Source organism: Lysinibacillus sp. KCTC 33748, from assembly GCF_002237755.1.
Lineage (GTDB): Bacteria > Bacillota > Bacilli > Bacillales_A > Planococcaceae > Lysinibacillus.
The window spans coordinates 115,343-173,013 of the sequence record NZ_MWSJ01000007.1 but is presented as its reverse complement, the minus strand read 5'-3'; the positions used below and the strand labels follow the sequence as shown (position 1 = coordinate 173,013).

Below are 57,671 nucleotides of genomic sequence, written 5' to 3'. Positions count from 1 at the left end.
AGAAAACGCTTCAGCGGGAACGTCCCTAAATTTAACGAAGACGTTGGTGAAAGCAACCAACTGATAAAAGAACTATGCATCGTTTCGCGGTGTCCAAAACCCAATAATTGAAACAAGCTTTGTTTTTCAAAAGATTCTTGTAAACGCAAGAAATCAGAATCACTAATTAACTGATTCAGCTTGGTTTTCAACTCTTTCTCATTTCTTATCATATTCTAACCTCTCAAACTCAGTAGATTTAAAGTATCGAAAACTATTATAGCAATAATCTTTTCGAAAACAGCCTTGTAGTATTTTTTTGTAGTGCTATAAGCTAAGATAAATATAGAAACAAAAGTAGGGGGATGAAGATGGAAAAATTATTATGGACAGACAACCAACAATATTTGATGCAGAAGAACGTAGAACAAGTAGTACCTTTTCTACATCATTTTTCACCAGAACAAGTAAACCGTGTTGGTAGATTTCAACGTACATATGAGAAATTTGAAAGCACACCATTACGAAGCTTAAATGCTTTTGCATCACTAGTTGGCGTACAAAGTGTTTTTGTAAAAGATGAATCATATCGATTTGACTTAAATGCATTCAAAGTATTGGGTGGTGTTTATGCAATTGGGCAGTACGTTGCCAAAAAGTTAGATAGGAATATTGATGAGCTATCGTTTGAGCAGCTTAAATCACCAGAAATAAAGGAGCAGCTAGGGGACTTAACATTTATTTCAACGACCGATGGCAATCATGGTCGTGGAGTAGCTTGGGCTGCTAGAGAGCTTGGTTTGAAAGCACGCATTTATATGCCAGCAGGTAGTGCTGAGGAGCGCCTCCAAAATATTAAAAATGAAGGTGCATATGCTGAAATAACGACAATGAATTATGATGATACAGTTCGTTATACATCACAACTAGCAACAGACAATGGCTGGGTCGTTATTCAGGATACGATGTGGGAAGGCTATGAGGAAATCCCGTTATGGATTATGCAAGGCTATACAACACTAATAAAAGAAGTCGCCCTGCAGTTGGAAAAAGCACCTACCCATGTATTTTTACAAGCTGGGGTTGGATCTTTTGCAGGTGCGGTTGTAGCTTTCTTACAACAATACTATGAGCAAGAGATTACATTTGTCTTAGTTGAGCCTTTTGTAGCGAATTGCTATTATGAAAGCTTTAAAGCAGGAGCTGAGCAGTTTGTAACGGTTGGTGGAGAGATGCAAACCATTATGGCAGGTCTTGCATGTGGTGAGCCGAATCCACAAGCTTGGGATTTATTAAAGACTTATACGAAGGTGAGTATATGCTGTGATGAGGAAATTGCCGCTACAGGTATGCGCATTCTTGGAAATCCACTAGCAACAGATGCACGAATTATTGCTGGAGAATCGGGAGCTGCCCCGGTTGGATGTTTTTATGAGTTGATGATGAATGAGAAATATATAGAACTGAAAGATACATTACAAATAGATGAAAATTCTCGTATATTGTTTATTAACACTGAAGGTGACACAGATGTAGAGAACTATAGAAATATTATGTGGCATGGGAAATATGCAAACATTTAATTGAAGGAAGGAGCAAACTAGTGATAGTTTGCTTTTTTCATTCACATGTATTGAAGGTTGAAATTTGAATGACTTATACAATTAATTCAACGTTATGGTAACGAGCAAATTTTTTTATTTTTTTTCTTGACCTTAACGTTGCGTAAAGATTTACAGTAGTAGTAGTAGAGGGGGTGAACAGTGTGGATTTTACGATTCAAGAGCTTGCTCAATTATCCGGAGTTAGCACAAGAACACTACGCTATTACGATGAAATTGGATTACTGAAGCCAGCAAGAACCAATGAGGTGGGCTATCGGTTTTACGGACAGTTTGAAGTTGATATGCTCCAGCAAATTTTATTTTATAGAGCATTAGATATGAAGTTAGCAACCATTAAGGAAATTATTCAATCGCCAGGTTTTGAACATACAGAGGCACTCAAAATCCATCGTACGGCTTTACTGAAACGCAAGGAACAGTTGGATAAGATATTACAAACAGTGGAAAAAACCATTCAATCTATAGAGGAGGAACAACCAATGACAAATGAAGAGAAATTTAATGGATTTAAAGAGAAGCTAATCGAGGAAAATGAAAAGCAATATGGGCAAGAAGTTCGTGCAAAATATGGTGACAAAACGGTTGATGCATCGAATGCGAAACTAATGAATATGACCGAGGAACAGTATGAGGCTATGCAGCAGTTAGAACAGCAATTATTTGCTCGTTTAAAAGAAGCGATGGCAATCGGCGATACAAACAATGATGTGGCAATGGAAGTAGCAGAGCTTCATAAACGTTGGCTTAGCTTTTCGTGGTCACAATATTCTAAGGAAGCACATGCAGGTATAGCACAGATGTATGTAGCGGATGAACGCTTTTCAGCTTATTACGATGAACGTGTTGCTAAAGGAGCAGCGCAATTTTTACATGATGCCATCCACAATTTCACTTTAACGTAATTATAGCAGCAGTTTCGCTTTCGCTACAAAAAACATTTACTAAATGAAAATAATTATACAAAAAATAAGTGATTCCTTCTTATGCTTTCATGTTTTAGAAATTTTAATTTAGGAAAAAATGAAGGCATGAGGAGGAGATTTTTTTGAACCCACAAGTAATGGAAAAATTGAAAAAGCAATTAGAGCAGGAGCTACAGGAAATAGAACAGCAACTGGAGGAATCAGAGCGTCCACAAGCGACAGAGCTATCTAATTATGATAATCATCCAGCTGACAATGCAAGTGATTTAACGGATCAGTTAACGGAAATGGCGATTGATGAGCACCGTGGTGACGATGCTGAAGAAATAAAGGCTGCACTACAAGCGATGGAGGACGGTACATATGGTAAATGTGCTGTATGTGGTGAAGAGATTCCGATTGGTCGCCTAGAAGCTATGCCGAAAGCATTGACATGTGTTGAACATGCGGAGCACAAAGAAGATAATTTAAGGCCAGTAGAGGAAGATGTATTGTCTTCTACCCCAAAATCGGATGATTTCATAGAACTTGAGGACTTTGGCTCTTCCGATACACCACAAGATAAAAGTTAGTAAGCATTTTCACTCTCAGGCAGTATAATAGCAGTATGGGGTGAGAATATGGATATAATTGATTTACACTGTGATGCTCTATTGAAATTAACAACTTTAGAAGCGGCAAAATTTGAAGATGATGTACGTTTGCATGCCAATAGAGAGAGATTACATTTAGGGCGGGTTAAGGCACAAGTATTTGCTATTTTTATAAACCCTAACATTCCGCAAAGCATGCAATTCTTAGAGGCGGTGCGGCAAATTGAAGCCTTCCATACACATGTAATACAAACTGAGGGCATGGTGCATATTACGGATTGGTCCCAATTAGATAATTTAGCTCCGCATGAAGTTGGAGCCATTTTAAGCTTAGAGGGCTGTGGTCCAATCGGTGAAGATTTAGCAAAGCTTTCTGCCATATTAGATGCAGGTGTAAAGCTTGTTGGTCTAACGTGGAATGAAGAAAATGCTGTAGCTCACGGTGCTGAACAGGGTGCAAGCCTTGGTTTAAAATCATTTGGTAAAGAAGTTATAAACTTGCTAAATGAGAGAGACATTATTATCGATGTCTCACATTTAAATGAACAGAGCTTTTGGGATGTCTTGCCACTAGCGAAGCACCTAATTGCTAGTCATAGTAATGCACGTGCAATTTGTGATCATCCTAGAAATTTATCGGATGCTCAGGCGAAAGCACTTGTCGAGCATGGTGGTCATATACATGTCGTGTACTACCCGAATTTTATCCGAGACAATGCTATGATAGATGATTTAGTAGCACATGTGAAGCATCTAGCGAATATAGTAGGGGTAGAGCACCTTGGACTAGGTTCAGACTTCGATGGTATAGATGTTACTGTCAAAGGATTAGCGCACGCAGGAGAGGCGCAAAATTTGTTAGAGGCATTACGTGAACATTTTTCAATCGAAGAAGTTTGCGGTATTGCAAGTAATAATTTTCGACGCTATGTAAAAGATGCAGCAACCTTTTAAGGCTGCTGCATCTTTAATGATGGATCATCTTAATAAAAGAAATATTGAATTAATAAACCGATTCCTAAGAGGAAGCCGAAGAATGTATTTGTTTGCGCTGTAAATTTCATCGCAGGCATCACTTCTTTAGCTTCTTTTTTATCGCGGAAAATTTGAATCGCACGAAGTGGTTTTGGAACACTTAAGAAAATGATTAGAGCCCAAAAGGTAATACCGTCAATTGCTACAAGAGCGATTACCCATAAGTACGAAATGATAAAAAAGCCAGATAGGACAGAAATGGCATTGTCTCGGCCTACTAAAATAGCAAGCGTTTTTCGACCACCTTCTGTATCGCCAACGATATCACGAATATTGTTGGACAGCATGATCGCCCCAACTAAAATCATACTAGGTACTGAAAGTAAAACAGCATCAAAAGTTACTGTAAGTGTTTGAATATAAAAGGCGATTAAGACAATACCCATTCCCATAACAGCGCCAGATACAAGTTCTCCGAATGGTGAATAGGCTATAGGGTAAGGTCCTCCAGTATATAAAAAACCGATCAGCATACAAACAAGCCCTACGGCAGCAAGCCACCAAGAGGTAGAGGCACATATGTAAATGCCAAGCAGCATAGCGATTGCATAAAAGCTTAAGGCAATCATCATAATAGTTTTTGGTTGAACACCGTGACGTACAATCGTTCCACCGATACCGACAGAATTTTCATTGTCTAGTCCTAATTTGTAATCGTAATATTCATTGAACATATTTGTTGCTGCTTGTATAAGCATACTTGCAATGAGCATAGCAAAAAATAGTCCATAATCGATTGTTTGTTTTTCAATTGCTAAGGCAATCGATGTTCCTAAAAATACTGGAACGAATGAAGCGGTTAAAGTATGTGGACGTGTTAAATGCCACCAAACTTTAAAACCCCTATCAGCTTCAATGACTTTGGTCATAAGGTCTTTCTCTCCTTCAAATGTTGTAGACTATTCTTATTTTATACGAAGAATGAGAAATTGGATAGGTTCACAGCTTATTACATACAGTTCAGATAAAAAAAATGATACAATAGAACATGCATTTATGAACTGAAAACAATAATTAAGATAATAGCAACAGTACAAGGAATAGGCTAGCAAAATAAAATGACAGCTATTTTAACAAAAGAAATATGATGTGGTAAAAGTACAAACGCTCACTTTATTATGCAAAGGTTTGTTCAATTTGTGTTATAGAAAAGCCAAAGCAGTTAAAATTTATATTGAAAGTTAGAACGAGTACAAAACATACCGTGCGTCATTCATTATGTACATTGCAACAACGGAGGTAATTTTCATGCAACAGAAGTGGTACCAAGCCACAGAAGTAGAAGTGGACTCTTTGGGCCAAAGCCTTCATTTTTATATGGAAACAATTGAAGTAAGTCGCTTATCGGCGCTCGCATTTTATGCGGCGGGTGAGGAGCATTATAAAGGTGAACGATTTTATTGGCAAAATAGAGAAAAAACAATGACTTTAGTAGGGCTAGGACATGCCTATACGATTCAAAATAACGCCAAAAATGATCGCTACGATGCAATAGAAGCTGAATGGAAAAGCTTAACGAAAAACTGTGTTAAGGGACAAAGTGAACTACAGCCAATTTTATTTGGCGGATTTACATTCGATCCACAAAACAATGTTGCTGGGGAGTGGACAGACTTTCCAGAGGCTTTTTTTGCGCTCGCAACTTATCAGCTTGTCATACGTGATGACAAAGCGTTTGTAAGTATTCATCTTATATCAAAAGATGGGCAAGCAGAGTCTCAGTTTGACGCGTTACGTAAAGAGCGAGATCATTTAATTCATGCTGCGCAGGTAAAAGAAGTAAAAACGTATTCAAAGCCTGAAATCACAAGCTATTTTGAGCCATATAAGGAACCATATTTAGCGTCGATTGACCAAGTAACAGCATTGATTAAGCAAAAGAAGGCAGATAAAGTTGTTATTGCACGCTCGCTAGCATTGCAATTTAAAGAAGAAGTTTCTTCACCACAGGTTCTATCACAAATTATTCATGAGCAGCCAGAGAGCTATTTATTTGGTTTAGAGCGTCAAGAATTATTGTTCTTTGGTGCGTCCCCTGAACGTCTTGTAAAAGTAGAAAAGGGCCGCGCCTTTTCATCTTGTGTGGCAGGTTCTATTAAACGTGGTAAGACAGCAGAGGAAGATGAAGCTTATGGACAAAGCTTATTAAATGATTCGAAAAACGGTGGCGAGCATCAATATGTTGTCGATATGATTGCGGAAACTTTCCGTAAAAATTGTGTCGAGATGAAAGTACCAGATAGCCCTCGCTTACTAAAGATTAGAGATATACAACATTTATATACACCTGTTGAAGGTCAGTTGAATAATGAGGCAACTATATTACAACTGACAAAGTCTTTGCATCCAACGCCAGCTTTAGGCGGTGTGCCAAGAAAAGAGGCAATGGCAGCTATACGTAAGTATGAGCCGATGAATCGTGGACTTTACGCCGCACCAATTGGCTGGGTAGATGCTGAAGGCAATGGGGAATTTGCAGTGGCCATTCGTTCGGCTGCTTTACTTAAGGATAAGGCTTATTTATATGCTGGTGGCGGTATAGTAGCAGATTCAGAGCCACAATCTGAATATGAGGAAACATTAGTGAAATTCCGTCCAATGCTTCGCGCGCTAGGAGGACAATTACATGAGTGAACGAGAAATGTTAACGGATTATGTTTATAAAATGGTAGCGTCACTAGTGCAAGCTGGCGTTGAAAACGTTGTAGTCAGCCCTGGCTCACGTTCTACACCTTTAGCTTATGCATTTGCTTCAACGAAACAGCTCCATATGTATCGTCAGGTTGATGAGCGATCTGCTGCCTTTTTTGCGTTAGGAATTGCAAAGGCTACAGCAAAACCTGTTGTTCTTTTATGCACATCGGGAACAGCTGCGGCAAACTATTTTCCTGCCATTGTTGAAGCAAGCTATGCCCGTGTACCATTAATTGTAATCACAGCTGATCGTCCACATGAATTGCGAGAGGTAGGTGCACCACAGGCTATCAATCAGCCGAATTTATATGGTTCCCATGTTAAGTGGAGCGTGGATTTCCCGTTGGCAGATGATGCAGCACCAACATTGCCGTTTATCGAGCGCCATATCGCACGTGCGGTAGCGATTGCAATGAGCGCCCCATTTGGACCAGTGCATATTAATGTACCGTTTAGAGAACCTTTGTTGATTGATTTTCGAGAGGAACTTCCAGAAGCGACATTTAAGCACAGTAGTATGGGTCAGTTAATACCTTCCATGGCGACTCAACAAGAGTTATCGGAGATTATACGTGCAACTAAAAGAGGCTTTGTTATTATTGGTGAGCTAGCACTTGGTACAGATTTAACAAAGATGTGGGAGTTTGTTCGTCAATTAAAATGGCCGGTCATTGTCGAGAGTTTATCTAATATGCGCTCGTCTGTCCCAGAGGATTGTCTACCATATATGATCACAACGTACGATGCAATTATGAAAAGCGAAGATTTTAAAGCATTAGTTAAACCAGATACGGTACTACGTTTAGGAGCACAGCCTGTTTCTAAATTTATTATGCAATTTATTACTAAATCGCAGCCAAATGCTTATATTGTGGTCGATGAAGATCCGATGTTCCGTGATGCTACAGGTGCGTCTACTCATTTTGTTCATGCAAGTATTGGTGAGTGGCTCACGCAATTAGAAGTCTCTGAAACAGTACTAGAAGCAGCGTATTTAGCTGAGTGGCAAGATGCTAATGATATAGCACTAGAGTATATTGAACACTATTCTGATGGTGCAATTGATGAGGGAGCAATGGTAAGTCGATTACTCAAAATGATTCCTAATGGTAGTGATATTTTTGTAAGTAGCAGTATGCCAGTGCGTGATATTGATACGTTTTTAATGGCGACACCAAAAGATCTCCGTATTGTTGCGAATCGTGGAACGAACGGTATTGATGGCGTCGTATCGACAGCAATGGGCTTTAGTCAAGGAAATAACCGAGAAACATACTTACTTATTGGCGATTTAGCCTTTTTACATGATGTCAACGGGTTAATTGCTTCAAGATACCAGGAATGCAACCTGACAATTATCGTTATGAATAATGATGGCGGCGGTATTTTCTCTTATTTACCACAATCTACAGTCGAGGCACATTATGAAGATTTGTTCGGTACACCGACTGCCCTAGAATTCTTTGATATTGCCAACATGTACGGAATGGACTATATACGTGTAGACGATATTTCAGAGCTATCAGTAAAGTTCACTACTATGAAGAAACGACCAATGCGCTTAATCGAAATTTTCACGAACCGAGAGGAAAATGTATATGCGCATCGGGCGCTGTGGAATCGCATTAATGCGGGGCTAAAAGCATGGCAAAGCTAATGATTCGTGGACTCGAAACGAGCGTGGACATCTGGAATGAAGAAGCGGGGCAAACACTCGTTGCATTGCATGGTTTTACAGGTAGTACGGCTACATGGCGAAATTTAGCGAAAGCTCTACCTAGTGTACGAGTTATTGCCATTGATTTAATTGGTCATGGTCAAACGGCAATACCCAAGCAAATTAGTCGTTTCTCTATGCAAGAGCAAATCCAAGATTTAGAGGAAGTCTTTTGCCAGTTAGAGCTTAAGAAATTTACGCTGTTAGGCTATTCAATGGGAGGAAGAGTTGCATTATCGTATGCAATCACCTACCCCGAACGCATTGAAAAGCTAATTTTAGAAAGTGCTTCGCCAGGTTTACGAACTTCAAAGGAACGATCTGAACGTTGTGAGAGGGATAACGCTCTCGCTGAAAAAATAATTAGTAATGGTTTGATATCATTTGTTAATGCATGGGAGACTATTCCTTTGTTTGAATCTCAAAAGCGTTTACCACACGATGTGCAAGAAGCGATTAGGTTCGAACGACTTTCTCAGGAGGAGGAAGGCTTGGCAGGTAGCTTACGGGGCATTGGCACAGGAGGTCAACCACCAAATTGGATGGTATTGGAGAAGCTTGAATTTCCTGTGCTTTTAATTACGGGATCACTCGATGAGAAATTTTGTAAAATAGCACTAGAAATGAAAGCGTTATTAAAAAATGCCAAGCATACGACAGTAAATGACGCTGGACATGCAATTCATGTGGAAAATCCCGCTGAGTTTGCTACAATAGTAGAGGAACATTTAACTTCTTTCAACACCAATGAGAGAATTTAAAGCCGCGGAATCGGAAAGGAATTCTTTTGTGCTTGCACAAAGCCGATTCCAGACGCAATTATGCCGAGGCATAATTGAACGTAATAAAATTTTTACGTTTTCGCCTCGATTTGAACGAGACGAATTTAATTATTAGGAGGCAATTCAATGACACGTCAATGGACAAGTTTACATACTTATGAAGACATTAAGTATGAGTTCTATAACGGTATCGCAAAAATTACGATTAACCGCCCAGAAGTACGCAACGCGTTCCGACCAAAAACGGTAATGGAAATGATCGATGCTTTTTCACGTGCACGTGATGACAAAAATGTTGGAGTTATCATTTTAACTGGTGAAGGTGAACATGCCTTCTGTTCAGGTGGAGACCAAAAAGTACGCGGTCATGGCGGCTATGTTGGTGAAGATGAAATCCCACGTCTAAACGTCCTTGATTTACAACGTTTAATCCGTGTTATTCCAAAACCTGTAGTAGCGATGGTGGCAGGTTATGCAATTGGTGGAGGACACGTATTACACGTTGTCTGTGACTTAACAATTGCTGCTGACAACGCTCGTTTTGGACAAACTGGACCAAAAGTTGGTTCATTCGATGCTGGATACGGCTCAGGCTATCTTGCACGTATTATTGGTCATAAAAAGGCGCGTGAAATTTGGTACCTTTGCCGTCAATATGATGCACAGCAAGCACTTGATATGGGATTAGTTAACACAGTTGTTCCTTATGAGCAATTAGAAGATGAAACTGTACAATGGTGTGAAGAAATGCTAGAAATGTCTCCAACTGCTCTACGCTTCTTAAAAGCAGCAATGAACGCAGATACAGACGGTTTAGCAGGTCTTCAACAAATGGCTGGCGACGCTACTCTTCTTTATTACACAACAGATGAAGCTAAAGAAGGTCGTGACGCATTTAAAGAAAAACGTCAACCAGATTTCGGTCAATTCCCAAGATTCCCTTGATGATCTGAAGCGATGAACGGCTCGTATCTTACTGAGATACGAGCTTTTTGTATATCTAAATAGGTAAGACGGATAGACTTGGCAGAGTAATGGAACTCCATATCCAACTGAAGGATATTACGATGAAATGGCAAGATAAGGCAAATTGGAGGAATAACGAGATGTATCTGAATTGGGTTTTACAGCGAGCGTATTTAACACCTTTACGAAACGGTTTAACATATAATGGGCAGACTTGGACATTTCAAGAGTTAAATGATTTATCTTTAAAACGTGCTCGTCAACTTACAACACTGGATATTAAGCAAGGCGACCGTATTGCAATAATGGGGCCGAGTAAGCCTTCACTTGTTATTATGATGTACGCATGTATGCATTTACAATGTGAAATGGTCATGCTAAATCGTAGGCTAACACAAGATGAAATAGCTTACCAGCTTGAGGATTCAGAAGCTATGGCAGTATTAGTTGCCGATGAGGATATAGAAAAATTACCATCACATACGACTAATTATTTATTTTCTACTATAGAAAAAAGTACAGAAACGGCTATTGATATTACGAAAGAATGGTCTTTAAACCAAACAACATCGATTATGTACACATCTGGGACGACTGGTTTTCCCAAGGGCGTTTGTCAAACAGTAGGAAATCACCAGGCAAGTGCAACGGCCTCAGTGTTAAATATAGGTTTGCATGCGGATGATACTTGGTTATGTGCTGTACCACTTTTTCATATTAGCGGCTTTTCTATTTTAGTGCGTTCACTGTTGTACGGAAATAAAGTGCATTTATATGATCAATTTGATGCAGAAGCAATTTCACAAAATATAATGGATGGCGAGGTTACACATATGTCGGTAGTCGCTGTCATATTGGAAAGGATTCTACATACTCTTGAACAGAAAAATGCACAAGCCTCACCGAAATTTAAAATGATGCTAGCCGGTGGTGGTCCTGTACCAGTGGATTATTTAAAGAGAGCGCAAGCATTACATTTAGCTGTAGCACAAACGTATGGTATGACTGAAACTTCGTCACAAACTGCAACATTAGCAAATGAAGATGCGATGAAAAAAATTGGCTCAGCGGGAAAGCCATTATTTTTTAATCAAATGCGCATTGCTGAGCCGAATGACAATGGTGAAGGAGAGATTTGCATACGTGGTCCTCATGTTACACCAGGGTACATTGGTCGTTTTGCTCAAAAAGATGCAACGATTGATGGCTGGCTCCATACTGGGGATATTGGTTATATAGATGAAGATGGTTATTTATTTGTTATCGATCGTCGGGCTGATTTAATTATTTCAGGTGGCGAAAACATTTATCCTGCTGAAATCGAAAATGTGCTACTTACACATCCTGCTGTAAAAGAAGCGGGAGTATGCGGCATTGATGATGATAAGTGGGGACAGGTACCAATCGCCTTTGTTGTATTAAAAGAACATGTTCAGGTAGAACAATTACAAGCATTTTGTCAAAAGAAGCTTGCGAAATATAAACTTCCTAAAGAGATTATTGTTGCAGACAAGCTCCCACGAAACGGCGCCAATAAACTACTTCGGAGAAAATTAATGGATTAATAAAGAAGCCTTCGTTATAGGTTTGACATGTTTAATTTATTTCAAATAGTTTTTCGAAATGGGGGTAAAGTATTGAATTTTCAAGATTTGATGAAATTTAAAGGGTATATATATTTAAACAAATTGTTTGAACCAGAAGAAAACTCACTGCGGGTACTTATTGATAGGTGTAATGTGAACAATACTAAAGAGTTAGTGAAAATTACAGATAAGGTTGAAATAGAAGCATCCCCAATTGATGTTGATGACAATCTACCAATTCTGCAATTGGATTTTGAAACATATGTTGCTTACTCCATTATTGATGAATCGTTTACTGTAATGGATGATTACGAAATTTCCGAGGGCAATCTTTTTAGAATTTACTCTAAATCAAGATATTTGGATTTTATTAAAGCAGGAACAATTGCTGAAGATATAAATCCCGAGAAGCAGTTCGTTCACTATCAAATTCCTTGTTTGAACCATATTATAGATATTATTTCATATGATGAGCCTATAATTACTGAAACAAAAAGAAATTAATAATTTTCACACTAAAAGAGCATCGGAATCGATGCTCTTTTATGTGATTAAAAAAATAATCAAGGGAATCTTTATAAATGCTGTAGCGCTTCACTTTTGCCAGACAAAAACCACTTACTGAAATATTGTATTTTACTATATAAGAGTATGTGGATTGGTTGATTGGAGTGGAGGCTAGGCGACTCCTCGAGGATCCGCAATAGCGGAACGAAGGCTAAAACCATCACGTCCTGTGATAACGCCTTCGTGATCAACATCGGTGCTGTTGTTGCTGCCGCTTCGCCTTCGCGCAAAAAACATATGTTGGCCCAAGCGGATCATCGGACGCCCTCAAGAAGCTTTGCTCTGTGCGAAAGCGTAGTGCTATCGTAGCGGCAGCAAATGTTTAATCTGTGCGAAAGCGTAGCGACAGCACCAACAAAGCACCCAGGCGGAACGGAATCAACTTCTCGCTTTGCAAAAAAGTCATACATAATTTAATTTAATTGAGATAATAGTTTTTTCAACACTATAAAGGGAAGCCTTCATTATAAGAAGGCTTCTTTTATTCGTTTAAGAATCAATTCAGTAAACTTTTAGGATTAAATTAATCATTCATTAACATAATAAGAAATGACAGGCATAAACTATTTAGTAAAGGAGAATGACTCATATGAGAAAATATATATATAATGTTTTCATTATATTATTTGTTCTACAAATGAGTCATGTGCAAGTATTCGCAAACTATGAACAAAAGAACACGACAACAGCCAATTCAATAGAATCCCTACAATATCAAATTCAAAAACAAGTCATGCAATTAACTACTGAATTTGACATTCGATATACTGGTAAAACGACTGAAATAAAAGATGAACTATCAGAGCTTATTAAACATGCTATTCAAGATCCATATATTTACGCCAATATTTCTAGTTTTAAATGGAAATATGAAGGCTATACCAATAATATTGTCATTAGATTTGAGTTTACCTATCATATTTCACAGCAAGAGGAAGTGTTTGTAGAACAGACTTTGGCGAATATTATTGCACCTATGCATGGATTAAGTGAATTGCAAAAAATACAAGCTGCACATGATTTTATCGTTCTATCTGCTGAATATTCAAAGGAAACGGAAGGAAGTCCATATTCTCCCTACACATTGCTTACAGAAAAAAAGGGAGTTTGTCAGGCATATGCTTTAGTACTTTATCGAATGCTAGAGATGCAAGGCTTTGAGGTACAATATGTACCAGGAAAAGTAGGAGAGCAACTACACGCCTGGGTCTTAGTAAAGCTTGATAATGCATGGTATCATATCGACGTTACTTGGGATGATCCTTTGCCTGATCATAAGGGAGAGGTACGTTATAATTATTTTTTAGTTTCTGATCGCCAATTAGCAAAAGATCACTCTTGGGACTATTTAAGTTTCCCAGCTGCTACAAGCGAAGCCTATAGCGATTTACAAAAAACAAGTAAGATTGAAGTTCTTACAAAATCAATTATGGATAGTCAGTTTACCTTTGATAGAGGGCTGTCCGTTTTAAGTAAAAATAAACAATTAGTAAAGCCATTAATAGAACAGCCTACACTGCTTTTGAAAGGTAATAAAAGCGATAAGAGTGTTCAGGTACATCTAAATGAATGGGAACCAATCATTTTAGAAAGTAATATAGCCCAATTAAAGGCTAATCAAAAGATAATACAAAATACTATGTATAAGAAAAAAGGGCTAATAAGTATTGATAGAACGGAAAAACGAATGCCACAAGAAAAGTACGTCATAATAAAGGAGGTGTCCCCATACGATTTTCGGGGCACCTCCTTACTCATTTATTTGTGTTCGTTTAAGGCAGTATTTAAGGTTTGAATATTTTTCTTCATAAGGGTGAAGTAAGTTTCATTTTTCTTCACATCATCTGTTGTTAAAACGCTTAAATTATGCAAGACAAGAGACTTCGCTCCAACTTCTTTTTGGATAACCTCGGCTAATTTAGAAGAGACATTTTGCTCGAATAAAATGTAGTGAATATGCAAATCATTTGCTTTATCAACAATCGTTGTAAGTTCTTTTTGAGAAGGTTCATTTTGCGAGTTTAAACCGGCTATTGGCACTTGCTTTAAGCCGTATTGTCCTGCGATATAGCCAAATGCTGCATGTGATACGAAGAATGTTTTCTCTTGCGCTTTATCCGCCGTTGCTTTAAATTCGTTATCTAAATCTTGTAGTTCTTTTACCAATGTCTCGTAGTTAGCTGTAAATGTAGCTTTTTGTTCTGGCATTTTTTCAACTAAAGTGTTTTTAATGGAAAGTGCTAAGTCTTGACTGATCGTTGGTGATAGCCAAACATGTGGATCTACATTACCATGATCATGCTCTTCATGACCGTCTTCATGACCGTGATGTGCTTCCTCTTCATCATCATGTGAGTGACCTGAACTCATAGCTAATTTTTCATCTGAAATCTGATCTGCTGTTGCCACCATTGTTACATCTTCATTAGCTAGAGTCTTTTTGGCATTTTCAACAAAGCCCTCTAGCCCTAAGCCAATATAGAAAAATATATCAGCATCTGCTAATTTCATCATATCTTTTTGTGTTGGCTCAAATGTGTGTTCATTGGCACCGGTAGGGTAAATTGAAGAAACCTCTACAAAATCGCCACCAATTCGTTGTGCAAAATAACTTAATGGATAGACAGTCGTGTAAATTGTTAATTTATCTTTTGTCTCTGACTGTTTGGACGTTGATTTATCCCCACAGGCAGCAGTGAATAGGGCAAGTACTGCAACTGAAAATAACAAAAATAATTTTTTCATCTTATAGCATACCTCTTTTTAATAGTAATCATTACGATTTGTTTTTTGAACAATTTCTATAATAACGTACATCTTAAAAAAGCACAAGAAAAAATGACCTTCGAAGATTAATTCTTTTTCGAAGGCCATTTTTCAGGTACTGGATCAAAGCCACCTGGATGGAATGGTTGGCATTTTGATATGCGTTTAATCGTTAAATAGAATCCTTTAATGGCACCGTGTTTTTGAAAAGCTTCTAGTCCATAGGAGGAGCATGTAGGATGGAAGCGACAGGATGGCGGTGTCATGGGTGATATAAATTTTCTGTAAAACTTAATGAGCCATATAAAGGGATACTTCATATTTTTTTGTCCTCTTGTTGAGCGTTGGATTGCTTAGGCTTAGCATCGATAGTTTGTGTAAAGAAATTGCCTTTTTTCTTCAACAGGACAATGACAGATACGCCAAACATAAGCATCATCATTGCGATCATAATGATTATTGGTAATGGTACTCCCATTGCGTTCACTCCAAATTCTACTTGATAATAATATTATAAAAGAATTGCTAAAAAAAATGTACAAATTGAACTAGTCATCATCTCGATGAAAGCTTTGCTGAGGTTTTTCGTCAACTGTATGTTTAAAAGCATACGCACGATTGACACTAATAATAGTCGCGACCGTTACTAAAATAACGATGATTGCTGCTACAATTAAGAGTGTGATTAAACTCATGGCATTCACTCCGTTCCTTATTCCTTACTTCTTATTATAAATTAGATCATCTAACTTAGTTGTGAAGGAAGTTTGACATTCCAGCGAATAAAACAACACGTTTACCTCCATACTATGGAAAAAGGAGTGTTTTGAGATGGAGCGTCAGCGTGTATATTTTTCACTTGCCAATAGAACGTATTATACAAATCCATATGCAGGACCGTGGAACTTTGAGCTCAATGTAGACCGACAAGCATTAGATGTATTTGAAAAAATATTTCAGCAAATGCAGATGTTAGAGATTGCGAATGCGTGGCGTGCGCAATTGCCATATATCCAATATCATCTTGATAGAGAAAATGATGAAATTGATTTACGATTAAAAAAAATTTATGCACTAGTTCATGAATATGGGGATGCGGATACGAAGACATTTGTGGAGCAACTTCCTTATTTCAACAAACGTGCTTAAAAGGTAGGGTCACTGAAAAACTTCAGTGACCCTACTTTGATAGCTTTTCCTTAGAGGCGCTATTTTCGTTAAGAGAAGATACCGTTAATGAAAGCTAATATTGAAAACTACTATTATTGCAATTTCAATGATTAAAATTAATAGTGTCCCGATACCTACGAGCGTCAATTTCTTCTGAACGTTATTTTCCAATGCACTGATTTGACAAACTGAGCAGCTAAGTGCGACTCTAGATGGATTGACCATTGTCATTAGGGATGAGCTCACATTTTGAGCACTAGCCGCTAGCAGTGGGGAAATTCCGATTTGTTGCGCTGTTGTTGTTTGCAATCGAATAAACATCGTATTGGATGCTGTATTACTTCCCGTTAAAAAACCCCCTATCGCACCGATTAATGGCGTAATCAGCACAAAGTATTGACCAAAAGATTGTGCAGCAACTGATGATAAAACTTTTATCATTTGTGACTGTGACATTATTTCAGAAACGACAATGTATAAAAAAGTCGTGATGATAATGGGGTAGCATTTGTTAATTGTTAATTTAATACTCTCTAAGATGCCGATTCGATTTAATTTAAAAACAACAATGGTAAAAATACAAACGACCATAAGAAAAAAACCTGGAGCATAGAGTGGGGAGAATTGAAAATTAAATTTTTCGATCGTTATTGTCCAAGTTAACAAAATTTTTTTTAGTGGAAGTAGCATTCTTGATGTGAATAACAATGTAATAAGTAGTAAGTAAGGTGAAAGATTTTTAAATAAATCTTTTTGACTTTTAGAAAAAGATTCTTCATTCTTCCGTTTAATGGTAAAGAAGGTTGCAGCAATGACTGTTAATGATCCAAATAAACCAGCAAGTTCTACACTAATAAACCAATTACAGAACCAGACAGAGGCACCTAATAGCAATCCAGTGAAGAGAACACTTGAAGATTTTTCTTTTACAGCTTCCTTGCCCGCACCTATGAAAGTAACTAAAAAAGCGAAATAAATATAAATAGGGATACACATAGATGCGCTCACGATTCCTAAAGAAGTTAAAGGAATATCTGCTAATGTTGAACCGATAATTGTTCCCATTGCTAAAGTGCCCCATGGAATGATACAAAGACTTATTAGTGCGATAAGAGCTGATTGAATAGGGTGAAAACCTAATGCTATTAAAATTGGAGCTATTACAATAACAGCTAAACCAAAACCGCTAATAGACTCTATTAAAGGAGATAGCCCTAAAGCAAGAATCAAAACTTGATAGATGCGATCATTAGTTGAAGTAGAAATAGAAGAGGCTATTTTCTCTATAGCGCCTGCTTGCTCCATAAAATGAAATAAAAGGATACCAAAAAACAAAATATAGGCTACAAGTGATGTGGTAAGAAAGCTTTTAGCAAACGGAGTAGGTAATATTTTTATACTAGTGTGAAAAAGAGGAGAAATTGCAATGGCTGTTGTAATAAGTACTGCTACACTACCTGTGAAAATAGAGGATTTCTTCAGAACGAAAAGCATAAATAAAATACTAACTAGCGGTAAAAGAGCAAACATGATCTTTAACATGAAAATCACTCCTAATGACACTTATTTACACTATAGTATATATAATTTATTCTATAGTGTAAATAAAGAAGTTGAATTTAAGGGATTTTATTTGTTGATTGTAGCTACGTAATTACACTATAGTAAAAATAAAGGCTCGTTATCATTACGTTGAATTGATTTCTGGGGTATCCAGTTGGAACGGAGATCAACTTATATACATTGTAAATAGTCATTTCAAACTTTTGGTGATGAATTAAAATAAAAATTTATCCAATAGGATAGTGAAAAGGAGCGTGAGCAAGTGGGATTTGGAAAGCAAGTAAATATCATTAGAAAGAAAAGGAATATGACATTGCAGGACCTTTCCTCAGTTAGTAAGGTAAGTGCATCTATGTTATCTCAAATAGAACGAGAAGAAAAAAACCCAACCATACAAGTTGCCTGTCAAATTGCTGAGGCTTTAAATACTACTCTATCCGCGTTATTAGAACAGCAAGAGAAAAGGGATATTATTGTCATAAGAAAAGATGAACGACCAGTTTATATAGACGAAAAAACGGGATTCCAGCGTCATTTATTATCCCCATCGTTCCCCTCTAGAGGGATTGAATTTATTTTGAATATAATTCCTGCAAATAAAGAATCTGGGGTATTTCCTGCCCATAAATCAGGGGTGAAGGAATTCGTTTTTATTAAACAGGGAGCTTTACGAGTCGAATTAGGCAACGGTACTTTTATTGAAGAATTACACGAGGGGGATTCATTCTTTTTTGAGGCCGATACAGAGCATAGATTTATTAATTTATCTGCCAAAGAATGTCATTATTTTTTAGTAATAGATTCAACTCAGTTTATGAAATAAGGCTTTAGGGATATAAAAAAGGAGCAGAAGAGCATGTTCTCATTTACAGATTTAAATGGTTTACGAGTGGATTTAAGTTTTATAAGAGGCGAATTGGACATTGAGCCTAAGCATGTACTGGTTTTATTAAAGCATGAACATAAGTGGTTGTGTACGATTCATAAACGCCGTGGTGTAGAGGTTCCAGGTGGAAAGCAAGAACCTGGGGAAACATTGGAGCAGGCAGCGGTTAGAGAAGTATTCGAGGAAACTGGTGTTCATGTGAAAAACCTTAGATGGTTTGCTGAATATGCCGTTCATGATGACAATTTATTTTGTAAAACGGTCTTTACTGCACAGTTTGTGGGGCAGGAGGACATTGATTTTGATTTAGAAACTTCCGGAATGACTTGGCTAACAGATGAAGAATTTACTAATCATCCAAATTTAAGTTTTCATATGAAGGATGAAGGAATGGAGAAAATGCTGGAGGAGTTGAAACATTATGACCAATGGTAAGATTGTTGAAAAACGTCCTTATCCTTCACCTAATCCAGCAATTCGTTTAACGGAAATCACGTATATGTCACAGGGTCTACGTGTGAAGGGATTATTAGCGGAACCTAAGGCAGAAGGTACATATGATGGCTTTTTATATTTACGTGGAGGTATGCAAAGTATTGGTATGGTTAGACCTTCTCGTGTCGCTCAGTTTGCAGCACGAGGCTTTATCGTTTTTGCCCCATATTACCGTGGCAATCGAGGTGGAGAAGGTCGAGATGAGTTTGCAGGAGCTGATCGTTATGACGCTGTATACGCAGTAGACGTACTAAAGCAGTTCTGTAATGATAATATTCATGTCTTTGGTTTTTCACGTGGCGGTATTATGGCACTTTGGACTGCAATCTTACGTAGAGATATTACATCTGTTGTAACATGGGCAGGAGTATCTGATGCAACAGCTACATATTGGGAGCGAACAGATATGCGCCGGATGATGAAGCGTGTTATTGGAGGGACGCCTAATCGTGTACCAGAGGCTTATGATGCCCGAACACCACTTTTTGAGGTAGAGCATATGACAGCTCCCGTCCTTATTATTCATGGCTATCGTGATGAAAATGTAGATATTGAACATGCTAGACAGTTAGAATTTTATTTAAAAGATGCCAATAAAACATATGAGACATGGTATGATCATCGCTACGCGCATCAATATCCACCTGCCAAAAATCGCGAGACAGTACATGCTCTTTGTGAATGGATGAAACGACAATAAGATATTCAAGTTGTCTTCCTTCAGTTTAATATTTCAAGTTTGTCTTGAGAGGAGGCTATTTTTTGAATTACATAAAAAGTAAAAGACGCAAGATTATTATTGTAGGATTAGTATTGATGATAATCGCTTCAGCTTTTATTTATTATAAGTTTTTAATACCTTCAGCAGACATTCAGCAATACAAGGAATATTATGCTTCGAATACATCGCAAAGATCATTAAACGAAGGGGAGGTAAAGGTCACATTTTTAGGAACATCATCTTTGTTATTTGATGATGGCGACACACAATTAATGATTGATGGTTTTATTTCTAGTCCGCCCTTATTGAAAATATTGCCTTTTAACAATGTGAAAACAGATACAAATATTGTAAATGAAGTCTTTCGTAAAATAGGGGTAGATCATAATAAACTTCAGGGATTGTTTGTAGCTCATACACATTATGATCATGCATTAGATTTAGCTTATATCGCTAAACAAACTGGAACGCATGTATATGGCTCGGAATCAGCAATTAATATAGGACTTGGTAATGGTATAAACACGACACAAATGTCTGTATATGAAGTAAATAAGGCTATGCAGTTTGGTGATTTTATTGTCACAGTCCTACAATCAAAACATTCGCCAACCTTTGACGAAGGAGAAAAAATAAAAGAGCCACTTAAACAACTAGCGAAAGCTCTAGATTATCATGAAGATTCTTCATACGATTTCTTGATTACGCATCATCATAAAACATTTTTTGTAAAACCAAGTGCTAACTATATAGAAGGGGCATTGGATGGCATTCAAGCTGATGTATTATTTTTAGGAATCGGAGTATTAGGAGCTCAGGATCAAGATTTTCAAAATATGTATTATGAGCAAACTGTCCGGGAAATACAGCCGAAACTTATTATTCCAATACATTGGGACAACTTTAATAAACCATTAACAGATGCTCTAGAAGCAATGCCTAAATTTGCAGATAACACAAAAAAAGGATTAGATTTTATAATTCAAAGGACAAAAGCGGATAAAATAGATTTCCAAATACTTCAAGGTTTTGAAAGCATTTATTTTTGATATTTAGAATAATAAAGGAAAATTGCATACTGGATTTAGAGAATTAACTCCATTTTGATTACCTTTTGTAATATGGAGTTTTTTTAGTGAAAATTGCTTAGGTAGATCGAAGAAGTGCCCGAGCCGACTTAAAAAACCGTTCAGGTGCTTTTTAACAGGCACCTGAACGGTTGATAAAAGGATATTTACTCTGCGTATTTTTCTAAAAAGTTATTAATAGTTTCCCAGTACGAATCACCAGCGACGCTTTCTGCACCGCCATGTCCAGCACCCTCAACTATCATTTTTTCCTTCGGTACATTGGCAGCTTCATATACTTCATTTAGCATATCAGATGGCACAAATGTATCATTACTTCCATGAATAAATAGCATCGGTGTTTTCGATTTGGCAACTTGCTCAACAGTATTAGCTTCACCAAGCGTATAGTTAGCTCTTACTTTCGTAACAATTGAAGAGAAGTGCATTATAGGAAAGGCCGGTAAATGAAAGATTTCTTGCAATTGGTAAGAGAATTCATCCCAAACTGAGGAATAACCGCAATCCTCAATTATAGCCTTAACATTGTTAGGTAGATCTTCTCCTGAGGCCATCATCACTGTAGCACCTCCCATGGAAATACCATACAAAATAATTTCAGCGTTTTTATCCGAATTGGTAACATTATTAATCCAAGAGACTACATCAAGTCGATCGTGCCAGCCCATCCCAATATAGTCACCCTCGCTTTTTCCATGAGCTCTTGCATCGGGTATGAGAACATTGTAGCCTGAATCATAAAAATGCTTAGCATACTTTGACATTTGTGAGCCATCAGATGAATATCCATGGAAAACAATTGCCCATTTATTTGTTTCGTTTGTATTTTTAAGCGTATAGGCATGTAATTTCAAATGATCAAAAGACTTTACATAAGAATCCTGGTAATTCTCTTTAAACCACTTTTCGCTCTCTTCTTTTTCTTTAGCTTCCTTAGGATTAACAGCGATTGAATTGTGCGGAGCATCAAGCACAGCTGATTTATCTGTATTAGGATTTAAAGCGAGATTATAAAAATAATTCCCTGCAAAAAATCCAGCACCAACAAACAATACTAATAGAAGACTGACAATGATAATAATTACTTTATACTTTCTTTTCATATATTTCCCCCTAAAACTACTATTATGAATTATACACAAAGTTGACAATATGAAAAGTGGGCTTTTCTAAAATAGGGGAAAATAAAAAAGGAAATGACTTGAATCGTTCCCTTTGTATGTTGTCGAACTACTATTAATTTAAAACGCTACTGTTTTGAATGCGAAATCGAAGCGGCAGCAAAAAACAAAGTAGAGGAAGTGGCTAGATACATAGGATAGCGAGTAGCTTAGTATGGAAATCTCCCTAATTTTCACAAAAATTTCCTCTTTCAACAATAAAAAAAGGGAACGACTGAAATCGTTCCCTTTGCTTAGTAAATTATTTTAATGGACCACCAAGGTTTGTGATAGCTTCAGAAACATTTGAGAATTTCTTGAAGTTGTCGTTGAATAAACCAGCAAGTTCAGCAGCTTTTTTATCATAAGCAGCTTTGTCTGCCCATGCATCACGAGGATTAAGCACTTCAGTTGGTACACCCTCAATAGTAGTTGGGATGTTTAAACCGAATACTGAATCTTGAATTGTTTCAACATCAGTTAATTTACCATCAATTGCAGCGCGCACCATTGTACGAGTATAAGAAAGCTTCATGCGGCTACCAGTACCATATTCGCCACCAGTCCAACCAGTGTTCACTAAGAATACTTGTGCACCGTGCTCGTCAATTTTTTGACCTAACATTTCAGCATAAACTGTTGCTGGAAGTGGAAGGAATGGAGAACCGAAGCAAGTAGAGAATACTGGTTCTGGCTCTGTTACACCACGTTCTGTACCAGCAAGTTTAGATGTGAAACCGCTTAGGAAGTGGTACATTGCTTGCTCTTTTGTTAATTTACTGATTGGAGGTAATACGCCAAATGCATCAGCTGTTAAGAAGATGATTGTTTTTGGGTGACCAGCAACAGATGGATCAACAATATTTTCAATGTATTGAATTGGATAAGCTACACGTGTATTTTCTGTTAATGAACCGTCATCATAGTCACAAACACGAGTTTCTGGATCAACAGCTACGTTTTCTAAAACAGATCCGAAGCGGATTGCGTTGTAGATTTCTGGTTCTTTTTCAGCAGAAAGGTTAATTGTTTTTGCGTAGCAACCGCCCTCAATGTTGAATACACCGTTATCAGACCATCCGTGTTCATCGTCACCGATAAGCTTACGGTCAGGATCTGCTGATAAAGTAGTTTTACCAGTACCAGATAAACCGAAGAATAATGCAACATCACCAGCTTCACCAACGTTTGCTGAGCAGTGCATTGAAAGGATGCCTTGTTGTGGTAATAAGTAGTTCATAATACCGAAAATAGACTTTTTGATTTCACCAGCGTATTCAGTACCACCGATTAGGATGATTTTCTTTTCAAGTGATACAATGATGAATGTTTCAGAAGCAGTGCCATCAACGGCAGGGTCTGCTTTGAAATTAGGAGCTGAGATAACTGTGAAGTCAGCAACATGAGAAGCTAATTCCTCTTTAGTTGGACGGATAAATAATTGATGAGCGAACAGATTGTGCCAAGCATATTCATTGATTACTTGGATGCTTAATTGAGAATCTTTGTCAGCACCAGCAAAGCCTTTGAATACGAATAATTCGTCACGTTCTTTTAAATATTTTACTACTTTTACATATAAGTTATCAAACACTTCAGAAGAAATTGGTCGGTTAACTTTTCCCCAGTCAATTTTATCTTTTGTGCTCTCTTCTTCTACCGTATATTTATCTTTAGGTGAACGACCAGTGTATTTGCCAGTTTCTGCACGAACTGCGCCATCTACTGTTAACATAGCTTCACCACGAGAAGTAGCTTTTTCAGCTAATTGTGGTACTGAAAGTTGAACATTAATGTTACCGCCGCTTAATAATTCCTTCAGTTCGTTTGCAATTTCTACTGAATTCATCGATTAAATACCATCCTTTTTTATAGTATTCCCTTGAGTCTGAGGGAGATTTTCTTAATTTCAAAAATAGTATAACACAATTGCTTAAATAATCTATACTAATTCAGAAATTATTTTTCAGATTTTATTACTTTTCAAGAAAACGACAAAAAGTAAATTGATTCGTTTTGATAATGCATTTTACCCTATTTATTATAAGTGATCAGTCAATCACTTTCGACACAGCAAAATTGTGTTCTAGAAGCTTTTGGCTTATATGAGGTTCGCACAGGATGTGAAGTTTTAGCTTGTTTTTATTAGTTGGAGCTTGTCTTCGATTGAAAAGGGGCTACAATCATTTTCATCCACCACATGTTCCGTAGCTGACGCTTTGCTTTCACTACAAAATGTGCTGTAAAGGGTTACACATATGTTAACACATGATGTGAGGTGGAGAGTAGGGATTATTTTGTTTGAATTTACAGGATAATACAAATGGGTTTCATAATAATGGTATAACTTTAGCTGACGCTTTGCTTTCGCTACAGATAAACAAAGCGAACGAGATCGGTTTTGTACTTAGGCCTGGAGATGTTCTTTGTGCGAAAGCGACAACACGAGAGCCGACATGATGTCGCTTTCGGTAATGCTGCAGGACGTGGTGTTCTTACACTGAGTTTCTCTATTTTAGCGGGTGTTTGGGCACTTGCTGAAAGAAGTTAAAAATATTTGACAACGTTCGACCTTTTACGTATTATGAGATATTGAACGGATACTCTTATCCCGAGCTGGTGGAGGGTCAGGCCCTGTGAAACCCGGCAACCTGCATGAACTATTTCACGACATGCGCTGGTGCCAACCTGATGCAAGGGAAACCCCTTGAACGATAAGAGTGAAAGGTTACGAAGTCATTATTCCTTTCCTCATGTTAAGTAAGCGTGAGAAAAGGATTTTTTTATTGTTAAAAACGAATATAAAGGTAAGTATATAGTCCTTTCCTTATTATAATGACGGATCTTTCGAAAACCTCGTGTTAAAAGTAGTAGTTGTTTTTTGTGCGAAAGTGAAACGACAGCAACAGTTGTTTTTTTGTACGAAAGCGCAGTGCAAACGTAGCGACAGCAACAACTGCTTTAGAGTTCAATCTATAGGAGCGGGCTTGACATGGGTAATGAGTACCGTATTAATTCGCAAATATTATTTGTAAAAGTAATAGGAGGAAAACCAAATGACAAAACGTCGACTGTTTACATCAGAGAGTGTAACAGAAGGACATCCAGACAAAATATGTGATCAAATCTCGGATGCCATTTTAGATGCTATTTTAGCAGAAGATCCAAACGCACGTGTAGCGTGTGAAACAACAGTAACAACTGGTTTAGTACTAGTAGCAGGAGAAATTACTACCTCTACTTATGTAGACATTAAAGGTATCGTTCGTGATACTGTAGCAGAAATCGGTTATACACGTGGGAAATATGGTTTTGATGCTGAAAATCTAGCGGTACTTGTTGCTATTGGTGAACAATCACCTGATATTGCTCAAGGTGTTGACCAAGCATTAGAGGCACGTGAAGGCTCTATGACAGACGCTGACATTGAAGCAATTGGCGCAGGTGACCAAGGTTTAATGTTCGGTTATGCATGTAACGAAACACCAGAGCTTATGCCATTACCAATTAGTTTAGCGCATAAATTGGCTCGTCGCTTAACGGAAGTACGTAAATCTGGTGAACTAGGTTATTTACGTCCAGACGGAAAAACACAAGTGACAATTGAATATGATGAAAACAATGTACCAGTGCGCGTTGATACGATTGTCATTTCTACACAGCATGATGAAGAAGCTACACTTGAGCAAATTCAAGCAGACTTAAAAGAATTTGTTATTGCTCCAGTTGTTCCAAGTGAATTATTAGATGCCGAGACTAAATATTTCATCAACCCAACTGGTCGATTCGTAATTGGTGGTCCAAAAGGAGATGCTGGTCTAACTGGACGTAAAATCATCGTTGATACATACGGTGGCTATGCCCGTCATGGTGGTGGTGCTTTCTCTGGTAAGGATGCAACTAAGGTAGACCGTTCAGCGGCATATGCAGCCCGCTATGTGGCAAAAAATATCGTAGCAGCTGGTTTAGCAGATCGAGCTGAAGTACAACTAGCTTATGCGATTGGTGTTGCTCAACCTGTATCTATTGCTGTTGATACATTCGGGACAGGAAAAGTTACGGAAAGTGAAATTGTAAAATGGGTACGTGAGCTATTTGACCTACGCCCAGCAGGGATTATTAAAATGCTTAACCTTCGTCGCCCAATTTATAAGCAAACTGCAGCATATGGTCACTTTGGTCGTACAGATTTAAATGTACCTTGGGAACAAACAGACAAAGCAGACGCATTACAAGAAAAAGCAGGTTTATAAACTATTCAGCTAAAGTAATAAAGTAGCTGGACCAATATTTTAAGATACTATTACAGAAAGGGGCTCTACATGCTATTGCCCCTTTCACTGTTTTTATACTAAAAAAAACTCCATATATAATCGTGTATGGCTAGGTTGTCCAAGCAAACGTGGAGCTGCTTTGATTAAGTTGAAATAACTATTTATTTTTTGGTTGAAGAGATTTATAGTATTGGCCTTTTTCTACATATTCATGTATGATGCGTTCCATATCTTCTTTATCTTCATCGTTTAATTCTCTTACAACTTTTGCGGGACGCCCTAATGCTAAGCTATTTGGAGGAATGACTTTGCCTGGAGGAACAAGGCTACCTGCCCCAATAAATGCACCCTCTCCAATCTCCGCTCCGTCTAATATGATAGAGCCCATACCTATTAAGGCTTTTTTACGAATCGTACAGCTATGTAAAGTTACTTGATGTCCGACTGTTACCTCATCTTCGATAATTAGTGGATATTTAGGGCTTTGATGTAAGCAACAGAGGTCTTGAATACTAACTCTTTTTCCGATAATTGTCGGTGATACGTCCCCTCGAATAACTGTGTTAAACCAAATAGTTGTTTCAGCACCTATTGTTACGTCACCAGTAACGGTTGCATAATCGGCAATAAATACTGATGGATCAATATTGGGTGTTTTCCCTTTAAATGGATAGATCATGAGAATCGCCTCTTTTCTTTCTATGATGTAATATTATCGTATCAAATACGCAACTTGATGGAAATATTAAATTAAAATGAGCTAGATATTCCGTTATAATCATTGTGTAATTATTTTTTTAGGAGGACTATGTGAAATGTGGAAATGGGAAGCTGATGGACAAGCAAAGGCTGTGGTTGCAATTCTTCATGGGGCATATGAAAATCACCGCTGGTATGCATGGCTTATAGAAAAATTAAGATTGGAAGGCTTCCACATAGTCATGGGGGATTTACCTAATCATGGAGTGAATAAAGGGTTTTCAAATGTTCACGATGAAGATTTTAAAGAATACAACAAATATACTAGGCATTTAATCGAGAATGCTTTTTCGTATAATCTACCTGTCTTTTTAATAGGGCATGGGCTTGGTGCGACACTATTACTACATACCATGCAAAAAAGAAAATATGAATGCGCAGGAATTATTTTAACCTCACCATGGCTTCATTTAAAGCTACTGCCAGGTAAACTATCAAATGCTTTAACTAGTTTAAGTGCCCTGACTGCAAATGTGAAGCTGACTCATGAAATTACTATAGAATCATTAACGCGCAGTGTAGAAGGTAGAGATGAGATGAAGGATGAAGTGCCTTTTTCGTCAGTTGTTTCAGTGAAATGGTATCGAGAACTACAGCAAATGATGCGTAATATAGTGTTATTGCCTAAGGCAGAATTCCCTAATAGACCTATGTTAGTGATGACAGCTGAAAAAGATAATATTACTGAAACTAAACAAACTCGTAATTGGCTTCATCTGCAGGACTTTACAGAGTTTCAATTTAAAGAATGGGCAAACAGTTATCATAATCTATTTCATGAAGTAGAGCGTGACGAGATTTTTGTTTATATACGTGATTTTATTAATAATGCTCTTCGAAACATTGGCTATATAATTAAGTAGTGAATGACCTCTCCAATTAACTAGAAAAATACTAACTTTTTGTTACTTAAATATAATGTTGTAATTTTCTGAAAAGTGTAATACTATAATGACTCAAAGTAATATTTTTCAAATTGGAGGGGTAAAATGGAAGCAATTGTTGGGAAAATGAATGAGATTTTATGGGGACCGTGGTTTATTTATGGCATTTTGTTAATTGGGCTCTTCTTTTCAATCATTACGAGGTTCCTACAAGTAAGACACATTAAAGATATGTTTGTTTTAATGTTTAAAGGCGAAAAATCGGAAAAGGGGATTTCATCTTTCCAAGCAATGTCTATTGCATTATCTGGTCGCGTAGGTACAGGTAATATTGCCGGTACAGCTACAGCAATCGGGATGGGGGGACCTGGTGCTGTTTTTTGGATGTGGGCAATCGCCTTTATCGGTGCGGCAACTGCTTATGTTGAGTCGACATTAGCTCAAATTTATAAAGAAGAGAAAGATACAGAATATCGTGGTGGTCCAGCGTTTTACATAGAAAAGGGAATGGGGCAAAAATGGTTTGCAGTTATTTTCGCTGTTGCCGCATTAGCTGCCATGTTAGTGTTGATGCCGGGTGTTCAATCGAATGCAATTGCGACAGCAGTTGAAAACGCTTTCTCTGTTGACACTTGGATTACAGGACTTATTATTGTTGTATTATTAGGTACTATTATTATCGGTGGGGTAAAATGGATTGCCAATGCTGCACAGATCATTGTACCGTTTATGGCATTAGCATATATTCTTATGGCCATTGTCATTATCTCAATGAATATTAAAGAAGTACCAGCTGTATTTTCATTAATTTTTTCTAGTGCATTTGGTGCGCAAGAAATCTTCGGTGGTATTGTTGGCTCCGCTATTGCATGGGGGGTTAAACGTGGTATTTATTCAAATGAGGCAGGGCAAGGGACAGGTGCGCATCCGGCTGCAGCAGCAGAAGTATCACACCCTGCTAAACAAGGTATCGTGCAAGCAGCTTCTGTATACATTGATACATTATTAATTTGTTCAGCTACTGCGTTTATGATTTTATTTACTGGCATGTACAATGTACAGGATGAAAAAGCTGCAGAAGGCACTGATTCATATGTTTATGTTGGTGATTTCAATAAAGGTGGATTAACTGGAGATGAGCAAATAACATTTGCGAAAAGTATTAAAGAAGGTGCAGCATATACACAATATGCAGTTGACTCTTCATTACCAGGCTTTGGTGGACCATTCGTAGCGATCGCATTATTCTTCTTTGCTTTCACGACGATTATGGCATACTACTACATTGCCGAAACAAATGTGGCTTATTTATTCTCAGGAACTACAGAGAAGGTCGTCATTTGGCTAGCTAAATTTGCAATTTTAATTGCTGCGTTTTACGGTACTATCCGTACTTCCGACCTTGCTTGGGCTATGGGGGATGTTGGATTAGGACTAATGGTTTGGATTAACGTTATAGCGATTTTAATTATTATGAAGCCTGCTATAGTCGCATTAAAGGACTATGAGAAGCAGAAAAAAGAAGGAAAAGATCCTGTTTTTGATCCTCGTAAACTAGGAATTAAAGGTGCAGATTTCTGGATTGATTATAATGAAAAACGTAAAAATAAATAATAGATAATAAGATAGGAAGCTATCTAATAGATTGAAAGATTCTATTAGATAGCTTTTTTTGTTTTCTTTAAAAAAGGCTCAGCACCATAACGTGTGGTTGATTTCTGTTCCGGCTGGGCGCTTTGTAGCTGCCGCTTTGCTTTCGCTACAGGAAACATTTGTTGTTGCTGTCGCTACGCTTTCGCACAGAGCAAAGCTTCCTGGGTGCGTCGTGTTTTTTGCGCGAAAGCGTAGTGCCAACGAAGCGGCAGTAGCAGGATGTTGGTCACGAAGGCGTTATCACAGGACATGATGCTTTTAGCCTTCGTTTCCCTCCAGCTTCACTCTCATTCCTCTATTGCTAGTCCCCGAGGAGTCGCTCAGCCGTAACGAAGATCAACTTACTATACAAAGTATATGTTTTAATAAATGTCATGCACAATTTTTGGTGATGAGCCATAAAAAAAGAATAATACTAAAATCTGCTCTTGTATCCTGTGCAGTCGTTTACATATTTCGGTGAAGAGCTATAAAAGAAAATAAAATTTCTGTTGACGGCAATAGAAAAAGAAGGTATATTTTGTCATAAGGAAATTATTTTTCCTTTAAGAAACTTTTTTGGGGGAGGTGAAAAATTGACTGTGTTCCATTTACCGAAACTTTCATATGATTATGATCAGTTGGAGCCATTTATTGATGCTAGAACGTTAGAAATTCATCATTCTAAGCATCATGCTACGTATGTAAATAATTTAAATGTGGCATTAGAAGGTCATAAGGATTTAGAAGATCAGTCATTGGAAGATTTATTAAGAAATCTTGATGAGCTTCCAACGGACATTCAAACAGCCGTGCAAAATAATGGTGGGGGACACTATTGCCACAGTTTATTTTGGGAATTGATGAGTCCTAATGGTGGTGGTGAGGCAACTGCTGATATTGGAAAGGCGATCGATTATTATTTTAAAACATTGATAATTTTCAAGATCAGCTTTCTAAAGCGGCAATTTCACGCTTTGGAAGTGGATATGGATGGCTAGTGCTAGATGGCGAGCAATTGACCATTATGAGTACAGCTAACCAAGACACGCCTTTAAAAGAGGGGAAAATCCCTCTACTCGTTATTGATGTTTGGGAGCATGCATATTATTTGAAATATCAAAATCGCCGACCTGAGTTTGTTACGAATTGGTGGAATACAGTTGATTGGGACAAAGTCAATCAACGATATGTGAATGCAAGGGAAACAATAAACACTTTTAAAATCTAACTAAGCTAAGTTAATTAAGGTAATTTGACATGAAAGTAAAGTTAAGTACTCCTCCATATCCCCCGCGCCATCGGGGGATATTTTCTTATATTCTTTGAAAACCCCCTACACAGCAGGGGGTTTCAAAATTAAAAGGCATGATTCCAATACGGTATCGGAATCATGCCTTAAATAAATGAATATTAAAACGATCTATTTAGCTTAACGAGTAATCTTTCATTTTTTCTAAAGCAATTACAAAAGGTGGATCATTTTGTTGATTTAGAAACTCGTATTTTAATACATGTACATACTTTTGGGGAAGTTGACTGACATAGTCTATCACAGCATCTCGTTCTTCCTTCCCACCTGGATGACCATGATAAATGACAAGGACAATAAGACCACCGATTTTTAGCATCTTAAGCAAATTATCAATTGCTTGTATCGTCGTATTTGGCTGTGTAATGATGTCGTGATCGCTACCAGGCAAATAACCAAGATTAAAAATTGCAGCTGCGACTGGTTTGTGGACATAGTTGACTACTTCTTCATGCCCTCTATGTAAAACAAGCGCACGATGCTCTAAACCATTGTCTAAAAGGCGATGGAGAGTGGCATCAACAGCGCTCTTTTGAACATCAAAGGCGTATACTTGTCCTTCATCACCGACAAGCTGTGCTAGAAACAATGTGTCGTGGCCATTTCCAGCTGTGGCATCCACTACAGTGTCGCCCTCTACAACAGTATCTTTTATTAGCTGTTGGGCATATTGTAAAACGCGTTGTAGCTTCATTTGTCATCCTCAGCTTTATAAAATTTTCCTTGCCAGCTTCCACGGCGTTCAAGCTCAGCATCAATTCCGTTTAATACTTCCCATTTATTAACACTCCACATCGGGCCAATCATTAAATCGATTGGTCCATCGCCTGTAATTCGGTGAATAACCATATCTGGTGGTAGAATTTCAAGTTGATCGGCTACAAGCTTTGTATAAACATCTTGATCTAAAAATTCTAACATTCCTTTTTCGTATTGCTTAACCATTGGAGTACCTTTTAAAAGATGCAGTAAATGGATTTTAATACCTTGTACATCAAGCTTCGCGACTTCACGAGCAGTTTCCATCATCATGTCAGAGTCTTCGAGAGGAAGACCGTTAATAATGTGCGAGCATACACGAATACCGTGTTTTCGTAACTTTTCAACACCTTCCACATATGTTGCATAATCGTGGGCACGGTTGATAAGATTGGCTGTTTTTTCATGTACAGTTTGAAGTCCTAATTCAATCCATAAATAGGTACGCTCATTTAATTCAGCTAAATATTCAACTACATCGTCTGGCAGACAATCAGGGCGTGTTGCGATAGATAATCCAACAACCCCTTCTTGGGCTAATGCAGCTTCAAATTTTTCTTTTAATACTGGTAGCGGTGCATGTGTATTTGTATACGCTTGGAAGTAAGCCATGTATTTGCCATCCTTCCATTTTTGATGCATTTTGTCGCGTATTTCAGCAAATTGCACCTCGATAGGATCAACTTTGTTGCCAGCAAAATCACCTGAACCTGCAGCACTACAGAACGTACAACCGCCAAAGGCAACTGTACCATCACGATTTGGGCAGTCAAAGCCTGCGTCTAGTGCTACTTTAAATACTTTATGGCCAAATTGCTCACGTAAATAGCGATTCCATGTATAATACCTCTTCCCGTCTGATGGAAAAGGAAAGTTTGTTTCTGTCATTTATTTCACTCCTCTAACACTATATTTTATCACGTGCTGGTGTTTCCGTCATGAGGGAGAATTTAATAATATGTGGATGTACTATGAGAGAAGGCATGCGGAAAGTACATCGACCGTCGTAAACCACCGGGAGGCCCCGAAAAACTACACAAAAAATATTCTAAAGCATATGTAAAAAGAGTAAATTTATTTTTCTTGTGCTTTTGTATGTTTAAACATAAACTAACTATTTAGAGTAGCGAAATAATGGAGGACATTCTATGCCAAAAAGTGTTTGGTTTTTAATTATCGGAATGCTTGTGAATACGACGGGCAACTCTTTTTTATGGCCTTTAAACGCCATTTATATGCACGATTATTTAGGGAAGTCACTTGCGATGGCTGGCTTTGTGTTGATGTTGAATTCTGCTGCTGGTGTATTAGGGAATCTCTTAGGTGGTTACTTATTTGATAGAATAGGTGGCTATAAATCAACAATGTTTGGCATTCTTTTGACGATTGCCTCATTAATAGCTTTAACGATTTGGCACGGCTGGCCACATTATGTGTGGATTTTAACGATACTCGGCTTTAGTGGGGGTATTGTATTCCCAGGGATGTTTGCTTTAGCTGGAACTGCGTGGCCGGAGGGTGGACGAAAAGCTTTTAACGCAATTTATTTAGCTCAAAATTTAGGAGTAGCAATTGGTCCTGCACTTGCCGGTGTTGTTGCTGCTTACCAATTTGACTACGTCTTTAAGGTCAACTTAGCCATGTATATTTTGTTCTTTTTTATAGCATTTTTTACTTTTAAACGATTTGAAGAGGGAAGCATTGCACCGAAAAATGTCGTGAGTGAAAGTAAGCGAATAATCAATAAAGCACCGTTTTATGCATTATTAATTATAAGTTCTTCCTCTGTACTATGCTGGGTAGCTTATTCACAATGGAGTGCGACTATCTCTTCCTATACACAAGATCTAGGATTAGGATTGAAACAGTACAGTCTACTTTGGACTATTAATGGCTTACTTATCGTTTTAGGGCAACCGCTAATTGCGCCGCTAGTGAAACGCTGGGAAAATAATTTGAAGCGTCAATTAGTGTTTGGCGTTACACTGATCGCGATATCCTTTGGCATCATTGCGTTTGCAAGTGATTTTAAAATGTTTGGAGCAGCAATGGTTGTGCTAACTTTTGGTGAAATGTTTTATACACCTGTCTTACCTACAATCGCCAATCAACTTGCACCAAAAGGGCGTCAGGGCTTTTATCAAGGGATTATTAATAGTGCAGCAACAACAGGTCGTATGATTGGCCCATTATTTGGTGGTATTATGGTCGATCAGTTTGGCATGATTGCACTTGTATTAATACTAGTAATTATTGTATTGCTTGCGATAATTCCATGCCTTATCTATGATTATCCTTTACGAAAGAATAAAACAGTGACAGATTAATAGATAAATTTAACAATAATATTCTCAAAACGAGCAAAAACTGTGTGGGAAACACGTTTTTTGTTCGTTTTTTAGTGTTTGATATTGAAAGTTAGCATATTGTAGCGTACAATCAATCATACATATTCAAATATTTGAATATATGAAAATGAAGTTCCGTGGAGGGATTTATGTGGAAGAGAGCTTGCAGCAATTTAAGGCAGATTTTTTTAAAGCTTTAGCACATCCATTACGAATTAGAATATTGGAATTACTAGTAGATGGTAAGAAAAATGTCAATGAAATTCAAAGCTGCTTAGAAAAAGAGGGCTCAGCTGTTTCTCAGCAGTTAAGTGTATTACGAGGCAAAAATATTGTTTATGGAACGAAAGAGGGGAAAAAAGTTTACTATTCTTTAAGCGATCCAATGATTGGAGAGTTACTTGGCGTCGCAAAAGAAATTTTTAATAATCACTTAATAAATACAATTACTAGATTAGAAGAAATGACTATTAATGAAGATAATGAAGAGGATATGTAAACTGGGGTTTTACGAAACATTTACCTTGCTATTATTTTGAAGGGAAGATTTATAAATGAAGTCACTGTTTACAGGGCGATATGAAGGATATTCTGTTCATCATTTGAAGAAAGATTTAATCTCAGGGACAATTGTCGGGATTGTAGCAATACCACTGGCAATGTCCTTTGCCATTGCGTCAGGTGTTAAGCCTGAGTATGGAATATATACAGCTTTTATTGCTGGCATACTTATTTCGCTTTTTGGTGGTTCGAAGTTCCAAATAGGGGGACCTACAGGTGCATTTGTACCAATTTTATTAGGGATAGTCATTTCGTATGGCTATGAAAACTTATTAATCGCCGGATTAATGGCCGGGGTTATTTTGTGCTTAATGGGTATGTTTAAACTGGGCTCATTAATAAAATTTATTCCCCGACCCGTAACGATAGGTTTTACCGCAGGAATTGCAGTGATTATTTTTACAGGTCAAATTGCCAATTTCTTAGGTTTAACAAATATTAAAAGACATGAGTATTTTATTGACAATGTAAAAGAAATTGTTATGCATATTGGTACGACAAACTTTTATAGTGTTATAACGGCGATCATAAGCCTTATCATTATTTTAATAACACCGAAAGTTTTACCCAAAGTTCCAGGAGCGTTAGCGGGGATTGTTGTTTCTACACTAGTGGCAACATTCTTTTTTTCTGGACAAGTTGCCACAATAGCAACAGCCTATGGTCAAATTCCTAATACACTACCGAATTTCGCAGTTCCAGATATCACATGGGAGCGTATTCAGCTACTTATTGGACCAGCTTTTGTGATTGCGATGCTTGGTGGGATTGAATCACTTTTATCTGCTGTGGTAGCGGATGGAATGACAAATACAAAGCATAATAGTAACCGTGAACTTGTTGGTCAAGGGATTGCTAATATCGTCACTCCTTTCTTTGGAGGGATCCCTGCGACAGGGGCTATTGCTCGTACTGCGACAAATATTAAAACAGGTGCAGTATCACCCATATCAGGTGTTATTCACGGTGTATTTGTTTTAGTTACTTTATTATTACTTGCTCCTTTTGCTTCACATATTCCATTAGCTAGTATGGCTCCAGTTTTAATGGTTGTTGCTTGGAATATGAGTGAGCAAAAGCATTTTGCACATATTATTAAATTAAAATCAGGAGATTCTCTCGTTTTAATCATTACGTTTCTTCTTACTGTTTTTACAAGCTTAACATTAGCTGTAGAGGTGGGGCTTGTACTAGCGGTCGTATTATTTGCAAAGCGTATGAGCGAAAAGCTTGTAGTAACAAAGGTTTTACCGGATCATTCGAAAGAGAGTGGAAAGTTACAATCACATGTTGTTCATCAAAAACGAGACTGTCCACAAATTAGTATTTATACAGTTGAGGGTCCTCTTTTCTTTGGAGCAGCTCAAACCTTTGAACCGGCAATTGTAAATTCTATTCAGCACGAACAAAAAGTTTTAGTATTACGCATGGGTAAAGTACCTTTTATGGATTCAACAGGTGAGTCGTATTTTGGTAATGTCATTCGGAATTTTAAAGCACAGGGTGGTACCATTTTAGTTACAGGAGTACAAGACGAATTAAAAAAGGCACTAAAGTACAATGGCTTATATGATGAAATTGGTGAAGATAATTTCTATCCGCATACAGGAGAAGCGATTAATAAAGCTTTAAGCTATTTAGATACAAATAAATGTATTGGCTGTAAGCATTTCGCTTTCCGTGAATGTCAGGAGTTATCCCGCAATAAGGGGCAGTAAATAAAAAAAACTGCCCCTAACTGCCCCTAACTGCCCGATTGGTGAAGACTAATAATCAGTGGGGAACAGAAAACCCCCACTGATTAAAGTTTCGCTTTATCCCGCAATAAGGGGCAGTAAAAGTAGAAGAACTGCCCCTAATTGCCCGATTGGTGAAGACTAATAATCAGTAGGGAACAGAAAACCCCCACTGATTAAAGTTTCACTTTATCCCGCAATAAGGGGCAGTAAAAATAGAAGAACTGCCCCTAATTGCCCAATTGGTGAAGACTAATAATCAGTGGGGAACAGAAAACCCCCACTGATTAAAGTTTCGCTTTATCCCGCAATAAGGGGCAGTAAAAGTAGAAGAACTGCCCCTAATTGCCCGATTGGTGAAGACTAATAATCAGTAGGGAACAGAAAACCCCCACTGATTAAAGTTTCACTTTATCCCTCAATAAGGGGCAGTAAAAGTAGAAGAACTGCCCCTAATTGCCCGATTGGTGAAGACTAATAATCAGTAGGGAACAGAAAACCCCCACTGATTAAAGTTTCACTTTATCCCTCAATAAGGGGCAGTAAATAAAAAAACTGCCCCTAATTGCCCGATTGGTGAAGACTAATAATCAGTGGGGAACAGAAACCCCCACTGATTAAAGTTTCACTTTATCCCGCAATAAGGGGCAGTAATTTATCTGTACCGAAAACAAAGTGACAAGTAAAAAACTCCCCCTTCAAAATTCAGCGAAAGCGAATAAATTAGGTGGGAGTTTAATTGTCTTAGAGGTTATGATAATCATCCCTACAACTTTATTCGTTTTTAATAGAATACGTTTTCAAATATATTTCAAAGGGTATGTATCATAGCAGGAATCTTCTTTGAATAATTATAGAAATATGCCTACGAATAGGCTCCGTAGAATGTGACAAAACTTATAGGGGAGGATTAAAGATGAAAAAAATTATGAATCAACCTGAATCACTTGTTATGGAAATGTGCAATGGGATAGTTCTGGCTCATCCGGAACTTGAGCTGTTAAAAAAATATAAAGTAATTAAGAAAAAAGCAATGAATGCAAATAAGGTAACTTTAATTAGCGGTGGCGGTAGTGGACATGAACCAGCACATGCAGGGTTAGTAGGAAAAGGAATGCTGGATGCTGCGGTATGTGGTGATGTGTTTGCCTCTCCTTCACAAATACAGGTATATCAAGCAATCAAAGCAACAGCCAGCCAAAAAGGTACACTGCTCATTATTAAAAATTACAGCGGAGATATAATGAATTTTAAAAATGGCGCTCACTTAGCCATGGAGGATGGCATTCAAGTAGAGTACGTCCGAGTAGAAGATGATATTGCAGTAGAAGATAGCCTTTATACAGTAGGGCGCCGCGGCGTAGCAGGAGTTGTGTAAGTACATAAAATTGCTGGTGCAGCCGCTGAAGAAGGTATGGATTTGATACAGGTCAAAGCTGTAGCGGAAAAAGCAGCGGCAAATGTTCGAACAATTGGTCTGGCGCTAACTTCCTGTACGGTTCCTGCTAGTGGATCACCTACTTTCAAATTGGGTGAAGACGAGATGGAATATGGTGTCGGTATTCATGGAGAGCCAGGAAGAAAAAGAGAAAAAATGATGGCTGCAGATGAATTAGCTTTACGTATGATAAATGACCTTTTAAAAGATTTAAGATTAGATAAAGATGCTGAAATTGCTGTTCTAGTAAATGGATTTGGCGGTACACCACTTCAAGAACTTTATCTGTTTAATAATGCGGTTTCTAGAGAGCTGAGTAAAAGAAATATACGAATCAATAGAACATTTGTCGGCAATTACATGACAAGTATTGATATGGCTGGAATCTCTCTTACAGTAATGAAACTAGATGATGAACTGAATACACTATTATCGAAAGAATGTAATACACCTGCATTTAAGGTAGATGGACCAGTTGGGCGTGTAGAATACGTAGATATTAATGATAACGTAGAAGAGAAACAAGCTTTCTTTGAGACGGAAACAGGGAAAGAACACGCTATCATCAAAAATGAGGTAATCACATTAAATAATATGATTTATCTTGTAGATAAAATGAGCGAGATTATTATTAAGAACGAAGTGCCTTTCTGCGAATTGGATACCCATGCAGGTGACGGCGATTTTGGAATGAGTGTCGCTAAAGGTTTTAAGGAATTAAAACGAGGATGGAGCTCGATTCTAAATCATGAACATTTAAGTATTGGGACTTTCCTTGATGGTTGTTCCATGATCATTATGGAACATTGCGGAGGAGCTTCTGGTCCAATTTGGGGCGGGGCTTTCCGAGCTGCTAGTAAAGCAGTGGAGGGAAAAATGGAATTAACTGTCGGAGAGTTTGCTGAAATGTTACAAGCTACGCTGAAAGGTATACAATCTGTCGGTGAGCGTTCTTTCGGAAGAGGGGCAGAGGTAGGCGATAAAACGCTTGTAGATGCGCTTGTACCTTGTGTAAATTCCTGGTTAGAAAGCGCTGCAACTGGTGCGGACTTTAAAACAGCTTTTGAGAAAGGGGCAGAGGCTGCTGTTAAAGGAGCAGAATATACAAAGGAAATCGTTGCTCGAATGGGTCGTGCCGGAACAGTTGGTGAAAGAAGTCTAGGTTATCCGGATGCCGGTGCTTATGCGCTAGGAGTTATCTTTACGGAACTTTCTCGTAGTTTAAAATAAAGCGAGCACTATGGATACAACTTATTTCGAATATTGTTACCTTCATAGGGATTTAATTTGTTCAAAAATGGTTAGTATGTAAACAAAGTCTTGTGCTTTTCAGTACTTTCCATTAGAATAAATGCAATACATGTAAGACAATGATGAGGAATAGTAAATTTGTGTTTCTTTTTAGAGAGCTAGCGGTTGGTGGAAGCTAGTAGGAAAGCAAATTGAACTCGCCTTCTGAGTCTGCCCGAGTGAAACAGCTCGTGCCGTTCCTTCCGCGTTAAGGAAGCTAAAGCCGAGTGTGATCACTAATGTGGGTGGTACCGCGGGAGATACGAATTCTCTCGTCCCTTTCTAATGAAGAGAGGGGCGAGTTTTTTTATTTTTTAAATATTTTGTCAATTCTTAAGTTGAAGAGCATGACACATTCAAAGGAGGAAGAATAATGAGTTTTAATCATCAACAAATCGAAAAAAAGTGGCAGCAATATTGGGCTGATAATAAAACGTTTAAAACTGAAAACGAAACAGAAAAACCAAAATTTTATGCGTTAGACATGTTCCCATACCCATCTGGTGCTGGTCTCCATGTAGGACATCCAGAGGGCTACACAGCGACAGACATCCTTTCACGCTTCAAGCGTATGCAAGGTTATAACGTCCTACATCCTATGGGCTGGGATGCATTCGGTTTACCTGCAGAGCAATATGCACTTGATACAGGAAATGACCCTGCAGAATTTACAGCGAAAAATATTGCAACATTTAAGCGTCAAATTCAAGAGTTGGGCTTTAGCTATGACTGGGATCGTGAAATTAACACAACAGATCCAGAATACTATAAATGGACACAATGGATCTTTATCCAACTTTATAAAAAAGGCTTAGCCTATGTAGATGAAGTAGCTGTAAACTGGTGTCCAGCACTTGGAACAGTACTTGCAAACGAAGAAGTTATTGATGGAAAGTCAGAGCGTGGTGGTCACCCTGTAGAACGTCGTCCAATGAAGCAATGGATGCTTAAAATTACTGCCTATGCTGACCGTTTAATCGATGACTTAGAGGAAGTTGATTGGCCAGAGTCTATTAAGGATATGCAACGTAACTGGATTGGTCGTTCGGAAGGTGCAGAAGTAACATTTAATATAGATGGAACAGATGAAAACTTCACAGTGTTTACAACTCGTCCTGATACATTATTTGGTGCTACATACTGTGTTATTGCACCTGAGCATAAATTAGTGGATCAAATTACAACTGCTGAACAACGACAAGCTGTTGAAGCTTATTTAGATAAAGTAAAATTGAAATCTGATTTAGAACGCACAGATTTAGCGAAAGAGAAAACAGGCGTATTCACAGGTGCCTATGCAATTAATCCGATTAACGGTAAAAAAATGCCGATTTGGGTTGCAGACTACGTATTAGTATCATACGGTACTGGTGCAATTATGGCAGTTCCAGCGCATGATGAGCGCGACTATGAATTCGCAACAGAATTTGGTTTAGAAATTATTCCTGTCCTTGAAGGTGGAGACATTAGCAAAGAAGCCTTCACAGGTGATGGTAAACATATTAACTCTGACTTCCTTGATGGCTTAAACAAAGAGGAAGGTATTGCTAAAGCAATTCAATGGCTTGAAGAAAAAAGCGTAGGAGAGAAGAAAATCTCTTACCGTCTTCGCGACTGGTTATTCTCTCGTCAACGTTACTGGGGTGAGCCAATTCCTATGATTCATTGGGAAGATGGTACAACGACGCCAGTACCGGAATCAGAATTACCATTAGTACTACCAAAAACAGATAATATTCGTCCTTCAGGTACGGGTGAATCTCCGTTAGCGAACATTTCTGAATGGGTAAATGTTGTTGATCCTGAAACAGGCAAAAAAGGTCGTCGCGAAACGAATACGATGCCACAGTGGGCTGGTTCTAGCTGGTACTTCATTCGTTATATTGACCCAACAAATAAAGAAGCAATTGCAGACCCTGAATTACTGAAACGTTGGTTACCAGCCGATATTTATATCGGTGGGGCAGAGCATGCGGTATTACACTTACTATACGCTCGCTTCTGGCATAAAGTATTATACGATTTAGGTGTTGTACACACGAAAGAGCCATTCCATAAATTATTTAACCAAGGAATGATTCTTGGTGAAGGTAATGAGAAAATGTCTAAATCAAAAGGTAACGTCGTTAACCCGGATGAAATCATTTCTTCACACGGTGCGGACACTTTACGTCTATATGAAATGTTCATGGGTCCACTTGAAGCATCTGTTGCATGGTCAACAAATGGCTTGGACGGGGCACGTCGTTTCTTAGATCGTATTTGGCGTCTATTTGTCAATGAAGAAGATGGTACAATCGCTGCGAAAGTTCAAGCTTCTGATGACAAAACATTAGAAAAATCATATCACCAAACTGTGAAAAAAGTGACAGAGGATTATGAAGGTATTCGCTTCAATACAGCTATTTCACAAATGATGGTATTCATCAATGATTGCTACAAAGCGGAAGTAATTCCAACAGCATACGCTGAAGGCTTTGTGAAAATACTAGCTCCAATGGTGCCACACGTTGCAGAAGAGTTATGGCAAATATTAGGTCATGATGAAACACTTTCATATAAGGAATGGCCAACATATGATGAGTCTAAACTTGTTGATGATGAAGTGGAAATCGCCGTACAAGTGCTAGGCAAAGTACGTGCAAAAATCATCGTAGCGAAAGATGCTTCAAAAGAAGAAATTGAAAAAGTAGCTCTTGCAGATGACAAAGTACAAGAGTATATGGCAGGCAAAAACTTAGTAAAAATAATTGTCATTCCAGGTAAGCTTGTTAATATCGTTGTGAAATAAAAATGTGAAAAGTGTCCAATATTTGGGCACTTTTTTCTTTTATACTGAAACCATCTAAGATTTCGATACGACTATAGTGTGAATAGGAGGTGTTTGTTTGGGTGAACATTTAGCAAATATTATGGAAGAGCATGGTGAGTACTGCCTTCGTGTAGCTTATCTATATGTTAAAGACTGGGCTATTGCAGAAGAAATCGTTCAAGATGTATTTTTTGCTTATTATCGGCAACAAGAGCGCTTTGAACAACGATCCTCGCTAAAAACATATTTAGTAAAAATAACAGTACATAAAAGTCATGACTATTTAAGAAGTTGGAAAAATAAGCGACATATTTTATTTGAAAAGCTGCACATTGGTGTTAGTAAACGATCGCCAGAAACAAATTTGATTGAAAAGGATGAACGAAGAATTGTGACAGCAGCTTTGTTTGAGCTTCCAATCAACTATCGAGAAGTAATTATTCTTTATTATTATCAAGAATTAAAGGTTCGAGAGATAGCGGAGGTTCTTGCATGTACCGAAAATACAGTGAAAACAAGATTGCGTAGAGCTAGACAAACTTTGCAGGAAAAACTGGACAAAAGCCATTGGGAGGTGCTAAAAGATGACATCTTTTAAGGATAAACTGGATAAAGAGCTTGGAGAAGCACCACGTTTCTCACAACATTTGCAGGAGCGTATTTTGCACAATGCATTTCAGCCAAAAAAACAACCTCGCAGATGGCAATATCCAATGATTTTCATAGGAGCAGTCGTGACGATCCTTTTCTTGATTGTAATTGGTCCATGGAAGCAAGGAGATTCATCTAAGCATGCTACGATTATTGAACTAACCCAACATGAGGTTAAACAGTTTACGAGTGCGTATAATTGGGAGGAAGAAACCTTTAAGGCCGGAAGAACTGGCTGGATTTTAGGACAACAGTCTTATAAAAATGATTCAGAAACAAAGCTCATTGCCAATACGCTTCAAAAGGCAGTTATTTCGAAGAAGGATGATGATTACTATGCATATCGTGATGTATGGGTAGAGTTTGACAATGAGCAGGTTGTGCAGCTAAAAATGTTCTTAAACGATGAGCAGTTAGCTTTTAGCGATCGACAAACAAATATCTTTTACAAGGTGGAAGATGCCGAAACTGCGTCAGCATTTATTACCCTAATGCGAAAAGATGATAAAGATTTTAGTTTCCGTGAGATGTTTATTTTTTTAATAATTGCTCTCTTTCTAGTATGGCTTACTGAAAAAGCTCTTCGAAAAATGTTTAGCATTCCGAAAGAGCCAAAATATATAAATACAGGTCATCAACGCACAACGTATATTGCTAAGTTTATTCAAGGGGCGTCTTTAATTTTATTTAATATATACGGTTTGTTTTTATATACGGCTACAATATGTGTATTTATAGCAGTATTCATGATGAGTTCTATTGTGATTGACTATTATTATGTGCGAGAGGAAAAAAGACATTATACATCGATTGGATCATCTATTATGTCACTAGCACTAATAATTGTATTTATCATTTACTTTTCATAAAAAGAAAGAGATGCTCAATTTATTCCAGAGCATCTCTTTTTGATATAGAAGTAAATTAATGGGGAACTTCATTTCGAAATATGCATTGAAGATCGTCTGAGATTGACTATCTCTAATAGAATGCATTTCTCCGTAAAAGCTAGTATTTACATAAACAAATCTAGAATTGAGTTTTGTAAACGTTAACAGTATTTGGTTTAAAAGTATGTTTTTACTTGTGCGCTATAGCAAATATTTCTGTTATAACTTATTGGTTTAGTTGTTTATTAGTTTGAAAAGTATAACTATCCATAGCTAAAAAGGATGTGTAAGATTCTTACTAAAAGAAAAAATATATATTTGAATAATAAAAATCAATAAGTAATGATTATTCGTTTTGAAGCATGCACAATGTGTATTGTATTTATTTAATTGAATATCCATTAAAAGTTAATTGAATCATTTAACATGATTTTCAGATTCCCTTTTGAGCGAACAGAATTTGTCTATTTTAGCTTTGTAATTCTCTTTTATCCACGTTATTTCTACTTAATGGATATTTGTTCATGACCCTTTATAGAAACACGAAGAAATAATAAGCGTTAGAAAAAGTGGAATATACATTAATTACATGTGAAAATATGCACAAATTTAATTATATTAAAATAGTTAATGCGAAGTTGGATAATAGAGTAGAAAAATAATAATAGCTAAAAAATGTTATGCTTTTTGTTTAAAAAACATCTATTTGCTTAGAGACTGTAGGGTTTTCATTATAAAATTATTGGGGTAAAAAATAAAATACTTTTTGCAGAAATAATATTTTTTTAAAAAACATCTTGCATTTGAATAATTCTAAGTGTTAAATTGTTTTACAGGACGTTCATAAAACTTTCACAGGTAGCAAAAGAGGGGAGAAAAGAGAAATTATGAATAAAAATAGATGGTTAATTGCATTATCTGCAATCGCTATTCACCTTTCAATCGGTGGAGCATATGCATACAGTGTATATAAGATACCGATTGTTACAGAAATGGGATGGAGTGAAACAAACGTAACGGTTGCCTTTACAATAATGATGGGGCTTGCTGGTTTTTCAGCAGCATTATTTGGTAACTTAGTAGAAAAAATGGGGCCACGTAAATCTGCGATGATAGCAGCTGTTCTATTTGGGGCAGGACAAGCTGGTGCAGGTGTAGCGATTTCAATGGATTCCGTAACATTGTACTGGTTAACATATGGTTTACTAAGTGGATTGGGTATGGGTATTGGTTACATTGCGCCTGTATCGACATTAGTAAAATGGTTCCCGGATCGCCGAGGATTAGCAACAGGTATGGCTGTACTTGGATTTGGTTCAGGAGCACTTATTACAGCGCCAGTCGCAGCTAACTTAATGGGGGCTGTGGGAATTTCTACAACGTACTTTATTTTAGGGGCAAGTTATTTCACGTTAATGATTTTAGGGGCTTCATATATAGCACCACCTAAACCTGGTTATATGCCAGCGAATATGAAGGCGGCTGCAGATAATGGTAAAGAAGTAGTGAAGAAAGATTTAGCTGTCATGACAGCACGTGAAGCTGTGAAAACTAAGCATTTCTGGATGCTTTGGTCAATGCATTTAGTAAACGTTACAGCAGGTATTATGATGATTTCTGTTGCATCTCCAATGGCTCAAGAAATTGTAGGGTTATCAGTTGCAGGAGCTGCAGCAATGGTAGGTATAATGGGATTATTTAATGGTGGTGGTCGTTTAATATGGGCTGCTGTGTCTGACTATATTGGTCGTTCGAATGTCTTTGTAATTTTCTTTATCGCACAGCTAGTTACATTTATCGTCTTACCGCATACTACAAACGTTATTATTTTCCAAGCACTTATTTTCTTAGTTGTTAGTTGCTATGGTGGAGGTTTCTCTAATCTACCTGCATTTGCAAGTGATTTATTCGGTACGAAACAACTTGGGGTTATTCATGGTTATTTATTAACAACTTGGTCTTTAGGTGGTATTTTTGGTCCACTTTTAGTAAGCACTATTAAAAATGCTTATGGTAGCTATATTCCTGTATTCTATGTATTTACAGGGTTAATTGCAGCTTCATTAATTATTGCTTTAACATTACGTGCAGATGTACGTAAACGAACAGCATTAAAAGAAGCTTCTGAAAAGGTTGGAGACGTCTCCGCTACACAATAAAGTTTACTTTCAATTCGCACTTGAAAGTAATGGCCATATGAGTGTCATTTCGCACGTGACGCTTGTATGGTCTTTTTTTGTAGCTGTTGTTATATAACACTTGATTAATCTTTGTTTAATGTATAACAGTTGGTGTCTGCTGTCAATATCATTATGGGAAATAAAGTGAATTCGCTACTAAAAGAGAAATTTTGTAACGGAAAGCAAATGCGAGGTGTATGAACTAATTTGCTAGTGGGTGGCCACAAACTAATGTTTTTAGGTCAACATCTTTGTTTTTAAATAATTTTGAAATTTTTGCGGTTTCATGAATAAAAGATTCAACGCATCATTCAATCGTTCGTTTTTACCCCTCCGATAATTTGATTGAATCTTTCCGGAACTTAAAACGTATATAAAATAAATAAGGAGGCATTGAGATATGGGGAGATTTTCTTTAAATGAGTTTATTAATAAAACACAGCAGGATGATAGCGAAAATGAATATTTCGAGTTAGAAACTGAGCGTGTATTAGAGGTTAACCTAAATGGCGAGGTTTGGTCAAAAATGGGCGCAATGATTTCTTATGTAGGAGATATTAAGTTTGAGCGTGAGCGTGTGTTGGAGCATGGCTTAGGTAAAATGTTTAAAAAGGCATTAACCGGCGAAGGTACACAACTTATGAAAGCGATGGGTAAGGGGCGACTTTATTTAGCCGATCAAGGGAAAAAAGTAACGGTCTTCGATCTAAAGGATGAAACAATTTGCGTAAACGGTAATGATTTACTCGCATTTGAGCCTAGTATTGATTGGGATATTCATTTAATGCGTAAAATGGCAGGAGTTATGTCAGGTGGGTTGTTTAATGTAACTTTAAAAGGAAGAGGGAAGGTTGCCATTACAACTCATTTCGAACCGTTAACCTTGTTAGTAAAGCCTGGTGAAACGGTTTATACTGATCCACATGCTACCGTAGCGTGGTCAGGTACTTTGTCCCCAGAGTTTAAAACAGATATTAGCTTCCGAACATTTATCGGTCGAGGAAGTGGTGAATCCATTCAAATGGCATTTTCAGGTGAAGGGTTTGTCATCATTCAACCATATGAAGAAGTATATATGTCAAAAGAAGGTTGAAAAAGCGTGTCCGTATTTTAAGGACACGCTTTTTTTAATGTGTTGATTTCCACCCCAGACTACTCACCGTAATCGAACAAAAGAGATATACAACAGTGATGTGATTGTACATCTGTTTGCTACTGCCGCCCCAGGAAAGCGCTCAGTCGGAACGGAAATCACCCCCACTCGCTTTGCCGAAGAGCTTCATTACCCAATAGTTTTTTTGTGATAAAAACCACTAATAGAAGTCCGAAACAGAGTGTATTACTTTCCTGCATTCATCCCTGCGATACGTCCTGTAACGAGTGCAGACGTAATATTATAGCCACCTGTGTAGCCATGAATATCAAGGATTTCTCCACAGAAAAATAAACCATCTTTTTTCTTTGAAGCCATTGTCTTTGGTTCGATCTCTTTAACTGAGACGCCACCACCAGTGACAAATGCTTTTTCAAGAGATTGTGTCCCGCTAACTGTCATTGTGAAATTAACGAGTAATCTAGCTAAGTTGCGGACTTTCTCCTGTGATAATTCAGCGCCTGTCATTTGCACATCGATATTTGCACGCTCACATAAAAATAGTAGCCAGCGTTCAGGAGCAATACCCTTCCATACATTTTTTACAGCTTTTTTGGGATCTTCTTTAACGAGTCTGTTTAAATATTGCAGGCACGTTTCCTCATTATAATCAACAAGTGTTTGAATTCGCATTGTCACAGGCTCGTATCCTGTTTTCATTAATTCTTTCACGATAAATTGACTACAGCGTAAAACAGCAGGACCGCTTAACCCGAAATGAGTAAAAAGCATGTCCATTTGATGTGTTACGAGTGCTTTGCCCTTCTTATTTAAAACAGAGACAGCGACATCGCGTAACGCAAGTCCTTGTAGCTCACGAGCTTGAATGAAGTCTTCTTTTGATAGAACAGGAACCTCAGTAGGGAAAAGTGTAGTAATTTTATGGCCGGCACGCTCTGCCCATGGATAACCATCGCCTGTTGAGCCAGTTTGTGGAACAGCTTTCCCACCAACGGCAACGACTACTGCCTCGCTACGAATTTCTGTGCCATCTGTAAGGCGTACCCCGAGTATTTTTTCTTCATCCATTAGAAGCTTATTAACGGGTGTGTTTAAGCGCACTTCAATATGTAGCCTCTGAAGCTGACGAATAAGTGAATCTACAACATCTTGCGCTCGGTTAGATACAGGAAACATTCGTCCGTGATCCTCTTCTTTTAATGCCACACCAAGTCCCTCGAAAAATGCAATAATATCTTCGTTATTATAAACCGTGAATGGGCTGTAAAGAAAACGGCCATTTCCAGGTATGTGCTTGACTATTTCTTCAACGGGCAAACGATTAGTGACATTACAGCGACCACCGCCTGAAATGGCCAATTTTTTGCCGAGTTTTGTTCCTTTTTCTAGTAATAATACTTTCTTTTTACGTTCTCCAGCAGCGATAGCAGCCATTAAACCGGATGGGCCACCACCGATAACGATAACATCGTACATATATTTAAAAACTCACTTTCTTTTCAAATTAGGAATCTTTCCTATTATACATGAAGTCTATATAGAGAGGCTTCTTTCGCATTGAAAATACGACAAAAGTATTTTATAATTTCTTATCTTCTACTTTCACGCAGAGCTCGTCATCAAGTGTTGGGGGATGCCATTTGTTAAAACATATGCCATGCCATATTAGTTGATCTTCGTTACGACTGGGCGACTCCTTGGGGCTCATCGGACACCCCCAGGAAAGCGCCCAGCCGGAACGGAAATCAAACCCGCGTTTTAATGAGGAGCTTTCATGTGTGGATTTTGGATGGAAGATGTGAAATTGAAGTGTTTTTAAATGAGATAAAGTGCTCGTTGGTTGAACCAATAATCGGTGTGGAATAAATTCACTGATGAAAGTTTTACTTTATATGTATTGTCGGTATGAAATGAATGTCTTTTCATGCTATTATGGTAAAGGTTATGCACTAAATTATGAGGTGAAAAATAGAATGTGCGGATTTATAGGCTATATTAATGGAACAAATGTGATCGATCATCATCAAACGATCGAAAATATGATGAATACAATTATTCACCGTGGACCTGACAGCGGTGGGATTCACAGTGACGATAAAGTAACTTTAGGATTCCGTCGATTAAGTATTATCGACTTATCAGACGTGGCAAATCAGCCGTTATACAGTGCGGATGGTAACATCGTACTCGTATTTAATGGAGAGATTTTTAACTTCCAAGAGCTACGTGCTGATTTGATTGAAAAAGGTCATATCTTTAAAACACACTCTGACAGTGAAGTTATTATTTATGGTTATGTTGAATATGGTGTAGAATTTGTCAAAAAGCTACGCGGAATGTTCGCATTCTGTATTTGGGATAAAAAGAATGATTTACAATTCATCGCTCGTGATGGCTTTGGTATTAAGCCACTGTATTACACAGAAAACACAACAGATGGTACTTTTATTTTCGGTTCAGAAATTAAATCATTTTTACCACATCCATCATTTATTAAAGAGTTAAATAAAGATGCACTACGTCCTTATTTGACGTTCCAATATTCTTCAATGGACGAAACGTTCTTTAAAGGTGTGTACAAATTACAACCGGCACACTATATTCTTATTAAAAATGGACAAAAGAAAATTGTTCAGTATTGGGATAAAAAATTCCATGCGAAAGAAGCTCCAATCGAAAAGTATGTAGAAGACATTCGTACGACAGTTCGAGAATCTGTAGATGCGCATCAAATTAGTGATGTGAAGGTCGGTTCTTTCTTATCAGGTGGTATTGATTCAAGCTATATTACTTCATTATTACGCCCTGATAAATCCTTCTCTGTTGGTTTCTCTGACTACGAGGATATGTTCAATGAAACAAATTTAGCAAAAGAATTATCGGATACATTAGATATTCAAAATGAGCGTAAATATATTTCGGCAGATGAGTGTTTTGAAGCATTACCGAAAATTCAGTGGCATATGGACGAGCCACAATCGAACCCATCTTCTGTACCGCTATACTTCCTTTCTGAGTTAGCATCGAAGGATGTCACAGTAGTACTTTCAGGTGAAGGTGCGGATGAAATTTTTGGTGGCTATTCATGGTATCAAAACTCTGGCAAAATGCAAAAATATGAAAAAGTTCCATTTGGTATCCGTAAAGCGTTACGTGGCATAGCAGAGGCGTTGCCTAAAAATCAATATACGCACTTCCTTGTTAAAGGTGGTCAAACAGTAGAAGAGCGCTTCATCGGGGAAGCGGTAGTATGGGATGAAGAAGATGCATTAAATGTCTTGAAACCAGACTATAAAAATGGTCCATCTGTAAAATCGATTACAAAACGTATTTACGATGAAGTTCCAGGCGATGATGATGTTACTAAAATGCAGTATCTTGATTTAAATCTTTGGATGCCAGGCGATATTTTATTAAAAGCAGATAAAATGAGTATGGCCCATTCAATTGAATTACGTGTACCATTTTTAGATAAAGAAGTGATGGAATTAGCGAAAAACATTCCTTCGAAATATCGAGTAAATGATATTGATACGAAATATGTTCTTCGTCAAGCTGCGCATCAGGAATTACCTGAAGAATGGGCAAAACGTCCAAAGCTTGGTTTCCCAGTGCCAATCCGTCACTGGTTACGTGAAGAAAAGTATTATAAACTGGTAAAAGAAATGTTTACAACTGACTTTGCCAATGAATTCTTTGATACAAAACAATTAGTAGGCTATCTAGATGAGCACTATGAAGGAAAAGCAAATCGTGGGCGTTATATTTGGACAGCCTATGTGTTCTTAGTATGGTATAAACAATTTTTCGTAGATATGTAATAGAGAAGTAGCTTTAATCGGTGGAGGTTTTCGTAATCTCCACCGATTATTTTGAAACTTCTACTTTCCTTTGGGAGGACATAACTGCTATTTTTTTTTGATTGCTAGAACTTTTTAATGTATTTATGCGTCTGTTTACCTAGTAAATATGTTAAGATTACAGATGGTTTACTTATTTAATTTTCTAGGGTTGTTGTTTTCTGAATTTTGTTAATGTAGCTTTGTAGTTTTTACAGCGATAGTAAGCTTTTATATAGCGGCGTTTACAAGTTTTGAAACAAGTGCTTTGGTCGCAGAAAGATCTGCTCAAGAAGTAGCTTAAACCTTGAGTGCGTTGGAATTTTGCCTAGGCATAATTGATTGGCAAATAGTTTATAAGTTTTTCTAAGTGTTAAGATAATGAAAATATTGACTTTAAAATGAATGGATGGTTACAATGTCCAATTTAATGAAAGGTACTGCGATATTAACGATGGGGATGTTTTTATCGAAGGTGCTCGGATTAATTTATATTTTTCCTTTTTATGCGATTGTGGGTGAGGAGAATGTAGCCCTCTATCAATATGCATATATTCCCTACTCGATTATGCTAGCAATAGCCATCTCGGGTGCGCCAATTGCTGTATCCAAGTTTGTTTCTAAATACAATGCAATGGGTGATTATCAATCAGGCCGCAAGCTTATGAAATCAGGCATACTTATTATGATGTGTACTGGGTTAGCGGCGTTTATTGTTCTCTTTTTATTAGCTACACCAATAGCGGGTCTTGTTATTAAAAGTGATGAACAGGCATTTTCGGTAGAACAAATTGCCTCAGTTATTCGCTGGGTTAGCTTTGCGTTAATTGTTGTGCCATTTATGAGCCTTTGGCGTGGATTTTTCCAAGGCTATGACAAAATGGAGCCTACAGCAGTTTCTCAGCTAGTAGAGCAAATTGTTCGTATTGTAGTGTTATTAGGTGGTTCATTCTTAGTTGTAGTAGTTTTTAATGGGAAACCAGAAACGGCTGTTTCCTTTGCGGTGTTTGCTGCCTTTATTGGAGCAATTGGCGGGTTGCTAGTACTCTATTATTATTGGAAAAAATATCAACCTGAATTTGATTTATTGCGCAGTCAAAGTGTTACATCTACACAGCTACCAATGTCCAACATATATAAAGAAGTAATTACGTATTCGATTCCGATGGTGTTTGTAGGTGTTGCTAACCCGTTATTCCAATTAGTGGATATGCTTACGTTTAATGGAGCTATGGCATCTATAGGCTTAGCGGAAGTAACGGATAAGTATTTATCAATGATTAACTTTACAACACATAAGGTTGTCATTATTCCAGTAATGCTAGCTACAGGTTTTTCAATGGCGCTAGTACCGACGATTACAAAATATTTTACGCAAGGTGAATATTTATCGTTACGAAATGCAATGGATAAGACATATCAAATATTAATTTTCATTACATTACCAGCAGTAGTTGGAATTTCGTTGTTATCGAATGAAATATATTTTATGCTCTATTCTGAAAGCGAGATGGGGGCTATGATTTTAGCCCATTATGCACCTGTTGCTATTTTATTTGCATTATTCCAAGTGACTGCAGCACTTTTACAGGGTATTGATTTCCAGAAGTGGATTGTCCTCAGCTTATTATCGGGGATTTTAGTCAAACTAGCGATTAATATTCCGTTAATTCGTTTGATGGAGGCAGATGGTGCACTTCTTGCCACAGCTATTGGCTATAGTGTTTCAATTATCATTAATATACTTGTGCTACGACAAACATTGAACTACAGATCGGAAATGGTTATTCGTCGTGTCATGCTCATTTCTCTTTTGACAGCGATAATGGCGGTAAGTGTATTCATCGTTCATACGCTTTTAGAGTTATTAATGGGACCAGTAAGTGGTAAATTCTCAGCATTAGTTTATTCTATTATTTGTGCTGGAGTAGGTATAGCAGTATATGGCTTCTTGTCTTTACGCCTAGGCTTAGCACAAAAGCTTCTCGGTGAACGATTGACAAGAATAACGAACAAACTGGGATTTAAATAGGAGGTACTAATGCGATTAGATAAATTACTTTCTAATATGGGTTACGGGTCACGCAAGGAAGTTAAATTGCTTTTAAAGCAGAAAGCAGTGACAGTAGATGGCGCATATGCGAAGGATGCAGCATTACATGTTGATCCTGAAAAGCAGGAGGTTTCTGTATTTGGGGAGCGTGTGAACTATACAGAATTTGTATATTTTATGATGAATAAGCCTCCTGGCGTTATTTCTGCAACGGAGGATTTAAGAGATGAAACCGTCATCGATTTGTTAGAACCTTTACATCAGCATTTCCAGCCTTTCCCTGTTGGTCGCCTTGATAAAGATACAGAGGGATTATTGCTAATAACAAATGATGGTTCTTTAGCACATAATTTATTGTCTCCTAAAAAACATGTGCCGAAGGTTTATTATGCAGAAATAGAAGGAATTGTGACTGAGGAAGATTGTGAGAAATTTGCTCAAGGTGTTGAGCTAGATGATGGTTATGTAACCAAACCAGGAGAGCTCATCATATTAAAATCTGCTCAACAATCTGAAATTGAGTTAACGATCCAAGAAGGTAAGTTTCATCAGGTGAAGCGTATGTTTGAGGCTGTTGGAAAACGTGTAACCTATTTAAAGCGTCTATCAATGGGCAACTTAAAGCTAGACGACAGTTTGAATTTAGGTGAATATAGAGAATTAACGGCTGAAGAGCTAGGTTGCTTACAAAATAGGGATTAGAGAATACCTCGATGCTAACGACGATTAGTATCGGGGTATTTTTTATATACATACTTATACCAGTAACTGTATAATTAATGTAATCTATGTGAAAAGCTATTTAGTCTATGGTACTAAAAATCACTAAAAGTTTCGAAAAAATGATGTTGAAAATAAGTAGAGGACACGTTAATGAGAAACCTAAGAATTAAATTATTAATATCTCTAATTGCCTTTGCATTAATACTTGTTGCTGTAATTTTTTATTTCAACAGGCAAATACTTACAGCTGATATTGAAAAACAAGAAGTTATGAATAGAACATTAATAGAAAATCATATTCTGACAGATATGCAAACGGTAGATAATGCACATTACTATTTTGATAAAACTCTCTCTGAGAAAATGGAAGCGTTACTACGAAAACTAATTACATATTATGAAGGAAACCCTCATATAGCAAAGTGGGATTTGGAGAAAATAAAAAACGAGCATGGAATGGATGTGTACATTCTCGATCAATCAAATACTGTAATTTATACAACTTTTGAAAAAGATAAAGGTTTTAATTTTTCTCAATGCTGCACACGTTTTTCTGCTTTACTAGACGAACGTCGAATAAGCGGGGAATACTTTGTTGATGGTATAGATGTTTCAACAACTACTGGGGGATATCGAAAATTTGGTTATTTAGCAACACCAGACAAGAAATATTTATTTGAGGTCGGTATAGACTTACTTAAAGATCCTGTATTCCAAACTTTTAACTTCGAAAAGACTGCTGACTATTTAATTGATAAATATGCTGATTTATTAGAAGTACAAACGATAACTGCGGGAGGGGTTTTCTTTTCTGATTCTAAATCTCGTAAAACTGTAAATGATCAATCGAAAAGATTTCAAGAGCATTATAAGCTAGCCAAAGAAACGATGAAGCCAACGGAATATCAAAAGAAGTTTGAAAATGGTTATATCGAAAAGCATCGTTTTTTACCGTATGAAGCAGAAGCAGAAAAGGTTCGGGGAGAATCCTCGAAAAGAGTTGTATATGTAAAATACGGTAATTTCACAGAAATTAGAGCGCTTACAAAAAATACAAAGCAGTTTCGAATCCTACTGTTTATTGCCTTAGTAACTTCTTTCATCATGCTATTAGTCATTAATAAACTTCTTTCCAAAACGATTCATCTCGCAACATATGATCCATTAACAAATGTTTATAATCGTGCTACCTATATTAGAAAAATGGATAATTTATTAAGAAAAAGGAAGACGAATAAACCAGGTTTATTGTTGTTAGATTTAGATAATTTTAAACAAGTAAATGATCGATTTGGACATGTTGAAGGTGACAAGATTCTGATTGAAACAGCCAGAACTTTAAAACAAGAAGTGGGGAAAAATGGCTTTGTCGTTAGATTTGGTGGAGATGAATTCGCAATTGTTTTATATGATACGGAAGATGAATATATGGAAAAATTAGCGCATTCTATTTTGGAGAAAATTCATCACTTGAAGTTTGCGGATAATATTTCTGTTGATAAATGGTCTGTGCTTTCAGTCAGTTTGGGCGGTGCCATTTGCAGTCATCCAGATGAGTCAGAAAGAAGCTTATTTGATCGTGCAGATAAAGCATTATATCAATCGAAAAATGCCGGTAAAGACCAATACACCATTTATGAAGAAGTTACAGTTGAGGAAGAAAGTTAAAGCCACTTTGAAATTTTGAATGTAATTGTAAAAAACCAATCATTAGCTCGCTCCAATCCTATTAGTAAGTTCAAGCAAGTATATCAAATGCTTGAGATTCGCTGATAGACATGGAGCGATTTTTTTGTCTGAATGTTAACTCCTTAACAACCCGATTGGTGAAGACTAATAATCAGTCGAGGAAAGAACTCGCTGATTTAATTTATCCCTGTTGTGGCTTATGTTTTGATTTGTAAAATATACAACTGCATAAAACAAGAACAGCAATAACCGCAAACATTGCATTCATGTAATGTGTTAAAAGCCACCCGCCAATAATTGGTCCAATAAAGCCGCCTAAATTTTTAAATTGAGCTGCTCCTAAATAGACTCCCTTTTGAGTATCAGGGGCAATTTCATCAATCATGATGCTCATAGTCGGAAAGGCAAAAATTTCACCAATCGTGAATATAACCATAGCGATCATATATATTGGATAGTTATTCGAGAAGCCGAATAATAAAAGGCCAAATGCGAAGAACAGAATTCCTACTAATAGAGTAGCCGAAGATGAAAAACGTTCTGAAAGTATACTAATCGGTAATTGAAGTAATAATACAACCGCTGCATTTAGTGAAATCAATACAGAATAGAGCTTGGCACCTTCTTCGATTTTAAGTTCAATGATTTGTGGCAGTGTTGAATCAAATTGAGAGTATCCAACATTTATTAAAATTGCCCCGAAAATAAAGCTTAGTAGTACACGATTCGTCAAAAGTATCGTGAAGGTTTGCAGTATTTTTGTAGGTGTTGGAGCTTTTGGTTGCTGCATTTCATAGTGATTTAAAACTAAAAATAAAAATACAGCATAAATAATATACATAATTCCTGTCAGCATAAATGGAATACTTGGGCTAGACAATTGAGAAATATAAACACCAATAACAGGACCGATGACAGCTGCTATGTTAATCGCTGTATAACGAAGCGAGAACAATCTTTTTCGTTTGTCTACAGGCGTAAAATCAATCATTAATGCTTGTGTTGAGGGTTCAAAGAAGGAGCGACATAAGCCATTTAAGGCATTCAATGCTACGAAGAACCAAACTGTATGAGCTGTAGCAAAGCCAAAGAACACAATGCTCCAAACAACAATAGTAAGTAAAATGATGCTTTTCCTGCCAAACCGGTCAGTTAGATAACCACCAAAGAATCCTCCTACAGTGGAGATTAACGGTGCAATACCAATCGTCAAACCTATTTGTAAAGGGGATGCTTCAATTTCATTATGTAAGTAGATGGCTAAAAAGGGCATTGCCATAAAACTTGCTATGCGTGTAAAAATAGTTCCACCTAAAATGATCCAAACTAGAGGATGAAACAGTTTAGAAAGCTTCATAAAAATCCTCCTTCCAAAATGTAGAATGTTTCGATTTTAACGGATTGTTAAGCGATTGTAAATAGTCAGAAAAAACATTTTAATATACCGCCAAGGAAGCAAATGTTGTAAAAATAAATGAATTCTTAGCGGATATAGGGCTTTGTATAAATAAGGTTCATCACCATAATGTGTGTTGATTTCCGACTAGGCGCTTTGTTGCTGACGCTACGCTTTCGCACAGTTAAAACATTTGTAGCTGCCGCTTTGCTTTCGCTACAGAAAACATTTGTTGTTGCTGCCGCTACGTTTTCGCACAGAGCATAGCTTCCTGAAGGCGTCCGATGAGCCGCTCAAACCAACCGATGTCATCCTCAACTTTAATGATGAGCTAATGAATATTTATCGTTAGAGGGAAATTTCACTAAAAGTAATCGCGATTTTTTTGGAGTATTTACTTGGTAGCTTGATAAATTGTGGGGAATAAAAAAGTAGGAAACAAAAAAAGAATGACCACGACGAAAGGTCATTCTTTTCCAATACAAAATGTTTTACGTGTTACACGTAAAAACTAAGACGTCAATTTTACTTTTTTCTTCGTCGTTGTCCATTTGCCTCGACTTGGACTCATCACCAAATCGTTAAAGGCTAACACGTTCAAATCTCTTTGAACGGTGCGAGGAGTGATACTAAACTCTTCGACTAAATCCTGTGTAGACACGGTTCCTTTGTCTAAAATAAACATGTACACATCTTTAATACGATTAAGCATTCGATCAGTAGTTGGTTTCATAAATGAACCACTCCTTCATCTTAATTCTCTTGGCAAAGACTAGCGGACGACAATATGTGCGGAGTGCACTTAGGCTAATAAGTAGCTGCCTTAGACATCCCCTTTTCTAATTTTATATTCAGAAAAATAGTTCTGATAAGTTCATTATATAGAAAAACAAGTCAGTTTTCTAGTGAATGCAAGAGGAATTTACAAATCAGACATAAAATTTTCACTGTATTTTGTGGGAATACGTGAAAAACGTGCTATATGTGGTAGTGATTGAAGTAGGTTTTTGAAAAC

General features: G+C 37.4%; 47 protein-coding genes, 2 pseudogenes, 1 riboswitch and 1 other annotated feature (1 of these 51 cut by a window edge). Of the genes and pseudogenes, 34 read left to right on the top strand and 15 right to left on the bottom strand.

Translation table 11 applies throughout. From position 1 onward, the window contains the following. On the bottom strand, window positions 1-212 hold the 5' end (the start) of the coding sequence (locus tag B1B04_RS11975; RefSeq protein ID WP_079561695.1) for a PD-(D/E)XK nuclease family protein. 934 nt of this gene lie to the left of the window's left edge; 212 of the gene's 1,146 nt are visible here — the first part of the coding sequence; it begins with the start codon at window positions 210-212; its stop codon lies beyond the left edge, outside the window. A gap of 138 nt (window positions 213-350) precedes the next feature. On the opposite strand from B1B04_RS11975, the gene dpaL reads away from it, so the two are divergent. From dpaL to B1B04_RS11955, 4 genes are all read left to right on the top strand, one after another. Further along, entirely contained in the window at window positions 351-1,562 is a 1,212-nt protein-coding gene (gene dpaL / locus B1B04_RS11970) for a diaminopropionate ammonia-lyase (protein WP_240518280.1), read from the top strand. A gap of 182 nt (window positions 1,563-1,744) precedes the next feature. Then, a complete protein-coding gene (locus B1B04_RS11965; RefSeq protein WP_079561693.1) occupies window positions 1,745-2,506 on the top strand; it encodes a MerR family transcriptional regulator in 762 nt (253 codons plus the stop codon). Between the two features lie 143 nt (window positions 2,507-2,649). After that, the gene (locus B1B04_RS11960) at window positions 2,650-3,099 is read left to right on the top strand and encodes a TraR/DksA C4-type zinc finger protein (RefSeq protein WP_079561692.1); all 450 of its coding nucleotides are present in this window, start codon (window positions 2,650-2,652) and stop codon (window positions 3,097-3,099) included. 48 nt (window positions 3,100-3,147) lie between these two features. After that, a complete protein-coding gene (locus B1B04_RS11955) occupies window positions 3,148-4,074 on the top strand; it encodes a dipeptidase (protein ID WP_079561691.1) in 927 nt (308 codons plus the stop codon). Window positions 4,075-4,103: 29 nt separating this feature from the next. Here the strand turns inward: B1B04_RS11955 and B1B04_RS11950 are convergent, their stop codons facing one another. Continuing rightward, window positions 4,104-5,024, bottom strand: a complete 921-nt coding sequence (locus tag B1B04_RS11950) for a 1,4-dihydroxy-2-naphthoate polyprenyltransferase (protein ID WP_079561690.1) — start codon at window positions 5,022-5,024, stop codon at window positions 4,104-4,106. A gap of 379 nt (window positions 5,025-5,403) precedes the next feature. Here B1B04_RS11950 and B1B04_RS11945 point away from each other — a divergent pair, with 379 nt between their 5' ends. The 7 genes from B1B04_RS11945 to B1B04_RS11915 all read left to right on the top strand — a co-directional run bounded on the left by B1B04_RS11945 (window position 5,404) and on the right by B1B04_RS11915 (window position 14,262). Next, a complete protein-coding gene (locus B1B04_RS11945) occupies window positions 5,404-6,789 on the top strand; it encodes an isochorismate synthase (protein WP_079561689.1) in 1,386 nt (461 codons plus the stop codon). Further along, window positions 6,782-8,506: a 2-succinyl-5-enolpyruvyl-6-hydroxy-3-cyclohexene-1-carboxylic-acid synthase gene (gene menD / locus B1B04_RS11940; RefSeq protein ID WP_079561688.1), complete on the top strand. Its 1,725-nt coding sequence runs from the start codon at window positions 6,782-6,784 to the stop codon at window positions 8,504-8,506. The genes B1B04_RS11945 and menD overlap by 8 nt, the downstream gene beginning before the upstream one ends. Then, a complete protein-coding gene (menH, locus tag B1B04_RS11935) occupies window positions 8,494-9,327 on the top strand; it encodes a 2-succinyl-6-hydroxy-2,4-cyclohexadiene-1-carboxylate synthase (protein ID WP_079561687.1) in 834 nt (277 codons plus the stop codon). The genes menD and menH overlap by 13 nt, the downstream gene beginning before the upstream one ends. Window positions 9,328-9,474: 147 nt before the next feature. Further along, entirely contained in the window at window positions 9,475-10,293 is an 819-nt protein-coding gene (gene menB, locus B1B04_RS11930; protein WP_053485078.1) for a 1,4-dihydroxy-2-naphthoyl-CoA synthase, read from the top strand. A 161-nt stretch (window positions 10,294-10,454) separates the two neighbouring features. Continuing rightward, window positions 10,455-11,879, top strand: a complete 1,425-nt coding sequence (locus tag B1B04_RS11925; protein ID WP_079561686.1) for an o-succinylbenzoate--CoA ligase — start codon at window positions 10,455-10,457, stop codon at window positions 11,877-11,879. Window positions 11,880-11,951: 72 nt separating this feature from the next. Beyond that, window positions 11,952-12,404, top strand: coding sequence for a hypothetical protein (locus B1B04_RS11920; protein ID WP_079561685.1), 453 nt, complete (start codon window positions 11,952-11,954; stop codon window positions 12,402-12,404). Window positions 12,405-13,056: 652 nt separating this feature from the next. After that, window positions 13,057-14,262: a transglutaminase domain-containing protein gene (locus B1B04_RS11915; RefSeq protein ID WP_079561684.1), complete on the top strand. Its 1,206-nt coding sequence runs from the start codon at window positions 13,057-13,059 to the stop codon at window positions 14,260-14,262. On the opposite strand, the gene B1B04_RS11910 is transcribed toward B1B04_RS11915, so the two are convergent. From B1B04_RS11910 to ytzI, 4 genes are all read right to left on the bottom strand, one after another. Next, on the bottom strand, window positions 14,226-15,212 hold the full coding sequence (locus B1B04_RS11910; protein ID WP_079561683.1) for a metal ABC transporter solute-binding protein, Zn/Mn family: 987 nt from the start codon (window positions 15,210-15,212) through the stop codon (window positions 14,226-14,228). The two genes, B1B04_RS11915 and B1B04_RS11910, sit on opposite strands and share 37 nt — an antisense overlap. A 107-nt stretch (window positions 15,213-15,319) precedes the next feature. Beyond that, a complete protein-coding gene (gene yidD, locus B1B04_RS11905; RefSeq protein ID WP_053485074.1) occupies window positions 15,320-15,553 on the bottom strand; it encodes a membrane protein insertion efficiency factor YidD in 234 nt (77 codons plus the stop codon). Next, a complete protein-coding gene (locus B1B04_RS25665; RefSeq protein WP_170938966.1) occupies window positions 15,550-15,711 on the bottom strand; it encodes a hypothetical protein in 162 nt (53 codons plus the stop codon). Before B1B04_RS25665 ends, yidD begins: the two co-directional genes overlap by 4 nt. 70 nt (window positions 15,712-15,781) lie before the next feature. Further along, a complete protein-coding gene (gene ytzI / locus B1B04_RS11900) occupies window positions 15,782-15,928 on the bottom strand; it encodes a YtzI protein (RefSeq protein WP_094075099.1) in 147 nt (48 codons plus the stop codon). Window positions 15,929-16,064: 136 nt separating this feature from the next. Between ytzI and B1B04_RS11895 the strand changes: the two genes are divergently transcribed. Beyond that, window positions 16,065-16,382, top strand: a complete 318-nt coding sequence (locus B1B04_RS11895) for a transposase (protein ID WP_079561682.1) — start codon at window positions 16,065-16,067, stop codon at window positions 16,380-16,382. An 84-nt stretch (window positions 16,383-16,466) separates the two neighbouring features. On the opposite strand, the gene B1B04_RS11890 is transcribed toward B1B04_RS11895, so the two are convergent. After that, window positions 16,467-17,945: an L-lactate permease gene (locus tag B1B04_RS11890; protein ID WP_079561681.1), complete on the bottom strand. Its 1,479-nt coding sequence runs from the start codon at window positions 17,943-17,945 to the stop codon at window positions 16,467-16,469. A 283-nt stretch (window positions 17,946-18,228) separates the two neighbouring features. Between B1B04_RS11890 and B1B04_RS11885 the strand changes: the two genes are divergently transcribed. The 4 genes from B1B04_RS11885 (at window position 18,229) to B1B04_RS11870 (ending at window position 21,117) form a co-directional block, all read left to right on the top strand. Then, a complete protein-coding gene (locus tag B1B04_RS11885; RefSeq protein WP_079561680.1) occupies window positions 18,229-18,789 on the top strand; it encodes a helix-turn-helix domain-containing protein in 561 nt (186 codons plus the stop codon). 33 nt (window positions 18,790-18,822) lie between these two features. Beyond that, window positions 18,823-19,287: an NUDIX domain-containing protein gene (locus tag B1B04_RS11880; protein WP_079561679.1), complete on the top strand. Its 465-nt coding sequence runs from the start codon at window positions 18,823-18,825 to the stop codon at window positions 19,285-19,287. Next, entirely contained in the window at window positions 19,271-20,047 is a 777-nt protein-coding gene (locus B1B04_RS11875; protein WP_094075098.1) for an alpha/beta hydrolase family protein, read from the top strand. The genes B1B04_RS11880 and B1B04_RS11875 overlap by 17 nt, the downstream gene beginning before the upstream one ends. Window positions 20,048-20,163: 116 nt before the next feature. After that, on the top strand, window positions 20,164-21,117 hold the full coding sequence (locus B1B04_RS11870) for an MBL fold metallo-hydrolase (RefSeq protein ID WP_079561701.1): 954 nt from the start codon (window positions 20,164-20,166) through the stop codon (window positions 21,115-21,117). A gap of 185 nt (window positions 21,118-21,302) precedes the next feature. On the opposite strand, the gene B1B04_RS11865 is transcribed toward B1B04_RS11870, so the two are convergent. Together B1B04_RS11865 and pckA are read right to left on the bottom strand one after the other, a co-directional pair. Next, window positions 21,303-22,259 carry an alpha/beta hydrolase gene (locus B1B04_RS11865; protein ID WP_079561677.1) on the bottom strand — a complete coding sequence of 319 codons (957 nt, stop codon included), beginning with the start codon at window positions 22,257-22,259 and terminating at the stop codon, window positions 21,303-21,305. Window positions 22,260-22,578: 319 nt separating this feature from the next. After that, window positions 22,579-24,165, bottom strand: a complete 1,587-nt coding sequence (gene pckA, locus B1B04_RS11860) for a phosphoenolpyruvate carboxykinase (ATP) (protein ID WP_079561676.1) — start codon at window positions 24,163-24,165, stop codon at window positions 22,579-22,581. 579 nt (window positions 24,166-24,744) lie between these two features. Between pckA and B1B04_RS26440 the strand changes: the two genes are divergently transcribed. Then, window positions 24,745-24,867 (top strand): hypothetical protein, encoded by a 123-nt coding sequence (locus tag B1B04_RS26440; RefSeq protein ID WP_276207754.1) that lies wholly within the window; start codon window positions 24,745-24,747, stop codon window positions 24,865-24,867. Between the two features lie 52 nt (window positions 24,868-24,919). Beyond that, a riboswitch (SAM riboswitch) is annotated at window positions 24,920-25,037 on the top strand. Between the two features lie 335 nt (window positions 25,038-25,372). Continuing rightward, window positions 25,373-26,569 (top strand): methionine adenosyltransferase, encoded by a 1,197-nt coding sequence (gene metK / locus B1B04_RS11855; protein WP_079561675.1) that lies wholly within the window; start codon window positions 25,373-25,375, stop codon window positions 26,567-26,569. Window positions 26,570-26,747: 178 nt separating this feature from the next. Here metK and B1B04_RS11850 read toward each other — a convergent pair whose 3' ends face one another. Next, a complete protein-coding gene (locus B1B04_RS11850; protein ID WP_079561674.1) occupies window positions 26,748-27,269 on the bottom strand; it encodes a gamma carbonic anhydrase in 522 nt (173 codons plus the stop codon). Between the two features lie 136 nt (window positions 27,270-27,405). Between B1B04_RS11850 and B1B04_RS11845 the strand changes: the two genes are divergently transcribed. From B1B04_RS11845 to B1B04_RS11835, 3 genes and pseudogenes are all read left to right on the top strand, one after another. Beyond that, window positions 27,406-28,212, top strand: coding sequence for an alpha/beta hydrolase (locus B1B04_RS11845; RefSeq protein WP_079561673.1), 807 nt, complete (start codon window positions 27,406-27,408; stop codon window positions 28,210-28,212). Between the two features lie 126 nt (window positions 28,213-28,338). Beyond that, window positions 28,339-29,847 (top strand): alanine/glycine:cation symporter family protein, encoded by a 1,509-nt coding sequence (locus B1B04_RS11840; RefSeq protein ID WP_079561672.1) that lies wholly within the window; start codon window positions 28,339-28,341, stop codon window positions 29,845-29,847. Between the two features lie 614 nt (window positions 29,848-30,461). Then, window positions 30,462-31,096, top strand: a pseudogene (locus B1B04_RS11835) (superoxide dismutase). A gap of 196 nt (window positions 31,097-31,292) precedes the next feature. Here the strand turns inward: B1B04_RS11835 and mnmM are convergent. Together mnmM and mnmL are read right to left on the bottom strand one after the other, a co-directional pair. Continuing rightward, window positions 31,293-31,871: a tRNA 5-(aminomethyl)-2-thiouridylate-methyltransferase MnmM gene (gene mnmM, locus B1B04_RS11830; protein ID WP_079561671.1), complete on the bottom strand. Its 579-nt coding sequence runs from the start codon at window positions 31,869-31,871 to the stop codon at window positions 31,293-31,295. After that, window positions 31,868-32,824: a tRNA modification radical SAM protein MnmL/YtqA gene (gene mnmL, locus B1B04_RS11825; RefSeq protein ID WP_079561670.1), complete on the bottom strand. Its 957-nt coding sequence runs from the start codon at window positions 32,822-32,824 to the stop codon at window positions 31,868-31,870. The genes mnmM and mnmL overlap by 4 nt, the downstream gene beginning before the upstream one ends. 260 nt (window positions 32,825-33,084) lie before the next feature. Here mnmL and B1B04_RS11820 point away from each other — a divergent pair, with 260 nt between their 5' ends. The 9 genes and pseudogenes from B1B04_RS11820 (at window position 33,085) to B1B04_RS11780 (ending at window position 46,935) form a co-directional block, all read left to right on the top strand. Beyond that, entirely contained in the window at window positions 33,085-34,263 is a 1,179-nt protein-coding gene (locus tag B1B04_RS11820; protein WP_079561669.1) for an MDR family MFS transporter, read from the top strand. 172 nt (window positions 34,264-34,435) lie between these two features. Further along, entirely contained in the window at window positions 34,436-34,783 is a 348-nt protein-coding gene (locus B1B04_RS11815) for an ArsR/SmtB family transcription factor (protein ID WP_079561668.1), read from the top strand. A 55-nt stretch (window positions 34,784-34,838) separates the two neighbouring features. Further along, window positions 34,839-36,563 (top strand): SulP family inorganic anion transporter, encoded by a 1,725-nt coding sequence (locus B1B04_RS11810; protein ID WP_079561667.1) that lies wholly within the window; start codon window positions 34,839-34,841, stop codon window positions 36,561-36,563. Between the two features lie 934 nt (window positions 36,564-37,497). Next, window positions 37,498-39,249 (top strand): annotated as a pseudogene (gene dhaK, locus B1B04_RS11805) (dihydroxyacetone kinase subunit DhaK). Between the two features lie 131 nt (window positions 39,250-39,380). Further along, window positions 39,381-39,592 (top strand) — a binding site (T-box leader). A 90-nt stretch (window positions 39,593-39,682) separates the two neighbouring features. After that, entirely contained in the window at window positions 39,683-42,100 is a 2,418-nt protein-coding gene (gene leuS, locus B1B04_RS11800; protein ID WP_079561666.1) for a leucine--tRNA ligase, read from the top strand. A 97-nt stretch (window positions 42,101-42,197) separates the two neighbouring features. Beyond that, window positions 42,198-42,719, top strand: coding sequence for a sigma-70 family RNA polymerase sigma factor (locus B1B04_RS11795; protein ID WP_079561665.1), 522 nt, complete (start codon window positions 42,198-42,200; stop codon window positions 42,717-42,719). Continuing rightward, window positions 42,706-43,641 (top strand): hypothetical protein, encoded by a 936-nt coding sequence (locus B1B04_RS11790; protein ID WP_079561664.1) that lies wholly within the window; start codon window positions 42,706-42,708, stop codon window positions 43,639-43,641. Before B1B04_RS11795 ends, B1B04_RS11790 begins: the two co-directional genes overlap by 14 nt. 908 nt (window positions 43,642-44,549) lie before the next feature. After that, complete coding sequence (locus B1B04_RS11785) at window positions 44,550-45,821, top strand: L-lactate MFS transporter (protein WP_079561663.1); 1,272 nt, start codon at window positions 44,550-44,552, stop codon at window positions 45,819-45,821. A gap of 421 nt (window positions 45,822-46,242) precedes the next feature. Next, window positions 46,243-46,935, top strand: a complete 693-nt coding sequence (locus B1B04_RS11780; protein WP_079561662.1) for an AIM24 family protein — start codon at window positions 46,243-46,245, stop codon at window positions 46,933-46,935. Between the two features lie 246 nt (window positions 46,936-47,181). Here B1B04_RS11780 and B1B04_RS11775 read toward each other — a convergent pair whose 3' ends face one another. Then, a complete protein-coding gene (locus B1B04_RS11775; protein ID WP_079561661.1) occupies window positions 47,182-48,432 on the bottom strand; it encodes a BaiN/RdsA family NAD(P)/FAD-dependent oxidoreductase in 1,251 nt (416 codons plus the stop codon). A gap of 497 nt (window positions 48,433-48,929) precedes the next feature. Here B1B04_RS11775 and asnB point away from each other — a divergent pair, with 497 nt between their 5' ends. From asnB to B1B04_RS25930, 4 genes are all read left to right on the top strand, one after another. Further along, the gene (asnB, locus tag B1B04_RS11770) at window positions 48,930-50,777 is read left to right on the top strand and encodes an asparagine synthase (glutamine-hydrolyzing) (RefSeq protein WP_079561660.1); all 1,848 of its coding nucleotides are present in this window, start codon (window positions 48,930-48,932) and stop codon (window positions 50,775-50,777) included. A 436-nt stretch (window positions 50,778-51,213) separates the two neighbouring features. After that, a complete protein-coding gene (locus tag B1B04_RS11765) occupies window positions 51,214-52,827 on the top strand; it encodes a putative polysaccharide biosynthesis protein (RefSeq protein ID WP_079561659.1) in 1,614 nt (537 codons plus the stop codon). A gap of 9 nt (window positions 52,828-52,836) precedes the next feature. Continuing rightward, window positions 52,837-53,550, top strand: coding sequence for a pseudouridine synthase (locus B1B04_RS11760; RefSeq protein WP_079561658.1), 714 nt, complete (start codon window positions 52,837-52,839; stop codon window positions 53,548-53,550). A gap of 171 nt (window positions 53,551-53,721) precedes the next feature. After that, on the top strand, window positions 53,722-55,239 hold the full coding sequence (locus B1B04_RS25930; RefSeq protein WP_205756639.1) for a GGDEF domain-containing protein: 1,518 nt from the start codon (window positions 53,722-53,724) through the stop codon (window positions 55,237-55,239). A gap of 202 nt (window positions 55,240-55,441) precedes the next feature. Here B1B04_RS25930 and B1B04_RS11750 read toward each other — a convergent pair whose 3' ends face one another. Beyond that, complete coding sequence (locus B1B04_RS11750; protein ID WP_079561656.1) at window positions 55,442-56,617, bottom strand: MDR family MFS transporter; 1,176 nt, start codon at window positions 56,615-56,617, stop codon at window positions 55,442-55,444. 550 nt (window positions 56,618-57,167) lie between these two features. After that, the gene (locus B1B04_RS11745) at window positions 57,168-57,389 is read right to left on the bottom strand and encodes a DeoR family transcriptional regulator (protein WP_049667439.1); all 222 of its coding nucleotides are present in this window, start codon (window positions 57,387-57,389) and stop codon (window positions 57,168-57,170) included. Between the last annotated feature and the right edge of the window lie 282 nt (window positions 57,390-57,671).

Excerpts from the sequence above, each read along its gene's own strand:
- B1B04_RS11955 (WP_079561691.1), top strand. The coding sequence starts at position 3,148 with ATGGATATAATTGATTTACACTGTGATGCTCTATTGAAATTAACAACT.
- mnmL (WP_079561670.1), bottom strand. The coding sequence starts at position 32,824 with ATGACAGAAACAAACTTTCCTTTTCCATCAGACGGGAAGAGGTATTAT.
- dpaL (WP_240518280.1), top strand. The coding sequence starts at position 351 with ATGGAAAAATTATTATGGACAGACAACCAACAATATTTGATGCAGAAG.
- B1B04_RS11945 (WP_079561689.1), top strand. The coding sequence starts at position 5,404 with ATGCAACAGAAGTGGTACCAAGCCACAGAAGTAGAAGTGGACTCTTTG.
- B1B04_RS11925 (WP_079561686.1), top strand. The coding sequence starts at position 10,455 with ATGTATCTGAATTGGGTTTTACAGCGAGCGTATTTAACACCTTTACGA.
- B1B04_RS11950 (WP_079561690.1), bottom strand. The coding sequence starts at position 5,024 with ATGACCAAAGTCATTGAAGCTGATAGGGGTTTTAAAGTTTGGTGGCAT.
- B1B04_RS11760 (WP_079561658.1), top strand. The coding sequence starts at position 52,837 with ATGCGATTAGATAAATTACTTTCTAATATGGGTTACGGGTCACGCAAG.
- menH (WP_079561687.1), top strand. The coding sequence starts at position 8,494 with ATGGCAAAGCTAATGATTCGTGGACTCGAAACGAGCGTGGACATCTGG.
- asnB (WP_079561660.1), top strand. The coding sequence starts at position 48,930 with ATGTGCGGATTTATAGGCTATATTAATGGAACAAATGTGATCGATCAT.
- menD (WP_079561688.1), top strand. The coding sequence starts at position 6,782 with ATGAGTGAACGAGAAATGTTAACGGATTATGTTTATAAAATGGTAGCG.
- B1B04_RS11780 (WP_079561662.1), top strand. The coding sequence starts at position 46,243 with ATGGGGAGATTTTCTTTAAATGAGTTTATTAATAAAACACAGCAGGAT.
- B1B04_RS11880 (WP_079561679.1), top strand. The coding sequence starts at position 18,823 with ATGTTCTCATTTACAGATTTAAATGGTTTACGAGTGGATTTAAGTTTT.
- yidD (WP_053485074.1), bottom strand. The coding sequence starts at position 15,553 with ATGAAGTATCCCTTTATATGGCTCATTAAGTTTTACAGAAAATTTATA.
- B1B04_RS25665 (WP_170938966.1), bottom strand. The coding sequence starts at position 15,711 with ATGGGAGTACCATTACCAATAATCATTATGATCGCAATGATGATGCTT.
- B1B04_RS11785 (WP_079561663.1), top strand. The coding sequence starts at position 44,550 with ATGAATAAAAATAGATGGTTAATTGCATTATCTGCAATCGCTATTCAC.
- B1B04_RS11845 (WP_079561673.1), top strand. The coding sequence starts at position 27,406 with ATGTGGAAATGGGAAGCTGATGGACAAGCAAAGGCTGTGGTTGCAATT.
- B1B04_RS11915 (WP_079561684.1), top strand. The coding sequence starts at position 13,057 with ATGAGAAAATATATATATAATGTTTTCATTATATTATTTGTTCTACAA.
- B1B04_RS11820 (WP_079561669.1), top strand. The coding sequence starts at position 33,085 with ATGCCAAAAAGTGTTTGGTTTTTAATTATCGGAATGCTTGTGAATACG.
- B1B04_RS11895 (WP_079561682.1), top strand. The coding sequence starts at position 16,065 with ATGGAGCGTCAGCGTGTATATTTTTCACTTGCCAATAGAACGTATTAT.
- mnmM (WP_079561671.1), bottom strand. The coding sequence starts at position 31,871 with ATGAAGCTACAACGCGTTTTACAATATGCCCAACAGCTAATAAAAGAT.
- B1B04_RS25930 (WP_205756639.1), top strand. The coding sequence starts at position 53,722 with ATGAGAAACCTAAGAATTAAATTATTAATATCTCTAATTGCCTTTGCA.
- pckA (WP_079561676.1), bottom strand. The coding sequence starts at position 24,165 with ATGAATTCAGTAGAAATTGCAAACGAACTGAAGGAATTATTAAGCGGC.
- B1B04_RS11810 (WP_079561667.1), top strand. The coding sequence starts at position 34,839 with ATGAAGTCACTGTTTACAGGGCGATATGAAGGATATTCTGTTCATCAT.
- B1B04_RS11790 (WP_079561664.1), top strand. The coding sequence starts at position 42,706 with ATGACATCTTTTAAGGATAAACTGGATAAAGAGCTTGGAGAAGCACCA.
- B1B04_RS11870 (WP_079561701.1), top strand. The coding sequence starts at position 20,164 with ATGATAATCGCTTCAGCTTTTATTTATTATAAGTTTTTAATACCTTCA.
- ytzI (WP_094075099.1), bottom strand. The coding sequence starts at position 15,928 with ATGAGTTTAATCACACTCTTAATTGTAGCAGCAATCATCGTTATTTTA.
- B1B04_RS11765 (WP_079561659.1), top strand. The coding sequence starts at position 51,214 with ATGTCCAATTTAATGAAAGGTACTGCGATATTAACGATGGGGATGTTT.
- B1B04_RS11850 (WP_079561674.1), bottom strand. The coding sequence starts at position 27,269 with ATGATCTATCCATTTAAAGGGAAAACACCCAATATTGATCCATCAGTA.
- B1B04_RS11840 (WP_079561672.1), top strand. The coding sequence starts at position 28,339 with ATGGAAGCAATTGTTGGGAAAATGAATGAGATTTTATGGGGACCGTGG.
- B1B04_RS11890 (WP_079561681.1), bottom strand. The coding sequence starts at position 17,945 with ATGTTAAAGATCATGTTTGCTCTTTTACCGCTAGTTAGTATTTTATTT.
- B1B04_RS11750 (WP_079561656.1), bottom strand. The coding sequence starts at position 56,617 with ATGAAGCTTTCTAAACTGTTTCATCCTCTAGTTTGGATCATTTTAGGT.
- menB (WP_053485078.1), top strand. The coding sequence starts at position 9,475 with ATGACACGTCAATGGACAAGTTTACATACTTATGAAGACATTAAGTAT.
- B1B04_RS11745 (WP_049667439.1), bottom strand. The coding sequence starts at position 57,389 with ATGAAACCAACTACTGATCGAATGCTTAATCGTATTAAAGATGTGTAC.
- B1B04_RS11865 (WP_079561677.1), bottom strand. The coding sequence starts at position 22,259 with ATGAAAAGAAAGTATAAAGTAATTATTATCATTGTCAGTCTTCTATTA.
- metK (WP_079561675.1), top strand. The coding sequence starts at position 25,373 with ATGACAAAACGTCGACTGTTTACATCAGAGAGTGTAACAGAAGGACAT.
- B1B04_RS11775 (WP_079561661.1), bottom strand. The coding sequence starts at position 48,432 with ATGTACGATGTTATCGTTATCGGTGGTGGCCCATCCGGTTTAATGGCT.
- leuS (WP_079561666.1), top strand. The coding sequence starts at position 39,683 with ATGAGTTTTAATCATCAACAAATCGAAAAAAAGTGGCAGCAATATTGG.
- B1B04_RS11910 (WP_079561683.1), bottom strand. The coding sequence starts at position 15,212 with ATGAAAAAATTATTTTTGTTATTTTCAGTTGCAGTACTTGCCCTATTC.